This is a genomic window from Oceanisphaera litoralis (assembly GCF_016907015.1).
Lineage (GTDB): Bacteria > Pseudomonadota > Gammaproteobacteria > Enterobacterales > Aeromonadaceae > Oceanimonas > Oceanimonas litoralis.
Window position 1 is genome coordinate 57,452 of the sequence record NZ_JAFBBE010000013.1, and the last position, 46,822, is coordinate 104,273.

The window sequence follows — 46,822 nt, forward strand, 5'->3', positions numbered from 1 at the left end:
AAGCTGTCAGCTGTCAGTAACCCGAGTGGTTTGCAGGATTTATAGGATGCCTGTTGAGTCACATTTGCCGGCAACGCCGACGTTGATCGAAGCAGCAGTGAGGATTGCCGGAACCGACCGTCACATGCCATGGACGGCATGTGCCGAGCGTCCCATGGATGGGCTCGAAGCGTGTCGGCGGAGCGCAACCGCACTGGTGCTTCGGGTGGCAATGTTTGGTGAAAACCACCACTAGGTGGATAATGGACGTCTGGATGTAATGGATAACCCGCCGAGCCGACTATGACCACAACTGCGACCACAACCACGACCACACTGACCATCACCCGCCCCGACGACTGGCACCTGCACCTGCGCGATGGCGAACAACTCAAAGACACGGTTCGCGATGCCAGCCGTTATCTGGGTCGCGCCCTCGTCATGCCCAACCTGCTGCCACCGGCCACCACCACCGAGCTGGCGCTGGCATACCGCGACCGCATTCTGGCGGTACGCCCCCAGGGCAGCCGGTTCGAGCCGCTGATGAGCCTCTACCTGACCGATAACACGGATCCGCAGGAAATCCGCAAGGCCAGAGCCACCGGCAAGATAGTGGCCTGCAAACTGTACCCGGCCGGCGCCACCACCAACTCCGACTCCGGCGTGACCGATGTGAAAAACATCTATCCGGTGCTGGAAGTCATGCAGGAAACCGGCACCCTGCTGCTGGTGCACGGCGAGGTGACCGACTCGCGCATCGACATCTTCGACCGGGAAAAAGTCTTCCTCGAGACAGTGCTGCCGGATGTGGTGCGCGACTTCCCGCAGTTGAAGATAGTGCTGGAGCACATCACCACAGAGCATGCGGTGAACTTCGTGGAGCAGGCCGGCGATAATGTAGCGGCCACCGTGACCGCCCATCACCTGCTGTTCAACCGCAACCACATGCTGGCGGGCGGCATTCGTCCGCACTTCTACTGCCTGCCCATTCTGAAGCGCAACACCCACCAGCAGGCACTGGTGCGGGCCGCCACCAGCGGCAGCAAGAAGTTCTTCATGGGTACCGATTCGGCCCCCCACTTTCAGCATCGCAAGGAAGCCGCCTGCGGCTGTGCCGGTGCCTACACCTCCCACGCGGCCGTGGAGCTGTATGCGGAAGCCTTCGAGGAAGCCGGTGCCCTGGACAAGCTGGAAGCCTTCACCAGCCACCATGGCCCCGACTTCTACGGCCTGCCCCGCAATGAAGACACCATCACCCTGGTGAAGGAAAGCTGGACCGTCGACGCCACCCTGCCGCTGGGCGGCGACCAGCTGGTACCGATCCGCGCCGGTGAGACCATCGACTGGGCGGTTAAATAAGCCTCTCAACCAAAATAAAATGAAGTACAACGCGGCTCCAGGCCGCGTTTTTTATGCCCGAGTGGCAGACGCGTCCTATCAGGGATCCGAGTCACTTCCGTGCGGTTCCATCGATTGACAATGGTGACCATTCTTCTTACTCTCTGGCGCAATTCCTGGGGGAGCCTGGGGGTATCCGCTTAACGCACCATACCCCCGACCCGGCTGAGACTCCGCAGTTGACTGCGGTAACCCTTAGAACCTGATCCGGGTAATGCCGGCGAAGGGAAGGAAATGACGGATCCTTACTCTCCCTCCCGCTCTGCCCGCCGTTGCCCGGCGCCAACTAGCCAATGACTGGCTATCACCGTCATGCTTGCCCGGTACGGGCAAAGGGAGAACATCATGCTGGACACCACCGCCGCGATTCTGTGGCTCTGTTTATTTGCCGCCGTCTTTGCCATTCCCGGCCTGCTCTATGCCCGGCGCCGGCAAGACAAGCTGGAAGACTTCGTCGTTGCCCGCAACAGCCAGAGTGGCAGCGCCACCATGCTGACCCTGCTGGCCACCACCATGGGCACCTGGATCCTGTTTGGCCCGGCCCAGGCCGCCACCTGGGGCGGTATTGGCGCCATTACCGGCTACGCCCTGGGGGTGCTGGTACCAAGGCTTATCATGATCCCGCTCGGCGGCCGCATCCGCGAGCTGATGCCCGAAGGCCACACCCTTACCGAGTTCGTGCTCGGCCGCTATGGCCGCGGCATGTACGGCTTTGTGCTGGTGATCATGATGTTCTACCTGTTTATTTCGCTCACCGCCGGCCTGACCGCCATCGCCCAGATGGTGGCGCTGCTGGCGCCGGTACCGCTGTGGGTGACCGCCGGCATAGTGATGGGCGCCACCCTGCTCTATACCCTGTACGGCGGGCTGCGCGTCACCATCTTCACCGACCGGGTGCAGATGCTGGTGATATTGCCGTTTATGCTGCTGTTGATCCTGTTCGGCTGGCAGGCCACCGGCGGTCTGGCGCCGGTGATCGCCGGGCTACAGGAAAAAGCCCCCCAGCTACTGAATCCGCTGGATACTACCGGGCTCAAGTCCGGCCTGACCTTTTTTATTGCCGTGGTGCTGACCGGCCTCTTCTATCAGGGCACCTGGCAGCGGGTGTTTGCCGCCCGAGACAACAAGGTGATCCGCAACGGCTTTATGCTGAGCGGCCTGATCAGCTTTCCGATCATCTTTATCATGGGCCTGTTCGGGCTGGCGTTCGTGGGCCTGGATCTGCCCGGTGACGGTTCGGTCGCCCTGTTCAGCGTGCTGATGCCGAACATGCCGCTGTGGTTTGCCATCGGCCTGCTGCCCTTTGGGCTGGCGCTGATCATGAGCAGCGCCGACTCCACCATCAGCGGTCTGTCCAGCATGATGGTGGTGGACCTGCGTCGCCTGCTGCCGAACATCCGCGCCCACAAGCTGCTGGGGCTGTCACGCTGGCTGATCGTGCTGCTGTCTATTCCGGTGCTGGTTGTCGCCTCGCAGGGCTTCAGCGTGCTTTATCTGTTTCTGCTGGCCGACCTGCTGTGCTGCGCCGCCGCCTTCCCGGTGTTCTTCGGCTTCTACAGTGCCCGCTACCAAAACTACAACGCCGTACTCGGCACCGCTGCCGGCCTGGTGGCCGGCCTCTGGCTGTTCCCGGCGCCGGGCGAGGCACTCACCTATCTGCTGGAGTCCTTCCTGCTGGCCAGTCTGGTGCCGGTGCTGGTGTCCGGCCTGCTGATGCTGGTGCCGAACCGTCAGCCGTTCGACTTCTCGATACTCAGCCTGCGCATCCGCAGCCTGGAAAGCTGAATCGATAAAAATGGCCGCCCCACCCGGGGCAGCCATCATGCCGCGTTTTTATTCCATAATTAAAGCGCGAAACGGGTCGCCGAGATGCGGGCAGACGCCGGTCGGCCAAGCTGTTACACTCGCGACCCTTTGGCGCTATTGGCGCCAGACTTCTTCTTACCACCGCCTTGTATTGCGCACCGGCGTCACACTGGAGACACCATGAAAATCATGATCCGGGGCCTGTCCCGCCTCACCACAGAAGACAAGATACTGGCCCTGCTGGCACCTTACGGCCTGGTGCATTACTTCCACCTGGTCATGGATCCCAGCACCAACAATTCCAAGGGCTTCGGCTTCGCCTTCATGCCCAACCCGGCTCAGGCCAAGGCGGCCATCAAGAGCCTGAACGGCATGGAAGTGGACGGCCAGAAAATTCGCGTCAAGAAAGCGGAAGTGAAGCCCGGGGAGAAAAACGAAAATGACCAATAACGATATACTGCGTCGCGTCCGTTATGCCCTCGACCTGCCCGATCAACAAGCCATAGCGCTGTTCAGTCTGGGTGATGTGACCATAGACGAAGCACAATTTCTGGCCCTGCTGGCCAAGGAAGAAGATGCCAATTACCACAGTTGCAGCAACGAGCAGATACTGGGCTTTCTGGACGGTCTTATCCTGAAAAATCGCGGCCCGCGCCAAGGCGGCCCGGCACCGCGTGCGGAACAGGCCGAACCCATCAACAACCAGGTGTTCAAAAAGCTGCGGGTGGCACTGGAGCTGAAGGAAGAAGACATTCTCGGCCTGCTGTCCCTGGCCGGTTTTGAAGTGAGAAAGCCCGAACTGACCTCGCTGTTCCGCAAGCCCGGTCACAAGCATTATCAAGCCTGTGGCGATCAGTTCCTGCGCAACTTCCTGCAGGGCCTGGCACTGCAGCGTCGGCACGGCGCCGAATAAGATCCCACTGGTGCTTATTGAAGAACGCTGCCCGGGCAGCGATGATTCGCCAGGTAACTGGCGAATCTGTTGCCGGCACAGCTCGATATCCCCTTGTACCCAGGCCGACAGCGGCACGCCCAGCCAGTTTTCCAGCGAACGAAGATTAACCGGCAAGGACGGCACTCATGGCTGCAGAAACCAACAACCGGGCAATAAGCATGTTGCAACGAATTGAAAATACAAGAAAACGCTACTTTCCCGGCGTCTGTGTAGCGGTCACCATCGGTATCGCCGCCAGCTTCCTGTCGCTGCAATATGGCGCTCCCGCCATGCTGATGGCGCTGCTGCTCGGGCTGGCATTCAACTTTCTGAGTCAGGAGTCCGTCTGCCTGCCGGGGCTGGAGTTTTCCGCCAAGACGGTGCTGCGCATCGGGGTGGCCATGCTGGGGCTGCGCATCAGCTTCAGCGACGTGCTCACCCTGGGCTGGTCGCCGCTGCTGATGGTGTGCTCATCGGTGCTGCTGACCATCGGCTTTGGCGTGATCATGGCGCGGATGCTGGGATTCTCATCCGCTTTCGGCACCCTGACCGGCGGCGCGGTCGCCATTTGCGGTGCCTCGGCGGCCATGGCCATCGGCAGTGTGCTGGATCAAAATGAACAGACCAAGCGTAATACCCTGTTCACCGTGATCAGCGTGACCACCCTCAGTACCCTGGCGATGATCCTGTACCCCATGATCAGCACCAGCCTGGATCTGACCCCACAGGAAGCGGGCCTGTTTATCGGTGCCACCATTCACGACGTGGCCCAGGTCGTCGGTGCCGGTTACAGCATGTCGAATGAAGTGGGCGATCTCGCCACCTTCGTCAAGCTGCTGCGCGTGGCCATGCTGGTGCCCATCGTCATGACCATAGGTATTTTGATCCAGCGTGCGGCCCGCCAACGCGGTGAAAGCGGCGGCGGCGAAGGAGTGGCGATTCCCGGCTTCCTGCTCGGTTTTGTGGCCCTGTTCATTCTCAACAGCCTGGGCTGGATTCCGACCGCCGTCAGCCAGCCGCTGGCCGGCAGCTCCTCCTGGCTGCTGCTGACCGCCATCGCCGCCCTCGGCGTGCGTACCCAGCTCAAGGATATTCTCTCGGTAGGCTGGAAGCCGGTGCTGCTGGTGGTGCTGGAAACCCTGTTTATCGCCGGTCTGATCATCGCTTACATCCTGCTCGGTCAATAAGCCCTTGCCCTGCTGCAAACAAAACGGCGACCCTGAGGTCGCCGTTTTGTTTTATGGGTTATTCCCGTGAAGGGGAAGCTTCTGGTCTATGGCGATAGCTTCCTGCAGGGAGATCCTGACGTTCGTCAGGATGACAGCCTGGGCACATGATGAATCCGGTTGGTATTACACCAACTCGGTCAGCATGTCCTGATGGTACTCCACCAGCGGTTCGGCCTGTTTCACCCGGCTGACATAATCCGGGTTGGCGATAAAGGGCCGGCCGATAGCGGCCAGATCGAAGCGATTCTGCACCAGTCCTTCGGCCGCCGCCGCCGGGGTCAGGCCGCCCACTCCAATCAGGGTGCCCCGGTAGTGGCGGCGCAGATACTCGCTGGCGCGTCCGTCCAGAAAATCGAAGGTCAGGCTGTCGTCAAAAATGCCCAGATGCAGGTAAGCCAGTTCCTTGCGGTTCAACTCTTCCAGCAAATAGTCGAATACCGCCCGATCGCGCGCATCCGCCTGCATATGAGTGTAGGCACCGGGGGTGAGTCGAATGCCGGTTCTGTCGGCACCTACTCGCTCCGCCACCGCATCGATCACCTGCAGGGCAAACCGACTCATGTTTTCCGGAGTCTGGCCGTAGTCGTCGGTTCTGTGGTTGGTGTCATGGTGTAAAAACTGATCGATCAGGTAACCGTTGGCACCGTGGATCTCGACACCGTCGAAACCGGCGGTGATGGCATTTTCCGCCGCCTGGGCATAGTCGGCGACCAATTGCTCAATTTCTGCCGCCGATAGTGCCCTGGGCAATTCATAGGTTAAATCCCGCATTCTCGGCACCGAACCTTCAAACGCCACCGCGCTGGGTGCTACCGGCTGCCGGTCGGAAAAATGCGAATGCGCCAGTCGGCCCACATGCCACAATTGCAGGAAAATCTTGCCGCCCTTTTGGTGTACCTGCTCGGTCACCGTCTTCCAGCCCTCGATTTGCGCCTGACTGTAGATACCGGGAGTATCCGGATAACCCTGACCATCGGCGCGAATAACGGTCGCCTCGCTGATGATCAGCCCCGCCTCGGCACGACGGCCGTAATAGTCGGCCATCTGCCGGGTGGGCACCAGGCCGGGGCCGGCCATGCAGCGTGTTAGCGGCGCCATCACGATGCGATTGCTCAGGGTCAGGGTACTGTTGAGCAAGCAGGGTTCAAACAGAGCGGTATTCGTCGGCATCAAGGCTTCCTTCAATTTTGAATGAACATTCAAGATGAGGCCGCCAAACGCGATTTTCAAGTCTGAACGAAACCAGCATTCAAGATATCTGGTTTAACCACAGGGCTGATAAGGGTAGGATAGCGGCTGTTGATGGGAGACATTATGCGTACCGCCAGTTTTGATCGGGCCCAGGTGTTAAGGGCCGCCATCCAGGCTTTTCGCCACAAGGGCTTTGCCGCCACTACCATGCAGGATCTGGTGACCACCACCGGTCTGCACCCGGGTAGCATCTATGGCGCCTTTGGCAACAAGAAGGGCCTGTTGCTGGCCACGGTCGATCAATATGTGCTCGACCGGCAGGCGGAACTGGAACTGTGTTTTGTCGACCTCACTCCCTTTGCCGGCCTGGGTCGCTACATGGCGCTGGTAGTGGAAGAAATGCAACGCTGCGACTCCATGGCGTGTCTGCTGGTCAAGATGCTGCAGGAAATAGGCGAACAGGATGAAGAGGTGGCTTCCCGGATCAGCACTCTGCTGGTGCAGCATGAGCGCCGCCTGGCCGAGGCCCTGCTCGCCGCCCAGCAAACAGGCGAGGCACGAGGTGATGCCAGCCCGGAACAACTCGCCCGCTGGCTGATGATCGGCATTTACGGTATGCGTACCTATGCCCATGTGCATGCAGACCTTGATGATATGCAGGAGGTGGCCGATCGATTGCTGGTCACGCTGCAGCCTGTGGCCTAAATTGCGATCACACAAAACGGCGACCCTGGGGTCGCCGTTTTGGTTTCTGAAGAATAAGTTGAGCCTACCTGAAACTGGTGGCGGTCAACGGTAGCGTGCGCCCTTCCGTCGAGCTTTTTTCTGCAAGATTGATGATATTGAGCCCATCCAGCGCATCCTGCATGGTTACCGGCAAGGGGCCTTCACCACGGATGGCCTTGGCCGTGGCCTGATAGAAATAGCGATAGCCCCCGATTTCCGACTCGATGACTTCCGGCTCCTCGTCGGAATAAAAGATGCCATAGTCCGCTTCGGCTTCCTTGGCCAGAAAGGGCGAGTCCGGCACTATGCCGTTTTGTAGCCGCTCTTCCTGCGGATCGAAGCCACGCTTGATATAGCAGCCGCGCTCCCCCTGCAGCTTGAAGCGCAGGGTCGGCCCCGGATGATAGGGGCTGGAATGCAGCAGCACTTCCTTGTCACTGTAGTGCAGTTGCACATGGAAGTAGTCGGTCACTTGTGAGCCGGGGCGCATCGACAGGCAACGCGCGGTCACCGACAGCGGCTTACCGAACAGCACCAGCGCCTGATCCACCAGGTGGCCACCCAGATCGAACCAGACACCCGCGCCCTCACCGGGCTTCTCTGCCCGTACTCGCGGCCGGAACCGATCGAAGTGGGACTCGAAACCGTGAATGGGTCCCAGAGTCTCCTCGGCCAGCAGCTTGCGCAGGGTCAGAAAATCGCTATCCCAGCGGCGATTATGAAAGGGGATCAGGCACAGTTTATTGGTGTCGGCCAGCCGCATCAGCTCGGCGCCCTGATGCAGCTGGGTCACGCAGGGGTTTTCCATCACCACATGCAATCCCAGGTTCAGCGCCTTGAGGCCCAGCTCGTAGTGCACCTCGTTGGGCGCCGTGATCACCACCAGCCGGGCACCGGATTCGGCCAGCATCTGATCCACATCGGTATAGACCTTCACCTCGGGCCAGTCTTTCGCCGCCTTTTCCGGCTTGGAGGTACTGATGGCCACCAGCTCGAATTCCGACAGGCTGTCGATAAAAGGCAGATGGAAAATACTGGCGGACTGGCCGTAGCCAATGATGGCGGTTTTAATCATGGTCAACCTCGTTAGCAGTCGGTTCCGAACTCCGGCTCATACATGCGACCGGGTTCGGGCAACGACTTTATTATTTTAGGTGTTGGCAGACATTTGGCCCGCGGCGCTTTCTGGCTACACTCTACCGCAAAGCCATTCCTTCAATAAATAAGGATAAAATGAAGGGAGCCGCCCAAAATACCGAATGATACCCTAACCTCACTGCTGACCATGATGTGAAAGGACGCCTGATGGAACACCGCTACCGCCTGCTGCTTGATGAACTGGGCCGGTTTTTGCCCGCCGAGCGTATCATCACCGACCCCTCTTTGTGCCTGGCCTACGGCACCGATGCCAGTTTTTACCGGCTGTTGCCCAGGGTGGTCTTGCGCCTGGCCAGCACAGGTGAAGTGGTGCGGGTGCTGCGACTCTGCGGCGAGCATGGCATCCATTGCACCTTTCGCGCCGCCGGTACCAGCCTGTCGGGTCAGGCGGTGTCCGATTCGGTGCTGATCACCCTTACCGATCACTGGCGTCAGCATCAAATCCTTGAAGATGGCCACCAGATAGCCTTGCAGCCCGGGGTGATCGGCGCCGATGCCAACAGATATCTGGCCCCCTTCGGCCGCAAGATAGGCCCGGATCCCGCCTCCATCAACAGCTGCAAGATAGGCGGTATCGCCGCCAACAATGCCTCGGGCATGTGCTGCGGCACGGCGCAAAACTCCTACCGCACCCTGGCTGGCATGAGTCTGGTGCTGGCCGACGGCACCACACTCGATACCCGGGATACGCAAAGCCGGGCCCGCTTCGCGGAACAGAAGCCCGAGTTGCTGGCCGGACTGCGACAACTGGCCGAAGAAGTCCGAAATAATCCGGCACTGGCCGAGCGCATTCGGCACAAGTACCGGCTGAAAAACACCACCGGCTACAGCCTCAACGCCCTGATCGACTTCGAGGATCCCTTCGATATTCTGACCCACCTGATGATCGGCTCCGAGGGCACCCTGGGCTTTATCGCCGAAATCACCTACCACACTGTGCCCGACCATGCCTTCAAGGCCTCCTGCCTGCTGGTCTATCCGGATATCGAAACCACCTGTCTGGCGGTGACCGAGCTGGCCGGCACCCAGGTGGCCGCGGTGGAGCTGATGGATGGCCGGGCGCTGCGATCCATCGCCGATAACACGGGTATGCCGGACTTCATCAAGGAGCTGAGTCTGGAAGCCAGCGCCCTGCTGATTGAGGTACACGGCGAAAGCGAGGCGCAGCTACTGGCTCAATGCGAACAGGCGATGGCCGCGATATCGGCCTTCACTCGTCTCAATGAAGTGCCCTTCACCCAGGACAAGGCGGTCTGTACCACCCTGTGGGCCATGCGCAAGGGCATGTTTCCGGCGGTGGGCGCGGTGCGTGAAACCGGCACCAGCGTGATCATAGAAGACGTGGCGTTTCACGTGGAACAACTGGCATCGGCGATACCCAGGCTGACCGAACTGTTCGACCGCTTCGGCTACGATGAAGCCATCATCTTCGGCCATGCCCTGGCCGGCAACCTGCATTTCGTGTTCACCCAGGGCTTCGACTCCCAGGCCGAGCTGGACCGCTACGGTGGCTTCATGGACGCGGTAGCCGAACTGGTGGCGGTGGAATATAAGGGGTCGCTCAAGGCCGAACACGGCACCGGCCGCAACATGGCGCCTTATGTAGAGCTGGAATGGGGCCGGGACGGCTACGCACTGATGCAACGCATCAAGGCGCTGTTCGATCCGAACGGCATACTCAATCCGGGGGTGATCCTCAACGCAGACCCACAGGCTCACCTGAAAAACCTCAAGCCCCTGCCCGCCGCCGACGACATCGTCGACAAGTGTATCGAATGCGGCTTCTGCGAGGCGGTGTGTCCGTCCCGGGATCTGAGCCTGACCCCGCGTCAGCGCATCGTGCTCTATCGTGAGCTGCAACGCCGGGAAGCAAGCGGTGACACCATCGACGACTCGCTGCAGCAGGTGTTTGACTATCAGGGCGTCGACACCTGTGCCGCCACCGGCCTGTGCGAACAGCGCTGCCCTGTGGGCATCAACACCGGCGATTTGGTACGCAAGCTGCGCACCGCCCGTTACCGGAAGTTCGAGCCCATCGCCCGCTGGAGTGCCAATCACTTCGCCGGCATCACCAGGGCGGTCGCCATGGGACTGAATGCGGCCTCGCTGGGCCGCAAGCTGCTGGGTGATAACACCATGACGACCCTGAACCGGGCACTGCGCACAGCAAGCAAAAACAAGGTGCCGCTGTGGCTGCCGGAGACCCCGGCCGCCAACCGGCATCGGCCGCAAAGTACGGAGCAGAACTCGGATCCGGGCTCGGCTCAGCGGTCGGATCAGCGACGCCCCCGGGTCGTGTATTTCCCCTCCTGCGCCAGTCGTACCCTGGGCCAGTCGCCTGCAGCCTCCGACCGCCGTTCGCTGACCGAAGTGACTCAGGCGATACTGGAAAAGGCCGGTTTCGATGTCATATTGCCACGGGAACTGAACCGCCTCTGTTGTGGCATGCCTTATCAAAGCAAGGGCATGGCCGGGCTGGCCGGTGACAAGACTCGCGAGCTGGAAGCGAATTTATGGCAAGCCTCGGAGCAAGGCCGCTGGCCGGTGCTGATGGACACCAGCCCCTGCGCCAGTCGCAGCCAGGAAGGATTTACCCTGCCACTCACCGTTTATGAACCGGTGCAGTTTATCCTGGAGCAGGCTTTGGACCGACTCCATATTACCCCGCTGGACCAAACCATTATGCTGCATATCAGCTGCAGCAGCCGACGCATGGGCCTGGCTGACAAGATGCTGGAGCTGGCCCAACGCTGCGCCAGCAAGGTGGTAGTGCCGGAGCATATAGAGTGCTGCGGCTTTGCCGGCGACAAGGGATTTACTCTGCCCGAACTGAATGCCGCCGCCTTGAAGCCGTTGAAGGCCCAGATACCGGCCGGCTGTACCCGAGGGGTCAGCAACAGCCGCACCTGCGAACTGGGCCTCAGCCACCACGGTGGTATCAACTACGAGTCCATCCTCTACCTGGTGGATGAAGCCGCAAAACAAGCTTCAAGCGGTAAGCCTGTCTTTTAGTCACAAGTTTTTGTTGAACATTAATAATGTCATCAGGCAAAGCGCACTGCTCAGCCGACACGCCGTAAACCCCTCCCTGGGGGCTCAAACCGCGCCATCCGTGGCGCGGATGGTCGGTTGAGCAGACACCCTTTGCCCTCCCGTCGGCAGCAGAGTGGTCTGTCAGTCGTGCTCACCGACGACTCGGCGCCTAAAAAGAGGCGACTGGGATAGCCTCAGCCGACCATCACATGACAGGACGTCATGTGCTGAGCGCCGCAGGGATGCGGCTTAGCGTGTCGGAAGAGGCTACTCAGTTGCCTCTGAGCCTATTTTAGGGGCTGACAGACTTGTAACTAAGAGACAGGCAGTCAGCGGTAAGCAGATCATTTGTTTGATGGGGTTGGTACTAATTTGGTTTTGCCTTCCACGCCTGAGCGCTTCTAAAATGAGCCTCACCTCCTTCATCAAAGACGCCGATATGACCAAGCTCGCCACCACCAAGCAAAAACCGAAGAACACCGCCAAAAACAGCCCCGCCGGCCAGTTTCAGCTGCTCTGGGAGAAGATCGAAAAACAGAAAACCCGCCTGGTGGGCCAGGAGAAGCGAGTCCGCAAGATAGTGGATCGCTTCAATGCCGAGATACTGCCTCTGGAACGGGAACAGGCCAGAACCCAGTATCAGCTGATCGAGCGGCTGCTGACCTTTTTCTCCCGCAAGTCCCTGACCCAGTGGCAAAGGGATGATCTGTTCCACTGGATACAGGATGAGCTGGGCATGCTGTCCACCAACCCCTTTATCGAGGACGGGCTGAATCCGTCCCAATTGCTCATCCGCGCCGAGGAGTTGCTCAAGCAATTCTATCCCCAACCCGAAGCACCGGCGCTATCGCAGTCCGAGCGCGAAACGATAAGGGGTGACCTCTACCGGGAGCTGGGCCTGGAGATAGACGATGAAGAAATCGATCTGTTTATCAACAGTCCGGCCGAGTTCATGCAGCGAATGATGGAGAAGATGCAGGCAAACGACCAGGACTGGCCGGAAGAGGATCATGACCAACGGGATGAATGCTTCGGGGACGAAGAGAAAAGTCCCGTCGATGGCCAGGCTGCGGGCAAGACCCTGTTCCAGCGTCTTTACAAGCAGCTGGCAAAAAAACTGCATCCGGATCTGGAACAGGACGCCACCCTTAAAGCCGTCAGGCATGAACAAATGCAACAACTGCAGGCGGCAAGACAGGACAACGATATTTACACCCTGATCGAACTGCACCGGCAGCACCTCGATACCGATGCGCTGGGCCAGCTGAAACAGCAGGAGCTGGACGACATCAATGCACTGTTGCGCCGGCAGCTGCGCGCTCTGGAGCGGCAATATGACCAAGTGTTCATGAAAGACAGCATGGAGTCGACCATCTGGAACCGCTTCAGGAATGTGGGCAGGATATCCAGCGACCAAAACTTCGCCGAGCACACCCAGGCGCTCAAGGCCGATATCAAGCGCAACAACAAGCTGCTCGAGCAACTGAAAACGCTGAAGGACCTGAAGCAACTGCAGGAAGACAGGATCTACGGATAATTAAACGGCGCTTACCCCAGTTCCACATCCGACAGAGGCACGCAGCAGCAGGCCAGGATCACTCCGGCCTTTCGCTCTGCCGCCGACAAGGCCGGCGCCTCGGGCTGCTCGACCTCGCCGGACTTGAGCCTCTGCTTGCAACTGCCGCAGATGCCGGCCCGACAGGACCAGGGCAGCCCCATGCCCTGGCCTTCCGCCTGGGTCAGCAAATCCTGTTGGTTATTGCCGACGAACTCGCGCTCGCCGATACGAACATGCACATTGTGTGTTTCACGTGAAACAGTCTCGCTTTGCGGTCCGACGAAATACTCCTGCTGCAGCATGCCGACCGGCACGCCCAGCGCCAGCAGCCAGCTGCGGGCCTGCTGCATGAAACCGGCGGGACCACAGAGATAAACCCGGCGTTGCTGCAAGGCGGTGATCGCCGCCAGCCGGGCCAGGGTCAGGCGACCACCCTCGCCTCGCGCCGGCCGGGTCAGCACGAATTCAAGCTGCAGGCCCGGATGCTCGGCCGCCAGCTGTTCCAGCTCGGCGCGGGCCGGAATGTCCGCCTCGGTGCGGCACACATGAATAAACACCAGATCCTGCAGTTGTTGTCTGTCTGCCAGTGCCCGCACCATCGACAGCATGGGGGTGACGCCGGAGCCGGCCGACAACATCAGATAATATTCCGCCGGTTCAAGGATGAAGTCGCCGGCCGGTGCATGCGCCAGCAGCTCGCTGCCCGGCTGCGGTTCCCTAGCCGGCTGCAGCGCCTCTGCCAGCCAGTTCGACACCCGGCCATCGGGCTGACGCTTGACGCTGATGCCGTAACGGCCCGGTCGTGTCGGGCTGGAGCTCAGGGTGTAATAGCGTAAATGACGCTGCCCGTTTATATCCAGCGCCACCGGCAGGTGCTGACCCGGCCGGTAGTCGGCCAGAGGCAGGCCGTCCGCCGCCTCCAGCCAGTAGGTGTCCATATCCCGGGCCAGGGGTTCACGCGCCACACAGCGCAGCAACCGACGTCTGGGCGCCGCGTCCGGGTAAATGGGCGCGCTGGCGTATTCCAGCACCTCTATCTCGTCACCCAGCCGGATTTTACCTTCATTAAGCGCGATCAGGTTTTGTCCGAAATAGACCTCGCCGTCCTCTCCCCTCCGGTAACGCAGCAGCGTCGCCAGCGGCTCCTTCAGACGATTGAAATCTTCCGTACCCGGCTCTATGGTGGTCATGATGCAGCGACTGCAGGGCTTGGCCACCAGAAACTCGACCTCCCCGATGCGAATGCGCCGCCAGCCGTCCTCTTCGAAAGCTCGGGTGCCGGTTACCACCAGGTTGGTACGAAACCGGGACATCTCCATGCGGGCATCGGCGCGCAGGTTGAGATCGGTGAGCGAGGCTTCGGCGATCAGCAGTAAGGGGTAGCCATCGGCAAAGCTGACGGCGGTACCCAGGGTGTCGCGATAGCGCCCGGATTTTTCGCCTGCCCACAGCAGCTGAACCGGTTGCTCCAGGATCCGGCTGAACCAGGCGTCATATTCGGGATTTGTACTCCAGGCGGTAAACTGATCGTCCCATACCGATGTGGTGACCGGTTGCAGCCCAAACCGCCGATGGCGAAGCGCCAGCCGTTCATCCCCGTATTGCAGATCCAGCCCCCCGACCACCGGCTGCACCACTATGGATTGCATTCGCGGCTGGGTACGGGCGGTCACGAAGCTGCCATCGGGTCTTGCCAGCATGTAGCGGCGATCCCCGATGAGCCCCTCGCGGGAAACCCGGGCCTCGCTAAGCGCCAGCCCTGCCGCCGACTTGATCGGATAAAGATTCAGCCCCGTGATCACCGCCATATTATTTCACCTTGCTCGCCAGTATCAGTTTACAACAGCAGCCCAATGGGTAAGGTTTGGTGCATACCGCCACTTTCATCGTATTTACGGAGTAGAAATGACCATAGAACGTCAACAGATTGGCCAGCGCATGAGCCGTATCGTCAAACACAAGGGCACCATCTATTTGTGCGGCCAGGTCTGCAAGGATGCCACCAAGGACATTACCGAGCAAACCGTCACCATGCTGGACAAGGTGGATGAGTTGCTGCTGGAAGCGGGCTCCAGCCGCGAGCATATGCTGTCTGCCACCATCTACCTGAAGACCATGGCCGATTTTGCCGCCATGAATGCGGTCTGGGATGCCTGGGTGCCGGCAGGACACGCCCCGGCCCGGGCCTGCGTGGAAGCCGCCATGGCCCGCCCCGAGCTGCTGGTGGAAATTTCGGTGGTGGCCGTCGAGCGCTGAGCAAGATTTCAGCTCGCCGTAACGTAAAAAGGCCTGCCACCCGGCAGGCCTTCGTATATCACCCCAGATCAGTTGTTGCCGATAAAGCCCGGCAATCCGGACAGCAGGTCGTCGACAAAGGGGGCGGGGTTAATGGGCAGCGCTGTCCCGATCGGCCCGGTGTCATTCCCCTGATGCTTGCGGTGGTGCCGCTGCACCCGCGAGTGCTTAAAGGGGGTTTTCAACCGCGGAAAGACCATGCCGATCCGGCCCACCAGGGGCGTTTCGGCGGAGGATCCGCCCACCAGCACCCGATACAGGCCGTTGGCCTCTCGCCACTCACCGTTGGCCCAGGCGGTCAGATCGTCCGGGTCATCCGGCACAAAGTAGGAGAAGGGGTGGTTGGAAGCGCCACCGTCTATCTGCACTGCGATCCGCCGGCTTTCGCCCGGCTCAAGGAACACCTTGTCAAAGCCCACCAGCCGCTTGGACGGCTGTTCGGCCCGCCTGGGCAGATCCAGATATACCTGGGATGCTTCCGCACCAGCCCGTTCGCCCACATTGGTGACCGTATATTCCACCGTCAACACCGGCACCAGTTCCGCAAGCATCAGCAAGGGTGAATGATGATTGAACTTGCCCTCATTCCACAGGCCATAACCGGGCCAGCCACGGGAATGATATTCGCGCCTGAAGCTCCTGGTCAGGGTCAGGTCGCCATACTCGAAGCTGGTGTAGGACAGCCCGAATCCGAACGGGAACACCGGCGTCACACCGTTGGCCTCGTACCAGCGATAGCCCAGTTCCAGGTTCTCGGTGTAATTGCTGATCAGCTGGGGATCATCCAGATCCTCCCAGTCATCGACGTCGATACCGGGAAAACCGGGGCCGCCGGGCTGGCCTGTCTCTTCCCGCGTACCCGGATATTGCGCCTCGGTGGCAAAGGCCGCTTCCCTATCCGTAACAGGAAAGGTGACCGGCAGCTTGCCCGACGGATTGATTTCACCGAACAGAATATCGGCCAGCACGGCGCCGTCTTCCTGACCCGGGAACCAGGCCGCAATCAGAGCGGAAATATCATCCAGCCAGGGATCCATCAGCACGCCGGCGCCGCTATAGAGCACCACGGCGGTCTTGTCGCCGTGACCGGCATCGACCACGGCCTGGACCAGATCATCCTGGAACACGCAGTTTTCGGACAGTACGGGATCGCCTGCCGGGCAGTACACTTCCTCAGCGTTGGTACAGAACTCCTCGTAGTCGTCTTCATCATCAAACAGACAGACAGCGGGCAGGCGCAACTGCAGCAGATCCCGGGTTTCACGCGGGGTGGTGCCCACCAGCAGCAAGACCACATCGGCCTCTGCCGCCGCCGCCACGGCCGCATCGATATCGGCCCCATCGAGATAGCTCACCACGGCGCCATAGCTCTCCAGGCCTTGCTCGGGAGACACAGTGATCGAGGGCACCACCGCGGTCAGCTCCCGCGGATCGCCGTTACGCGGCGGAATAGACGCCGAGCCGGCAAACCAGGGATGGCCGATAAGGGCGATGGTCGGCGTGTCGGCCGCCGCCAGTGGCAACAGCTTGTCCTCGTTCTTGAGCAGGGTCACGCCGGCTTCGGCCAGGGCGCGTGCCTTGCGGGCATTTTCGGCTCTGTCGATGGTGGGCTCGGTATCGATATTGATGATGGTCTCGAAGAGATCGTCAAACTGGCCGAACTCGTGCATCTTGCTGTAGCGTGGCCTGAGCACGGCATCGATGTCCGCCTCGGTAATTTCACCGTTGGCGAGGGCCTCCGTTATATTGTCTGCGGAATAGAACTTGGGCTGAAAGTCGAGTTCCCAGCCTACGCCCGCCAGTATGGCCTCCGAGGTGGCGTGCATGGCGCGCCTGTCGCTCTCGATCCAGCCATCAAAGCCCCAGCGCTCACGCAGGGTTTTGACCAGCACATCATGGTTGTTACAGATATGGGCGGTGTCGTTCAGGTAGGGAAAGGCGCACATAAGGGTGGCGGCCTTACCGTCCTTGACCGCCATTTCGAAGGGCAGCAGATACAGCTCGTGCATGGCCCGGCTGGGAATGCGCACCCCGGCGGTCCAGCGCTCGCGCTGAAATTCGTGCTCGTTACCCACGAAATGTTTCGGCTGGGCCTGCACCCCCTGGGACTGGATACCCCGGACCTGGGCGGCACCAATCACCCCCGCCAGATAGGGATCCTCCCCCGCATATTCCTGGGCGCGGCCGGCATAGGGCGAACGGATCAGGTTCAGCGCCGGGCCCAGCAGCACCTGGTTGGCAAAGGAAAAGGCCTCTATGCCCACCACCTCGCCCCAGTCTTCGACCAGTTCGGGGTCGAAGCTGGCCACGGCCAGGGTCATGGAGGGGCCGCCGGTCATGACGGGCTCGGCGTTACAGGAGCCGCCACGAATACCGTTACCACCGTTGATTTCACGTATGGTGGGAATACCCAGCTCGAACAGACCGGTAATGCTGCGTCCGACCGCCGAGAATTCGCAGTCCCGTAATCCGCTTGCGGCACGATATTGACCGGTGGGCAGGCTCGACGCTTCGGGCAGGTTACCGATCTGCTGAATTTTCTGCTCGAGCGACATGTTCCCGATCAAGTCATCGGCGAACTGTTCGTGCGGGTTATGAAGCGGATTGGATCCGGCGTCAAATGCCGCCAGGCCAAGGGTCAGGGCCGCGGTCAGTAGAACGGGGGCACCCGTCTTTACACGCCCTGGCAGGGTTGAAGAAATAGTCATCGTTATGTCTCCTGTTTACAACTTGGAGCATATTTGACAATTCCCTGTCTAAATGGGTAAGTGGGTGAGTGCGGCGCATCGCACGGAATAGGAAAGCAATATCACTGTATCGTCACTGTATCGGCGAAGTTCGGGCTTCTCTTGATCTCAAAGCAAGCCAAGCCAGAGTGAATCCCCCCAGCCAACGCAGCAAACTATGTACAAAAAAGCATAGCTGCCGATCGCCACCTTGACCAAAAAACAACCAGAAAATAAAAAACCGCTACTGCAGCGGTAGAAAATGGCCGTCATGGGACCATACAAAAAATAAAAGCCCGGTACGACCGGGCCTTTAGACGTTGATAAAGCGAGTGTCTGCTTACACCACGCCCTGCTCAATCATGGCGTCGGCAACCTTGCGGAAACCGGCGATGTTGGCGCCCAGCACCAGGTTGTGGGGTTCGCCAAATTCGGCCGCCGTTTCGCTGGCGCTAATGAAGATGTTCTTCATGATGACCTTCAGCTTCTCGTCCACTTCCTCGAAGCTCCAGCGCTGCATGCTGGCATTCTGTGCCATTTCCAGCTGACTGGTGGCCACGCCGCCGGCATTGGCAGCCTTGCCCGGGCCATAATGGATTTTGGCATCCAGGAACACTTCTACCGCATCCTGGGTAGAAGGCATGTTGGCCCCTTCCGATACCCCGATACAGCCATTGGCGACCAGGGCCTTGGCATCGGCTTCGCTCAGTTCGTTCTGGGTAGCACAGGGGAACGCCAGCTCGGCAGGCAGACGCCATACCGCATTGCCGTCTGCCGGGTAATCGGCAACCGGAATAAATTTGGCGTCCGGGTGCGCGGTCACGTATTCGTTCAGACGCACCTTGCGTACTTCCTTCAGCTCTTTCAGGGTATCCAGATTCACACCGGCTTCGTGATAGATGGTGCCGCTGGAGTCGGAGCAGCTGACCGGAATCGCGCCCAGCTGATACAGTTTCTCTATGGTATAGATAGCCACGTTGCCGGCACCGGACACCAGGCAGCGTTTGCCGGCCAGGATGTCGCCCTTGGCTTCCAGCATATACTGGGCAAAGTAGACACAGCCGTAACCGGTGGCTTCTTTACGTACCAGAGAGCCGCCCCACAGCAGGCTCTTGCCGGTGAAGACGCCGTCGTAGTTACCGGTCAGACGCTTGTACTGGCCGAACATGTAGCCGATTTCACGAGCGCCCACGCCGATATCACCGGCGGGCACATCGGTAGTCGGACCTATGTGACGGTACAGCTCGTTGATGAAAGACTGGCAGAAGCGCATGATTTCACCGTCTGACTTGCCCTTGGGATCGAAGTTGGCGCCGCCTTTGCCACCACCGATGGGCAGGCCGGTCAGGGCATTCTTGAAGATCTGCTCGAAGCCGAGAAACTTGATGATGCCGGCGTTGACGCTGGGGTGAAAGCGCAAACCGCCCTTGTACGGACCCAGGGCCGAGTTGAACTCGATGCGATAACCCTTGTTGACCTGTACCTTGCCCTGATCATCGACCCAGGGCACCCGGAACATGATCTGCCGCTCGGGCTCAATCATCCGTTCGATAATGGAATGCAACTGGTACTTTTCGCTGGTTTCCAGGATGGGCTGCAGTGAATCCAGCACCTCCTCTACAGCCTGATAGAACTCTGCCTGAGCCGGGCTGGTTTTCTGGAGCTTGGTGATGGTGTCATGAATATACGTCACGATATCTTCCTGTTATATTTTTGTAAAACTTTTATTCGGGATACAGATTAAGACCCGCCGCTATTGGAATATAGATACTGGTAGCCGGTCAATGCCTAAATACCAAATATATATACCTAAAAGCGGAATATTTATTCCATATTGCAGCCAGACACCCCGCCATTCACCCGATCAGCGGTAGCTCAAAGCCGTCTATGCTTGATCCCAGGCACAGGGAGAATCGCGTATGGATCCAGAAGGGGCGCTAGCGGCAGTAGCAGATACACGACTGGGACAAACCCTGATAGAACAGGGGCACATCTCGGATAAAGAGCTTGCCCGGCTGGAACGCATGCGCCAAAGGCAGGCCGATGGCGGCTCCCTGACGGCGTTGCTGCTGAATCTGGGCATGATATCGGAGCGGGACCTGGCAACATGCCTGTCCGACCTGACCCGGCTACCGCTGACCGCCGTAGAGGAATATCCGCTTGCTCCTCCCCTCGAACGTCCCCTGCCCTATCGTTTCCTGAAAGAACATCATCTGGTGCCATTGCGGCAGGACAACGATGAACTGGTGCTGGCGATGGTCGATCCCAGAGACGACTTCTCGGTTCGTGCCATGGCCATGATGTGCCAACAGCCGATACGGTTGCAGGTGGGGGTCAGCTCGGAAATCACCTCCACCATAGAGCGCCTCTATGGTGAAGGCCAGAGCAAGATGGGCGATATCCTCTCTGCGGTGCAGCAGGAGGAGGAAACCGAAGAAAGCATCGCCCAGCTCAAGGATCTGGCCAGCGAAGCCCCCGTTATCCGCCTGGTCAACCTGATCATCCAGAAGGCGGTGGATCTGCGCGCCTCCGACATTCATGTCGAGCCGTTCGAAAACCGGCTCAACATTCGCTACCGCATAGACGGTGTGCTGCAACAAACTGAAGCCCCACCGGTGAACATGACCCCGGCCATTACCTCGCGCATCAAGATCATGGCCCGGCTCAATATCGCCGAACGACGCCTGCCTCAGGATGGCCGCATCGAACTCAAGATTCAGGGCCAGGAGCTCGATGTCCGGGTATCCACAGTGCCTACCATGCACGGAGAAAGCCTGGTCATGCGGCTGCTCAACCGGGAGAGTGTCATTCTCGACTTCGACGCCCTGGGCTTTGCCAAAGCCACCAAACGGCGCTTGCAGCAGGTTCTTAAGATCCCCCACGGCATGGTAATGGTGACCGGGCCGACCGGCAGCGGCAAGACCACCACCCTCTATACCGCGCTTAATCAGCTGAACACCACAGAGCTAAAACTGATCACGGTGGAAGACCCAGTAGAATACCAGCTGGAAGGGGTCAACCAGATCCATGTCAAGCCGGCCATAGGACTGACCTTCGCCAGCGCCCTGCGCTCCATAGTGCGTCAGGATCCCGATGTCATCATGGTGGGGGAAATGCGCGATCTGGAAACCGCCCGTATCTGCGTGCAGTCGGCGCTGACCGGGCACCTGGTGCTGTCGACCCTGCACACCAACGATGCCGCCAGCAGCGTGACCCGACTACTGGAAATGGGGGTGGAAGACTACCTGCTCACCTCCACCCTCAATGGGGTGATAGGGCAACGTCTGGTGCGGGTACTCTGCCCCCACTGCAAGGAAGATCATGAACCATTGCCCGAGCTGGTGCGCGAGCTGAAGCTGTCGCCACTCGAGCCAGGGCAGCCCATCCGGCTGCACAGGCCCGTCGGCTGTGCCCACTGTGCCGGCACCGGCTACCACGGTCGGCTGGCCATTCAGGAACTGCTCACCATGAACGACGACATTCGCAAGCTGGTGCTGAGCCATGCCGACGCCGGCAAGATCCAGCAGGCTGCCATTCGCAATGGCATGATCACCATGTATGGCGACGGCCTGCTCAAGGCGCAACAGGGAATCACCAATGTGGAAGAGGTGATCCGGGTCACCCAGGAGACATAAGGTGGCACTCTATTATTTCAAGGCGGTCAGCCAGAACGGCGAAACCCAGGAAGGCCGGCTGGAAGGACAGAACGAGCGGGCCATAGTGCAGCAGCTGCAACAGCGGGGGCTGATCCCGCTCAGCGTGGAGCAGGATGCCGGCCAGCGCCATTCCCCGGGGGCCGGCTGGCTGCAGCGACGGCGCACCGGCGAGCGTCAGATCCAGGCTCTGACCCAGGATCTGGCCGCCCTGCTGAAGGCGGGTATCCCGCTGGAACGCGCCCTGGGCATCATGATCGAAGTGCACAGCCAGACCGGCGATATCCGCCTGCTCAGCCAGATCCGCGAAGGCATTCAGCGCGGACAGGCGCTGTCGGTGGTGCTGGCCGAACAGGGATCCGGCTTTTCTCCCTTCTATCTGAACATGATCCGGGCGGCCGAAGTCTCGGGCAATCTGGAACTGGGGCTGGCCGATCTGGCGCTCTACCTGGAACGCAGCCGCCAGCTCAGGGAGAAAGCCCTGTCGGCGCTGATTTACCCCATCATACTGGTGCTGGTGTCGGCGGTATCGCTGCTGATCATCCTGACCTACGTGATCCCCCAGTTTCAGCAGCTGTTCGCCGACATGGGCCAGACCATGCCGCTGTCTACCCGCATCGTCATCGGCAGCGCCGAATTTCTGCGCGATATGGGGCCATGGCTGTTATTGGCCCTGTTACTGGCGCTGATCGCCGGCCAACGCCTGCTGGCCCGGCCCGAGTCACGCCTGGCCTGGGACGGCTTCACACTGCGGCTTCCCCTGGCCGGAGCCCTGATCCGCCGGCTGGAGGTCGCCCGTTTCAGCCGTAGTCTGGGCACTCTGATGAAGGGCGGCGTGCCTCTGCTCAATGCGCTCACCATAGCCCGCGATACCGTCAACAACCGCCTGCTGGCACAGACAGTGGGCGAGGCCGCCGACAGCCTGAAAGAAGGCAAGCGGCTGGCCGATCCGCTGCAGGCCTCGGGTCTGTTTCCGCCCCTGGCAATACAGATGATCCGGGTGGGCGAAGAAACCGGTCAACTGGAGACAATGTTGCTGAAAGTGGCCGATCGCTACGACCGGGAAGTGGAAAGTACCATTCAGCGCTTGCTGACCATACTCGAGCCGGTGCTGATTGTCGGCCTTGGTGTCATCATCGCCGGCATTATCATTTCCATTCTGGTGGCCATACTCAGTATCAACGAACTGCCCATATAGGGAGGTAAAAGTGAATTACCAACATAAGGCTTCTCGGCGCGGCTTCACCCTGCTCGAACTGCTGGTGGTACTGGTCATCCTCGGTCTGCTGGCCAGCCTGGTCGGCCCCCAGGTTCTGCGTCAGCTCAGTGGTTCCAAAACCAAGACTGCCGCCCTGCAGATCAAGGAACTCGGTACGGCGCTGGATCTGTATCGGCTGGAAGTGGGCCGTTATCCCACCAGCAGCGAAGGCCTGTCGGCACTCATCAGCGCCCCGGCCAACGCCCGGGGCTGGAACGGCCCCTATCTGACCAAGAAAGCGGTACCCCTGGACCCCTGGGGTAACGACTACCAGTATCGCGCCCCCGGTCAGCAGGGTGAATTCGATTTGTTCAGCCTGGGCGCAGACAACCAGCAAGGGGGAACCGGTGAGGATCAGGACGTGGTCAGCTGGGAGTAATTCGAGCCAGACCGGTTTTACCCTGCTTGAGCTGCTGGTGGTACTGACCCTGGCCGCCTTGCTGCTGGCGGTGGTCACCCCCCGCTTTGCCGCCCTGCTGCCCGGCGCCGAGCTGAAAAGCTACAGCCGGCAAACCGCCGCCCTGCTCAGACTGGCCCGCAGCCAGGCCATCGCCAGCGGAGAGGAGGTAACACTGGAACTCGACTCACAAGCCCGTTACTCCCGGATCTCGGGCCAGAAAACGCCCTCTTCCTGGCCGGAGCAGATAACAGTGTCTTTCGATGATACCGCCCATGCTCGGGGGGCCGAGCTCGTCTTTTTTCCGGATGGCAGCGCCAGCGGCGGCACCCTGCAGATCGCCGGGCGCGAGCGGCGCTACCGGATAGAGGTGCACTGGCTGACCGGCAGGATAAGCCTCCATGACTAGACAACACATGACCAGAAACCAGGGATTTTCACTGCTGGAAGTACTGGTGGCCTTTACCATACTGACCATCACCCTGGGCGTGCTGCTCAATATTTTTTCGCTGGCCATTCGCACCACCCAGTCGGCCCAGCAACAGCAGAAGGCCATGCTGCTGGCGGAGTCGAAGCTGAACGAGCTGTATGCCGGCACCACACTGCAACCGGGGCGCGAGCGAGGCTGGCTCGACGACCGCTACTGGTGGGAAACCCGAGTCGAGGAATTCGATACCCGGGAACTGATGGACAACCAGTCCATGCTGCTTCCCTATCGACTGTCGGTGGTGGTGGGCTGGGGTCACCATGACCGGCAATATCGACTGGCCACACTGCGGCTGGTCAGGCGGGAGGCCAGATGAAACGACAACCAGGCTTTACCCTGCTGGAACTGGTGGTATCCCTGACCCTGCTGACCCTGCTATCCGGATTGATGTTCGGCGGCTTTCGCCTCGCCGGCAAGGCCTGGGAAACGGTAGGCGAACGCAATGCCGACAACAGTGAGCAGATACAGCTGCAACGGTTTTTGCGCAACCTGCTGGAGCAGGCAGAGCCACTACATGTGCAAACTGCTCGGCAAATCCCGCTGCTGTCCTTCCAGGGAACCGAGCATTCCCTGATATTTCTGGCCCCGCAGCCCCGGGGACTCGGCAACTCCGCCGAGCCGGTCTGGTTTTATCTGGCGCTGGACAACGCCGATCCCGAGCACCCTGTGCTGTCACTCAAATCACAGCCTCTGGTTGTTGAAACGGAGCCGCAGGAGCAGGCTCCGCCTGTCGACTGGTACCAGCTGCTGGACGACTTTCGCCAGCCGGATCTGATCCCCCCTCTGCTGGAGCTGGAGATAGCCTCGTTCAGCCTGCATTACCTGTCGGCAGATGAGCAGAATATGTCTGCCTGGCAGCCCGAGTGGCTGGATCAGGATCAACTGCCGGCCCTGATCCGCCTGCAGCTGGACCCGGACTCGCCCCCCCTGGTGGTCGCCTCCCGCCAGTATCGTTACGAGATAAAGGATGAATATTGAACACAACCGGGGCATCGCCCTGATCAGCGTGCTGTGGGTACTGACCCTGCTGACCCTGCTGGCCACCGGCCTGTCTTTGAACAGCCGCAGCCAGGCCCGGCAGAGCGGTAACATCACCCAGGCGACCCAGGTTCGCCATGCCGCCGATGCCGGCGTACAACTGGCCCTGCTGATGCTGGCGCAACCGAAAGAGCAGCAAACCTGGCTGGCCGATGGCAGCCCTTATCTGGTCCGGCTGGACGATATCGAAATCCGGGTCGCCCTGTTCAACGAAAACGGCCGTATCGATCTCAATGCCGCCGGCCCCGAACTGCTCGACGGCCTGCTGGCCACCGCCGGCACAGACGACGAGCTGCGTGCCCGGCTGGTGGATGCCATCATGGACTGGCGCGATGGCGATGATCTGCGCCGGCTCAACGGCGCCGAAGCCGACGACTATCTGGCCGCCGGACGGGATTACGGCCCGAGCAACGCTCCCTTCCGGTCGGTGGACGAAGTGCTGCGGGTGCTGGACATGACCCCCGACATTTACCGGAAGATCAGGCACAGCCTGACCCTGCGCAATCCACGCAACAGCATCAACCCGCTTTATGCCCCGCGCCAGGTATTGCTGGCACTGCCGGGCACCGACGAGCTCACCGTCGATCGGTTTATCGCCGACCGACGCCGGAACCATGAAGCCGGCCAGCCTTTGCCTGCCACGGATATGTTCCCCCGCGCCTTCCTCTCTGACGGCTCATCGGGGGTCAACTACACTGTTCATACGGAAGCTCGAATGAACACCATTTACCGTTACCGGCTCACCGCCAGCCTGCTTGACCGTCTCGGTACACCCATTCTGGAACAGATAACACAGGAATTCATCCCGCTGTTCACCGAGCCAGACGCTTAACGGAGAGCCCTATGGATGGGGAAAAGTTTACCCAGCAGTTGCACCATTACGGCCGATTACTGTGGCACCCTCTGGTAACCTTCTGGCACTGGTGGAGCCGACAGCTGTTCAGCCTCTTGCCCGCATCCATCAGCCACCGTCTGCTCAGCCAGAAACAACGGCTCCTTATTTATATCGAGCAGGAGCATTACCGGCTGGAGCTGTCCCCTCACGGCAAACAGCTGCTGCTGGACGAACCTGCCGAGCAAAGCGGCCTGCTGGCCGACATGCTGCGTCAGGCAGACAGCATCCGGCTGTGCCTGAACAGCCAGGACGTGCTCTATACCCATATCACCCTGCCCGCAGCCACCGCCGACAACCTGGCCGATGTGCTGCGCTTCGAGATGGACCGGCATACCCCATTCAGTGCCGAGCAGGTCTATTTCGGCTATCGCGTTGCCGAGCGGAATAAACAGCAATCCCTGATCCGGGTTGAACTGCTGCTGGCACCGCGAGCACAGGTGGACTCGCAACTGGCCGAGCTGAACCTGCTCGGTCTGGTGCCCACGGCCCTGGCCGATGCCGAGCATCCACAAGCGCCGGTCATTCCGCTACAGGCGCCCACCAGCATCGCCATCAGCAAGGCTCTGCGGTTGAAAACCCTGCAGGGTGCCCTGGTGCTTTTCATGCTGTTTCTGCTGATCGCCGTGCCGCTTTACCAGCGACAGAACCGTATCGAGGCCTTGAGTGCCCAACTGGACATACCCCGGCAACGGGCCGAGCAGACCGCCGAACTAAAACGACAACTGGAAGCATTGCAGCAAAGCCGGCAGTTTCTGGCTCGGAAAAGAGCCAGGCACACTTCGGCCCTGTCACTGCTGGATGACCTGACCCGTCAATTACCCGACCATACCTGGCTCAGCCGCTTCGAACTGCGCGACGGCACGGTACAACTGCGCGGCGAATCGGCCAATGCCTCCGAGCTTATCGGCATTCTGGAAGCCTCTCCGTTGTTCTTCGATGTGCGCTTCAGCTCACCGGTGACCAATAATCCGGTCACCCGCAAGGATCGTTTCATGATCGATGCCCGTTTCGGCGAGGAGCAGTCATGATCAACCTCAGCCAGGGCCAGCAACAGGCGGCGGCCCTGGGCCTGCTGATCGCGGCTCTGCTGCTGATATTCAGCCTGCTTGTCCAGCCCCTGCTCGCCCTGTTTCTGCAACAGGGGGCTGCCATCCACCAGCTTGAAGACCAGCTCCATCGCTATCAACGGCTGTCGGCCGAACTGGAACAGACCGAACAGTCATTACGGCAGCTGCGCGATGCGACGCCCGATTCCGGCCTTTATCTGCCGGAGCGTCGCCCCTCCCTGGCCTCGGCCTGGCTGCAGCAACACCTGAACCGGCTGGTCAGCCGCAGTGGCGGCCAGCTGGTCAGTATTCAGAATGCCCAGCCCGACACCGAGAGTCCGCTGCAAGGCGTCATGTTGCGGGTGCATCTGCGCAGCGAAATCAATCAACTGGTTCCCCTGTTCCATGCGCTCGAGTCGGGACAGCCGGCTCTGTTCATGCAAGATCTGGTGATCACCGCCAATACGCGCCGGGCGAGAACCCGCAGCAACCGGGTGATCCGTCGCCAAAGGGCGAACCCACGGCTGCCCCCCTCGCTCGACGTACGCTTCGATCTGGTCGGTTATACCCAGAGGGAGGCGCCATGAAGCCCTGCTTGTTGTTGATGATGAAACGCTCGTTGTTTATGAAATGCTTGTTGTTGATGAAACGCTCGTTGTTGATGAAACCCTGGGTGTTATTGCTGGCCATGCCGGTACTGTGGCTGTTACCCGCCCGGGCGCAGGACGACGGCACCCCCACTCCGGGCTACCCCCCTCTCGAACAATTCGAGGAAATCATGGCCCGGCCCCTGTTTGACGACAATCGCCGGCCACAGGAAGACGAAGAAGAGGAAACCGTCAGCGAGAGCGCCGCCGCCATAAGGGAAAAATGGCGCCTGACGGGCGTGGTATGGGAAAACGACCAGCAACTGGCCCTGTTCAATGAACGGCAGGGAGCGGACCGCGCACGCCTCAAGACCGGCATGTACCTGGACGGCAACTGGCAGTTGGAAGACATAGGCCTGGATGCCGTGACCCTGAGTGACGGCAGCCAGACGCTGCGACTGGAACTGTGGGAACCCCGGCAGCCCTCGACCCGGCCTGCCACCGACACCGCAGCGTCTCCCGCCGACCATAGCGGCGCCCGGAACAAAAATCCGAACGAAGCAGACACCGAACCGGACACCGACGCTGCAGAAGCGACCAGGGCAGATGACAACAACAAACAGGGAAGTAACGGGGAGTCACAATGACCAACAAACACCAGACAACATGGCTGCTTATCGGTGTCTCCTGCCTGCTGCTGATCGCCTGCACCAACCCGACCGGAGACAGGGCCGCCCTGGACAAACCCTGGGGCCAGGCCGACGTCACCAGCCATTACGATCCGGTCCGGCTGCCCTCTCGTCACGACGACAATCTATCCCACGCCGCCGTCACCGCCGCCGATCCGAGCGCTCACCCGGCCACCCGTGCCGAGATTTACCGCGGAACAGGCAATTTCGTCAAGCTCGGTCAGGCCGGCAAGACGCCGCTGAACACCGCCGCCCCCGGCGACATCACCCTCAACTTTCAGGGTTCCGACATCGCCGAGGTGGTAAAAACCATACTGGGCGACATACTGCAGCTGAACTACTCTCTCGACGAACGGGTGCGAGGCCAGGTGTACCTGCAAACCAACCAGCCCATCAGCCAGGATGATCTGCTGCCCACCCTCGAAAGCCTGCTGCAAACCCACGGGGCCGCCCTGGTGCACAGCAAGGGCCTCTTTACCGTGGTACCCGCCAGCGAGGTTCCCCCCTCGGCCCTCAATCCGCGGCTGACCCCCACCGCCGAACGCGGCTACCAGATGCTGATTTTACCCCTGCGCTACATCGGCGCCCGGGAAATGGAAAAAATCCTCGAGCCGGTCAAGCCCCGCCAGGGCGCCATGATGGTGGACGACAGACGCAACCTGCTCACTCTGGTCGGCAGCCGCGACGAACTGGTCAACATTCGCGACACCGTCAATCTGTTTGATGTGGATCAGCTGCGCGGTATGTCGGTGGGGCTGTTCCGGCTGCAGGCCAGCAGCGCCGATGTGATCGCCAGCGAGCTGAAGGCGATTTTCGGCGACGAGGCCGAGGGCCCATTGGCCGGCATGGTGCGCTACCTGCCGATAGAGCGACTCAATGCCCTGCTGGTGATCACCCCGCAAGAGCGTTACCTGACCGATGCCCGGGTGTGGATACAGCGCCTCGACCGGGCCGAGAACCCGCGCGGCCTCAATATGTATGTATACCACGTGCAGAACGGCAAGGCCGACCACCTGGCCGAGCTGCTCAACCAGCTGTTCGACAGCCAGCGCCGCAACAGCGCAGGCTCGCCACTGCCGGCGGCGGCAACCAATACCGAAGAAGGCAGCCCGGTGCAGATAGCCACCGGCATCAATGCCGCCAGCCTGGACGTGGGCGAAGTGAGCGTGATTGCCGATACCGAACGCAACGCCCTGGTGGTGATGGCCGCCAGCGCCGATTACCAGAAGGTGGAGCAGGCCATCAAGCGGCTGGATCAGCTGCCGCTACAGGTACTGGTGGAAGCCACCATAGTGGAAGTGAGCCTGGATGACGAGCTGCGCTACGGCCTGCAATGGTACTTCAAGAACCGACTGGGCGGCGGGCGCAGCGGCGTGGGCGCCATCGGCGCACTGCCCATCCCTTCTCCCTTCGACGGCGGTCTTGCCGCCAGCGCCAGCTACGAGGTGTTCAACGCCAGCGGCACTCGAGCCCTGCTCACGGCCCTGGCCAGCGATTCCAAGGTCAACGTGATCTCCTCGCCTACGCTGATGGTGCTGGACAACCAGAAGGCGCTGATCCGGGTGGGCGATCAGGTGCCCATTCGTACCTCGGAAACCACCAATCTGAACAGCGACGTGGGCAATGTCACCAGCACCATACAGTACCGGGACACCGGCGTACTGCTGGAGGTGACCCCGCGGGTCAATGCCGGAGGCATGGTGATACTGGAGCTGGTTCAGGAGGTAAACGACGTGGCCACCACGACGAGCTCCAATATTCAGTCACCCACCATCACCCAGCGCAAAATCGACACTCGGGTGGCGGTGCAGAGCGGCGAAACCCTGGTACTGGGCGGCCTTATCCGCGAGAACAAGTCCCAGGACAGCCAGGGCCTGCCCGGCCTGCGCCACGTACCTGTGCTGGGCTGGCTGTTCGGCAGCAGCGGCACCAACGTAAGGCGCACCGAACTGGTGGTGCTGATCACCCCCACCGCCGTGGCCAATGCCATCGACGCCCGCGCCGTGACCCGGGAATATCGCAGCAAGCTGCAACAGGTGGCGATGTAGCGCCTGCGTCGAAGAGCCACCCGCAGGAGAAAATACATAGCCCAGGGTAGTTCATTATCCTCGGCTGGCCGAAGGCGAATAAGGGCTTCTATATTTATATCCATGTTTTATACCTATGTTTTATACCAATGTTTATACCCATGTGCACCCAGGGACGGCCATCATGTACGGCACCTATTTCGGCCTCAGCGATCTGCCTTTTTCCATTGCGCCCGATCCGCGTTATCTCTACCTTAGCCAGCAACACAGAGAGGCGCTGGCCCACTTGCAGTACGGACTCGTCTGTCACGGCGGCTTCGTGCTGCTGACCGGAGAGGTGGGCACCGGCAAAACCACAGTGTGTCGCTGTCTGCTGGAACAAATACCGGAGCAGACCGATCTGGCCTTTATTATCAATCCCGGTCGCTCGGTCAGGGAACTGCTGGCCGCCATCGCGCAGGAGCTGAAAATCAAGGTGGCGGCATCAGCCAATGCCAGTCAGCTGACCGATGCCATTCATCATCATCTGCTTGATGTCCATGCCTATGGTCGTCAGACGGTGTTGATCATCGACGAGGCCCAGAGCCTCTCCATTGATCTGCTGGAGCAGATCCGGCTGCTGACCAACCTGGAAACCGACACCCACAAGTTGTTGCAGATTATTCTGCTGGGGCAGCCGGAACTGGCGGACAAGCTAAAACAACCCGAACTGCGCCAACTGTCGCAACGGATCACCGCACGCTACCATCTGGTTCCCCTGTCCTTCGCGGAAATGAAGGCCTATATTGCCCACCGGCTGTCGGTGGCGGGGATAGAAGCGGCGCTATTCCGGGCCAACAGCCTGCGCCGGCTGTATCGCCTGACCGGCGGCGTGCCCCGGCTTATCAACGTGATCTGCGACCGGGCCTTGCTGGGGGCCTATGTACAACGGCTGCCCCAGGTCGATCTGGCCACCCTGAACCGCGCCGCCGTTGAAGTACTCGGAACGACACCTAACCGCCGAGGCAGCTGGCTCGCCACGGCCATCGGCCTGCTCGCCCTGGCGGTTATCGGTGGCTGGCTGGAGCAAGGCATCACCGGCATCCAGACTCCGGAGCTGGCTCCGGCGAATAAAAGGGCATCGGCACCGACACCAAATGATGTCGTTACCCGGCTTGATCTCTGGCAATGGCCCGCCGCCCTGACCACAGATCTGAGTCAGGTCATGGCTTATCAACACCTTTTCTCGCTGTGGGGGCTCGATTACGACCCAAGGGAAAATCCCGTGGTCTGCCCCTTTGCCCGCCGGCACCGACTGGAATGCGCCTTTCAGGATGGCGATTTCGCCACCGTTCAACGGCAGAATCATCCGGTTATCTTCCGGCTGGATCATCCCGACAAGGGGGCCGTTTATGCCACCCTGACGCGTATCGACGGCGAGCGAACAGAGCTGCTGGTGGGCGGCCAGCTCAGGCAGATTCCCCTGACGGAGCTGGCCGCCAACTGGCCCGGCCGCTACGTACTGCTGTGGCAGCTACCGCCGCATTATCGCGCGCCACTTAGTCCCGGTAGCAGAGGAGAGACCGTCGCCTGGCTGGAGCAGCAGATGGCGCACTGGCAAGGTCGTGCCCCGCGCCGACAGAACCGGCATTTCGACGAAATACTCGTCGATGATGTCAGGGCATTTCAACGCAGCAGGGGGCTGACCGCCGATGGCATTTTCGGGCCACAGACCAGCATTTATCTCAGTGCCATTCAGCTGAACAGCCTGCCCAGGCTCACCGGTCAACAGGAGATAACCAGTGTCATACATCCTTGATGCGCTCAAACAGTCGGAACGCCAGCGAGGTCGGCAGACTCCGGCGGCGGAAAGAGGCATACCGGCCAGCACCGCAGCGCTACCGCCGGCTCCCCGCGATAGACGTCGATTATGGTGGCTGCTGGCCACAGTACTGCTGGCGCTGATGCTGGGATATGGCCTGGGTAAAATCGGCTCGGCATGGCTGCAATCGCCGTCGCAGGTCATCACCTTACCGAAGCCCTATCCCGGCTCGGCGTTTACCGAGGATGAGGAGGATGGGACAGCAGCGGAGCCTGCCCCCACCACGACCAGAACGCCGATTGTGACTGGCTCCGCACCGGTACGCATCCTGCTTGACGAGCCGCCCGCCCTGACCATGAATCCTTCTCCGCCGTCCAGCGAAACAGCGCCAGCCGGCACGACTGCGGCGCCCACCATCGTCATTACCGGGCCCGATCCGGTCGCGGATCTCGACCCTGTGTCCGTTCCCGAACCGGCGTTCGATCCCGGCGTGCCGGATCTGCGCGAGCTGCCGGCCAGCATTCGGGCGAAGCTGCCGGCGCTGACGCTATCGGTGCACATCTACTCGAAAACCGCCGGCAGTCGGATGGCCAGCATCAACGGCCAGATGCTGCGCGAAGGCCAGCAGCTCGGGGCCTTGCGGCTGCAAAGCATCACGCCCAGGGGAGTCATTCTGAGCTTTGACGGACAGGAATTTCATTTGAGATCCATAGGGGGATAGACAATAAATGCTAAAATCGACGCCATTGTCTTTATCAAGGAACTGTATGAGTCACTTCACCCTGCTGGTGGGCTCCACCCTCGGCAATGCGGAGGATCTGGCCGATGAACTGGCCGGGATCCTGCAAAACCACGGTCATCAAACGGTTATTCACACTTCTCCCCAGCTTGATCACATCTTGATCAGGCCCGATCATTATCTGCTGCTGGTCTGCTCTACCCATGGCGCCGGTGACCTGCCCGACAATATTCAGCCCTTCTTTCTGCAATTGAACGAGCAAGGGCCGGATTTAACCGGACTGCCGTACCTGGCCGTCGGCCTGGGTGATTCGGCTTACGATACCTTCTGCCATGCCGTACAAATACTGGATCGACAGCTTGCAGATCGAGGCGCACAGCGGATCGGGGATCGACTGGAGATAGATGTCAGCCTGCCGGATCCGCCGGAGGCGATCGCCAAAAAGTGGCTGGATCACTGGTTATCGCACCACTAGATCCTCATTTTGACCCGGGTGTTGCGGATCGAGTCACCACAGGATCCGCAACCCGATAAAATTCTTTCCACCAAGTTATCAACAGATACCGCCGTGAGATCCTCCTCTCTCCAGGCACTCAAAAATATCATCATTGTGCATAACCATGGTTGAATCCGGTGTTAAACCTATAGTTATCCTCTTAATTAAATAAAAACAAACCAGCACCTGTTGATAACTAGGCGAGTTACCCACGGGTCCAGGGAGGGCTCCCGCTGGGTTGTACACATCAATCGATCGTTACTAACCGCATGATCTTAAAGATCAAAAAACGGTTATTCACAGATCCGGCCGGCCCTAATAATAGATCTAACAGAAGATCTCTCTAGAGATCTAAGATCTATTAACGATCGCGAGATCCTCTTGATCCGGTTTCCATCCACTCGCTAAAACAGCTAAAATGCCCGGCCTTCGGGATCCTTACACCTGCCTGTCTCAAGAGTATTTGTTATGCAATATGAAGAATCGTTTGACGTCATTGTTGTGGGTGGCGGTCATGCCGGCACAGAAGCCGCTGCGGCCGCCGCTCGTATGGGGGCAAACACCCTGTTATTGACCCATAACGTGGATACTCTGGGACAAATGTCGTGCAATCCGGCGATCGGTGGCATCGGCAAGGGCCACCTGGTCAAGGAGATCGATGCCCTCGGCGGTATCATGGGCATTGCAGCCGATCACGCCGGGATCCAGTTTCGAACCCTCAACGCCTCCAAGGGCCCCGCCGTTAGAGCGACCCGGGCTCAGGCGGATCGTCAGCTGTATCGACAAGCCGTCAGAACCCGACTGGAAAACCAGCCGAACCTGAGGATCTTTCAGCAGGCCTGTGATGATCTGCTGCTGGAAGGCGATACCGTCGTCGGTGTCATCACTCAAACCGGTCTTAAATTCCGCGCCAAAACCGTGGTGCTGACGGTCGGCACCTTCCTTAACGGCCTGATCCATATCGGCATGGATAGCTACAAGGGCGGACGCGCCGGTGATCCACCTTCCATCGCCCTGGCAAGCCGTCTGCGTGAACTGCCGCTGCGCATCGATCGACTGAAAACCGGTACGCCCCCCAGAATCGATGCCAATAGCGTGGATTTTTCGGTCATGCAGGTTCAGCCAGGTGATAATCCGACCCCGGTTTTTTCGTTTATCGGCAGCCGTCAGGATCACCCGCGGCAAATCCCCTGTTACATCACTCATACCAACGAAAAAACCCATGAGGTGATCCGCAAAAATCTGGATCGCAGCCCCATGTACGCCGGCGTGATCGAAGGGATCGGCCCACGCTACTGCCCTTCGATCGAAGACAAGATCACCCGCTTTGCCGACAAGGAGTCCCATCAGATCTTCGTCGAGCCGGAAGGTCTGACCAGCACGGAGCTGTATCCCAACGGGATATCCACCAGTCTGCCTTTCGACGTGCAGCTGGCGATCGTTCGTTCGATCAAGGGTTTCGAGCAGGCGCACATCATGCGACCCGGCTATGCGATCGAGTACGATTATTTCGATCCTCGCGATCTGAAGATCAACATGGAAAACAAGTGTCTGCACAATCTGTTCTTCGCCGGCCAGATCAACGGCACCACCGGTTACGAAGAAGCCGGTGCCCAGGGGTTGCTGGCCGGTCTGAATGCCGCCCTGCGTGCCTTCGGCAAGGAAGCCTGGTCACCGCGCCGGGATCAGGCCTACCTGGGCGTCATGATGGACGACTTGTCCACCCTGGGTACCCAGGAGCCCTATCGCATGTTTACCAGCCGGGCCGAATATCGCCTGCTGCTGCGGGAAGACAACGCGGATCTGCGCCTGACCGAAGAAGGCCGCAACCTGGGTCTGGTGGACGATCATCGCTGGGCCATGTTCTGTGACAAGATGGAACGCATCAGTCAGGAAGGTCAGCGTCTGCGGACAAACTGGATCAGCCCCGCTCATGCCGCCGCACCGGCGCTGAATGAATTGCTGAAAACGCCGCTCAGCCGTGAACACAACCTGGAAGAACTGCTGCGTCGACCCGAGCTGAATTACACCAGCCTGATGGCGGTGGACGGCATAGGTCCCGGTATCGATCACGAACAGGCTGCAGAGCAGGTGGAGATCCAGATCAAGTACGCCGGTTACATCGAGCGGCAGAAAGAGGAAATCCAGAAACATCTGCGCAACGAGCACACCCTTCTGCCGCTGGATCTGGATTATGGCGAGGTACCGGGCCTGTCTCATGAGGTCATTGCCAAGCTTAACCAGGCCAGACCCGAAACCCTGGGGATGGCATCACGCATTTCCGGTGTGACGCCGGCGGCGATCTCGATATTACTGGTTCATCTCAAGAAGCGCGGCCTGCTGCGCAAGTCGGCGTAAGGACCATGATGAGCAACAACAAGATGCACAATCAATTACACGGCCAATTACACAGCCAATTGCAGGAAACACTGGCGCGCTTGCTGGGCCAGACCGAACTGTCGGTGACCCCGGAGCAGGCCGACAAGCTGGTAACACTGGTCACCTTGCTCGACAAGTGGAACAAGGCCTTCAACCTGACCTCTGTGCGGGACCCTGTCACCATGATGGGCCGCCATATCGTGGACAGCCTGGTAGTGAGCCCTCACCTTGAAGGCCGGCGTTTTATCGATGTGGGCACGGGTCCCGGCCTGCCGGGGCTGCCGCTGGCCATCATCAATCCCGACAAGCAGTTCGTGCTACTCGACAGCCTGGGCAAGCGCATCCGTTTTATTCGCATGGTGGTCCATCAACTGGGGCTGACCAATGTCGAGGCGGTGCAGAGCCGGGTGGAAGATTTCAACCCGGAGCAAAAGTTTGATGGCGTGCTGAGTCGGGCCTTTGCTTCACTGGATGACATGGTAAGCTGGTGCCTTCACCTGCCGACCCTCGAAGGCCGTTTTCTGGCGCTAAAGGGGCAATATCCTGAGCAGGAGTTACAATCATTGCCTGCTCACCTCGCACTGGACCGGGTTTATCCGTTAACCGTGCCCGAGCAGGAAGGAGACCGCCACCTGGTGGTCATCAAATTAGCCAGCTAGCCAGTCAGTAGAGGTATTCGGTGGGAAAAGTCATCGCCATTGCCAACCAGAAAGGGGGCGTGGGCAAAACCACAACCTGTGTCAATTTGGCGGCGTCCATGGCCGCGACCAAACGCAAGGTGCTGGTGATAGACCTGGATCCCCAGGGCAATGCCACCATGGCCAGCGGCATCGATAAATATCAGGTTGCCAACACCGCCTACGACTTGCTGGTGGACGAGGTGCCGGTCGAGCAGGTCGTCGAGCGTGAAACCAGTGGTGGCTATGAACTTATCGCCGGTAACGGCGATGTCACCGCCGCCGAAATCCGGCTGATGGAGGTGTTTGCCCGCGAGGTGCGACTGCGCAATGCCCTGGCACCGGTACGCGATCATTACGATTATATTTTTATCGACTGTCCCCCTTCCCTCAACCTGCTGACGGTAAACGCCATGTCGGCGGCGGACTCGGTACTGGTGCCGATGCAGTGCGAATATTTCGCGCTGGAAGGATTGACGGCGCTGGTGGATACCATCAGCAAGCTGGCGTCGGTGGTGAATCCGGCACTCAGGATCGAAGGCATATTGCGCACCATGTTCGACCATCGTAACCGGCTGTCCAATGAGGTGTCCGATCAGCTTAAAAGCCATTTCGGCGATAAGGTTTATCGTACCGTCATTCCCCGTAATGTCCGTCTGGCCGAGGCGCCCAGCTTCGGTACCCCGGCCATGTATTACGACAAATCCTCATTGGGTGCCAAGGCCTATCTGGCCCTGGCCGGTGAAATTCTGCGCCGGGAAGAACTGGCAATGGATTCTAATGAACCTTCGGAACAAACAGCATGACCATCAAACGACGTGGCCTGGGCAAGGGCCTGGATGCCCTGCTCAGCACCAGTTCGGCCGCCAACCTGCGTCAGCATCAGGCCGATACCCATTCTCAGCCTGGAGTCAATGGTGAGCTGCAAACCCTGTCGCTGAACGATCTGCAGCCGGGAAAATACCAGCCGCGCCGGGACATGTCCCAGGTAGCGCTGGAAGAGCTGGCCACTTCCATTCGCCAACAAGGCATCATTCAGCCGATAGTGGTGCGGCCACTTGAGTCCGGTGGTTACGAGATCCTGGCCGGCGAACGACGTTGGCGGGCGGCCCGGCTGGCGGGCCTGAGCCAGATCCCCTGCCTGATCAAGGAGGTGGCCGATCAAGAAGCCATGGTCATCGGTCTTATCGAGAATATTCAGCGCGAAGATCTGAACGTGATTGAAGAGTCTCGAGCCCTGTCCCGCTTGATCGACGAATTCGGTTTTACCCATCTGTCGGTGGCCGAGGCGGTGGGCAAGAGTCGCAGTACCGTCTCCAACCTGCTGCGTCTTGCTCAGCTCAACGACGAAGTGAAACAGCTGGTGGAACATGGCTCGCTGGAGATGGGGCATGCCCGGGCACTGCTGGCGATCACCGGTGAACAACAGACGGAACTGGCCCGACTGGTGGCTCAAAAAGCACTGACGGTGCGCGAAACCGAAAAACTGGTCAAGCAGGGCCTGACACCGAAAAAAGAGAAAATCGCACAGCCCGGATCCTTGCTGATGAACCGGCTTGAACAGGCAATCGGTGAAAAACTGGGATCAAAAGTAGAAATCAGGTCTACCCACAAGGAAAAAGGGAAACTGGTAATCTCTTATAACTCTTTGAATGAACTGGATAAAATAAGTCATTTTTTCGGAATTAACGACAACCCCGAAATCTGAGGCGTGGTAAACGTTCGATCAATTTAACTCGTTGTAAATGGTCGGAAAAACCGAAGTAAGCCGTTAAAAATAAGGTTTTACCGCAATTGCATTTACGCCGGGCACGGGTATAATTTGACCTGCTTTTTTGGGGCTTATCTGACAACACATCTGTGCGGCCAGCAAGCCCCTAACTGTATCAGGAGTGGTTGTGAAGCAAATGAAGCGGCATCTGAGCGACAAGCAAATGGCGCTGGTGATTTTGTCTGGCCAATTGCTCCTGGTGGTGGCTGTCGCCACCCTGTTTTTTCATCTGCAGGGAGAGGCAGCCGCACGTTCCGCCCTCATAGGGGGCGGAATCTACTGGGTTCCCCAATGTCTGTTCAGTGTTCGGGTTCTGGCGTTCAGCGCCGGGAACCACACGCCGCGCAGTGTTGTGGCGGACTTTTACAGCGGGGCGGGGATTAAGTTTGGCAGTACTATCCTGTTGTTCGTGATAGTACTCAAGTACATGGAGGTGCTTCATGCCCCTCTTTATACGGCTTACGCCCTTGCATTGCTGATGCAGTGGATTCTTTCGTTCACTCTCAACAACCGTTACTAGGAAAACACATGGCTGCAACAGGAGATGTCTTAACTTCCCAGGGTTATATTTCTCACCATCTGACTCATTTACAGATTGGTTCGGGATTTTGGGCGTTAAATATCGATTCTTTGCTTGTTTCCGTTGTCCTGGGAATGCTGTTCTTGTGGCTGTTCCACAAGGTTGCCACTCGTGCAACCAGTGGTGTGCCAGGCAAGTTGCAATGTGCAGTTGAGCTGTTAGTAGGCTTTGTAGATACCGCCGTTAAAGACGTCTTCCATGGTAAAAGTCGGTTAATTGCGCCTCTGGCGCTGACCATTTTTGTCTGGGTCTTCCTGATGAACTTGATGGACCTTATCCCGGTCGACTACCTGCCTTATGGCGCACAATTGCTCGGTGTTCCTTACCTGAGGGTTGTTCCTTCCGCCGATGTTAACATCACCATGTCCATGGCGTTCTCCGTGTTTATCTTGATTATTGTTTACAGCATCAAGATGAAAGGCGTGTCCGGCTTCGTTAAAGAGCTGAGCATGCAACCGTTGAACCATTGGTCCATGATCCCTGTTAACTTGGTGCTTGAGACCGTATCACTGGTCGCGAAGCCTATCTCTCTGGGTTTGCGACTGTTCGGTAACATGTATGCCGGTGAGATGATTTTCATCTTGATTGCCGGTCTGCTGCCGTGGTGGTCTCAATGGGCCCTTAATGTGCCTTGGGCGATTTTCCATATCCTGATTATCACCCTGCAGGCTTTCATCTTCATGATTTTGTCCGTCGTTTACTTGTCGATGGCATCTGAAGAGCATTAATAAAAAAAAGATAACAATATTTTAACAAGCAGTCGTTCTAACCGCTAACAATTGGAGAATAAAAATGGAAATGATCTACATCGCTGCCGCCGTCATGCTGGGCTTTGCTGCTATCGCTGCCTCTATCGGTATTTCTATGCTGGGTGGCAAGTTCATGGAAAGTGCGGCTCGCCAGCCTGACATGCTGCCAGCTTTGCGTACTAACTTCTTTATCGTGGTTGGTCTGGTTGACGCCATCCCCATGATCACCGTTGGTATGGCTCTGTATCTGATTTTCGCCGTTGCTGCTTAATGCCACGGTTTATCAATCAGTCTGCTAACCATTTTAAAGGAGAGTTGCGATGAACATGAACGCAACAATCCTCGGTCAAACGATCGCGTTTATCCTGTTTGTTTGGTTTTGTATGAAGTTTGTATGGCCGCCGCTGATGGCAGCCATTGAAAATCGCCAGAAAGAAATCGCCGAAGGCCTGTCCTCGGCGGAACGGGCCAAGAAAGACCTGGCTCTGGCGCAAAACAATGCAACCGAACAGTTGAAAGAAGCCAAGCTGCAGTCTGCTCAAATTGTTGAGCTGGCTAACAAGCGCAAGGCCCAGATCGTCGAGGATGCTACACGTGAAGCTCAGGCCGAACGTGAGAAAATTTTGGCACAGGCCCAGGCGGAAGTTGAAGCCGAACGCAATCGTGTCAAAGAGGAACTGCGTAAGCAGGTTGCTGCTCTTGCCCTGGTGGGTGCAGAGAAGATCCTCGAGCGTCAGATTGATGCCGCTGCCAACAGCGACATTGTTGAGAAAGTAGTAGCTGAACTGTAAGGGACATAGAGCTATGGAAATGAAAACCATTGCTCGCCCCTATGCCAAAGCAGCTTTCGATTTTGCCGTTGAGAAAAAAGCGGTTGATAACTGGTTAACCATGCTGAGTTTTGCCGCCGAAGTGGTGCAAAACAAACAGATGGACGCGGTTATCAACGGCAATCTGAACGCGGAAAAGATGGCCGGGGTGTTTTTGGCTGTCTGTGGCGAACAGCTCGATGAGCAAGGCCAGAACCTGATAAAGGCGATGGCCGCAAACGGACGCTTGAGTGTGTTGCCGGCAGTGGTACGGGAATTCGCCGCGATGAAGGCGGAGCTGGACCGGGAAGTGGAAGCCGATGTGGTTTCTGCTACCAAACTGACCAAGCAACAAATGGCCAAGATTCAGGCTTCACTGGAAAAGCGCCTCGAGCGCAAAGTGAAGCTGAATTGCAGTGTCGACAAGAGCCTGATGGCCGGCATCATCATCAAAGCCGGTGACCTGGTAATCGACGGAAGTGTTCGGGGCAGGCTGTCCCGCTTGGCTGAAACGCTGCAATCTTGATTGGGGAATAGAGCATGCAACTGAATTCAACTGAAATTGCCGAGCTGATAAAACAGCGTATCGAGCAATTCAACGTTGTCAGTGAAGCACGAAACGAAGGTACCATCGTCTCTGTAAGCGATGGCATCATTCGTGTTCACGGCCTTGCTGATATCATGCAAGGTGAAATGATTGAACTGCCGGGCGGTCGTTACGCTCTGGCATTGAACCTGGAGCGCGACTCCGTAGGTGCCGTGGTTATGGGTCCCTATGCGGATCTGGCCGAAGGCATGAAGGTTCAGTCCACCGGCCGTATTCTGGAAGTACCGGTAGGTCGCAACCTGCTGGGTCGTGTGGTTAACACCCTGGGTGAGCCCATTGACGGTAAAGGCGCCATTGAAGCCGATACCTTCTCTCCGGTAGAAGTGATTGCACCGGGCGTTATCGATCGTCAATCGGTCGATCAGCCGCTGCAAACCGGTTATAAAGCCGTTGATGCCATGATCCCCGTGGGTCGTGGTCAGCGTGAGCTGATCATCGGTGACCGTCAGGTAGGTAAAACTGCCCTGGCCGTCGATGCCATCATCAACCAGAAAGACTCCGGCGTTAAGTGTGTGTACGTGGCCATCGGCCAGAAAGCGTCCACCATCTCTAACGTGGTACGCAAGCTGGAAGAGCACGGCGCCCTGGCCAACACCATTGTGGTGGTGGCTTCCGCTTCCGAGTCTGCTGCCCTGCAGTACCTGGCACCCTACTCCGGTTGTGCCATGGGTGAATTCTTCCGCGACCGCGGTGAAGATGCCCTGATCGTATACGATGACCTGTCCAAGCAGGCCGTTGCCTACCGTCAGATCTCCCTGCTGCTGCGTCGTCCGCCGGGTCGTGAAGCCTACCCCGGTGACGTTTTCTACCTGCACTCCCGTCTGCTGGAACGCGCTTCTCGCGTGTCCGTCGACTACGTAGAGAAGTTCACCAAGGGTGAAGTGAAAGGCAAGACCGGTTCCTTGACCGCCCTGCCGATCATCGAAACCCAGGCGGGTGACGTGTCCGCCTTTGTACCGACCAACGTGATCTCCATCACCGATGGTCAGATCTTCCTGACCACAGAGCTGTTCAACTCCGGTATTCGTCCGGCGGTTGATCCGGGTATCTCCGTATCCCGGGTGGGTGGTGCTGCGCAGACCAAGATCATCAAGAAACTGTCCGGTGGTATTCGTACTGCCCTGGCTCAGTATCGCGAACTGGCGGCCTTTGCTCAGTTCTCTTCCGATCTGGATGAGGCGACTCGCAAGCAGCTGAGTCACGGTCAGAAAGTGACCGAGCTGATGAAGCAGAAGCAATACCGTCCCATGTCCGTCGCCGAACAGGGTCTGGTACTGTTCGCCGCCGAAAATGGCTACCTGGACGATGTTGAGCTGAAGCTCATCACTACGTTCGAAGCCGCCCTGCTCGCTTATGCCGATTCAGAACATGCCGCCCTGATGGCGGAGATCAACGAGAAAGCTGACTTCAACAAAGACGTTGTTGCCAAGCTGACTGCGTTGCTGGATAGCTTCAAGGCTACCCAGTCCTGGTAACCATGTGGCAGCGTATGCTGCCACCTGAATTGGAGAAGCGACATGGCCGGCGCAAAAGAAATACGTAGCAAGATCGGGAGTGTCAAAAACACTCAGAAGATCACCAGCGCTATGGAGATGGTGGCCGCCTCGAAAATGCGCAGAGCGCAGGATCGCATGGACCACAGCCGCCCATACGCTGAAACCATACGCAAGGTGATCGGCCACATCGCGCAGGGGAACTTGGAATACAAGCACCCCTATCTGGCAGACCGCGAGGTTAAGCGCGTTGGGTTTATTATCATCTCGACCGATCGTGGCCTCTGTGGCGGTTTGAACATCAACCTGTTCAAGCAAGCCATAAATGAAATGAAAGCATGGTCCGACAAAGGCGTGGGCATTGACCTGGGTCTTATCGGCAGCAAGGCGGTAAGCTTTTTCAACCGCCATGGCGGCAAGGTCGTCGCACAGAACAGCGGGCTGGGTGACAACCCGTCGCTGTCTGAGCTGATTGGCTCCGTCAATGTCATGCTGGAGGCATACAACAAGGGTGAGATAGACAAGCTGTATCTGGTGTACAACAAGTTTGAAAACACCATGGTGCAGAAACCCACGGTCGATCAACTGTTGCCCTTACCTGCATCGGAAGAAAACGTGGCCAGCCACAGCTGGGATTATATCTACGAGCCTGATCCAAAATCGTTGTTGGACACGCTGATGGTACGCTTTGTGGAAGCACAGGTGTATCAGGGTGTAGTAGAAAACCTGGCCAGTGAGCAGGCTGCACGTATGGTGGCGATGAAAGCCGCTACCGATAACGCCGGCGATCTCATCGAAGATCTGCAATTGGTGTATAACAAAGCCCGTCAGGCTGCGATTACCCAAGAGCTGAGTGAGATTGTTGCCGGTGCCGGTGCCGTATAAGGCAAGGGTATTCAAAGGTTTAGAGGATTTGACATGAGTAAGGGTATCATAGTCCAAATCATCGGCGCCGTAGTAGACGTGGAATTTCCGCAAGATGCGGTTCCTCACGTATATGAAGCGCTGAAGATCACGACTGAAGGTCAGAGCCAGGGCCTGGTTCTGGAAGTTCAGCAGCAAATCGGCGGCGGCGTTGTGCGCTGTATCGTCATGGGTTCCTCCGACGGTCTGCGCCGCGGTCTGGAAATTGAACGTACCAACAACCCGATCAAGGTGCCGGTAGGCACTCAGACTCTGGGTCGTATCATGGACGTACTGGGCAACCCTATCGACGAGAAGGGTCCTATCGGTGAAGAAGACCGCTGGTCTATCCACCGCGAAGCGCCCAGCTACGAAGAACAGTCCAACAGCTCCGAGCTGCTGGAAACCGGTATCAAGGTTATCGATCTGGTTTGTCCGTTCGCCAAGGGTGGTAAGGTTGGTCTGTTCGGTGGTGCCGGTGTGGGTAAAACCGTCAACATGATGGAACTGATCCGTAACATCGCCATCGAGCACAGCGGTTATTCCGTATTTGCCGGTGTGGGTGAGCGGACCCGTGAAGGTAACGACTTCTACCACGAAATGACCGACTCCAACGTTATCGACAAGGTATCGCTGGTCTACGGTCAGATGAACGAGCCGCCAGGTAACCGTCTGCGCGTGGCACTGACCGGTCTGACCATGGCCGAGAAGTTCCGTGACGAAGGTCGTGACGTACTGTTCTTCGTGGATAACATCTATCGTTACACTCTGGCCGGTACCGAAGTATCCGCACTGCTGGGCCGTATGCCTTCAGCGGTAGGTTACCAGCCGACGCTGGCCGAAGAGATGGGTGTTCTGCAGGAGCGTATCACCTCCACCAAGACCGGTTCCATCACCTCCGTACAGGCCGTTTACGTGCCCGCGGATGACTTGACCGATCCGTCTCCGGCGACCACCTTCGCCCACCTGGACGCGACCGTGGTACTGAGCCGTCAGATCGCCGCCCTGGGTATCTACCCGGCCGTTGATCCGCTGGACTCCACCAGTCGTCAGCTGGATCCGCAGGTGGTTGGTGAAGAGCACTATACTGTTGCCCGTGGCGTACAGACAGTGCTGCAGCGCTATAAAGAGCTGAAAGACATCATCGCCATCCTGGGTATGGACGAACTGTCTGAAGACGACAAGCTGACTGTATCCCGTGCCCGTAAAATCGAGCGTTTCCTGTCTCAGCCTTTCTTCGTGGCCGAAGTATTCACCGGTTCTCCCGGTAAGTATGTGTCCCTGAAAGATACCATCATTGGTTTCAAAGGCATTCTGGACGGTGATTACGATTCGCTGCCCGAGCAGGCGTTCTACATGGTTGGCTCTATCGACGAAGCCGTCGAGAAAGCCAAGAAACTGTAAGCCTCGAAGGAGTACCTGATGGCCGATTTTAGCTTTCATCTCGACATCGTCAGTGCCGAAGAACGTTTGTACTCCGGCTCTGTCAGTGCGGTGACGGTTTCCGGCTCTGAGGGTGAATTGGGGATCCGTTACGGACATGCCCCCTTGCTGACGTCTATCCGTCCCGGCCTGGTGCAATATGTCACCAAAGCCGGCCAGCAAGAAGTTCTGTATGTTTCCGGCGGTATGCTGGAAGTGCAGGGCAGCAGTGTCATGGTTTTGGCCGACACTGCGATTCGCGCCGAAGATCTGGATAAAGCCAAGGCCGAAGAAGCCAAACGAGCGGCGGAAGCCAAACTGCAGAACTCCTCACACGATGTGGATTATGCAGAAGCGTCCGCCGATCTGGCCCGGGCCATGGCGAAACTGCGTGTGCTGCAGCTACTGAAGCAGAACGTGCGGTAACAGTTATATGGTGTAAAAAGCGACCTCAGGGTCGCTTTTTTTTTGCGAAAAAATCACAATGGATGCATATAGCGCCGAGCACCAGTCTTAAAGACCGCGCCGTATTTTGTTGAGCTTGGTACTCGGCGCTTAAGGCTTACTTTTCATCAACGGGATATTAACTCTAATGGCAACTCAGGCAGTGATTCTGGCGGCGGGCAAGGGTACCCGCATGCGTTCTTCCTTACCCAAGGTATTGCACCCGGTGGCGGGCCGTCCCATGGTCAGTCATGTGATAGCGGCGGCCCGGGCCAGCGAAGTGGACGGTATTCATCTGGTCTATGGCCATGGCGCCGACCAGCTCAAGGCGCGCATCGATGAGCCGGGCATCGGCTGGGTGCATCAGGCCGAACAGCTGGGTACCGGTCATGCGGTAGCGGTGGCGCTGCCGGAAATAGCCGATACCGATAGGGTGCTGGTGCTGTATGGCGATACCCCGCTGCTGCAGCCGCAGACCCTGCAGGCGCTGCTGGCGGCACAACCGGCCGGCGGCGTGGGTTTGCTGACGGTCAAACTCGACAACCCTACCGGCTATGGCCGTATCGTACGGGAAAACGGTAAGGTGGTCGGCATCGTCGAGCAGAAAGACGCCAATGCCGAGCAACTGGCCATCAACGAGGTCAATACCGGTGTGCTGGTGGCCGAAGCCGGCCTGCTCAAGCGCTGGCTGGGCGCGTTGAACAACAACAACGCTCAGGGTGAATACTACCTGACCGACATCTTCGCCATGGCCCATGCGGACGGTTGCGAGATTGCCACCGTGCATCCGGCCAGCACCGCCGAAGTGGAAGGCGCCAACGACCGGGTACAGCTGGCCGGACTGGAGCGAGCCTACCAGAAGATGCAGGCCGAGCGGCTGATGCGCGAGGGCGTGACCCTGCTGGATCCGGCCCGTTTCGATTTGCGCGGAACCCTTACCGTAGGCGAAGAGGTCACCATAGACGTCAACGTCATCATCGAGGGCAAGGTCACCTTGGGTAACAGAGTGACCATAGGTGCCGGCGCCATCCTCAAGGACTGTGTGATCGGCGACGACGCCGTGGTGAAGCCTTATTCCATCATCGAGCAGGCCGAGCTGGGTAGCGCCAGCAGCGCCGGTCCCTTCGCCCGCCTGCGCCCCGGCGCCGTGTTGGCCGAGGAGGCCCATGTGGGCAATTTTGTGGAGATGAAAAAGGCCCGGCTGGGCAAGGGCTCCAAGGCCGGTCACCTCAGCTATCTGGGCGATGCTGATATCGGTGCGGGAGTGAACATCGGCGCCGGCACCATCACCTGCAACTACGACGGGGTGAACAAGTTCCGGACGGTGATCGAAGACGGCGTCTTCGTCGGCTCCGATACCCAGCTGGTGGCGCCGGTGCGCATCGGCAAGAACGCCACCCTGGGGGCCGGCAGCACCGTCACCAAGGATGTGGCCGCAGACGAACTGGTGATAACGAGGGTGCGCCAGCGTCATATTTCCAATTGGCCCCGGCCAGTGAAGAAGTAACAAGCGGAGAGTCGCTCGGTCGAACAAAGGGCCAGCTCCGCCGACTCGCCGTGAATCCATCCATGGAGGCTCAGCCGCGCCATCCCTGGCGCAGATGGTCGGCTGAGCAGATCCCTTTGTCCTCCTTGAAGTTTCGGTATCGCCTGTTGGTGATGCCAACAGCTAACTCGGGCGTCAAGAAGAGGCTGCAGAGATTGCCTCAGCTGACCGTCACATGACAGGGATGTCATGTGCTGAGCGTTACAGGGATGATGAGATGGACACCTCTTGTGTCACCGGCGTCGCGATGCGCCATATTTGGGTTACCCACTCAAATATCATCACAAAAGGTGTCC

At 58.9% G+C, this 46,822-nt stretch carries 42 protein-coding genes and 1 riboswitch; of the genes, 37 read left to right on the top strand and 5 right to left on the bottom strand.

The window, feature by feature from the left end:
* Window positions 1-282 precede the first annotated feature (282 nt).
* The 5 genes from pyrC (at window position 283) to HNR62_RS09480 (ending at window position 5,304) form a co-directional block, all read left to right on the top strand.
* Window positions 283-1,338 (top strand): dihydroorotase, encoded by a 1,056-nt coding sequence (gene pyrC, locus HNR62_RS09460; RefSeq protein ID WP_204795837.1) that lies wholly within the window; start codon window positions 283-285, stop codon window positions 1,336-1,338.
* Between the two features lie 147 nt (window positions 1,339-1,485).
* Window positions 1,486-1,623: riboswitch (TPP riboswitch) on the top strand.
* Between the two features lie 99 nt (window positions 1,624-1,722).
* Window positions 1,723-3,162 (top strand): sodium:solute symporter family protein, encoded by a 1,440-nt coding sequence (locus tag HNR62_RS09465; RefSeq protein WP_204795838.1) that lies wholly within the window; start codon window positions 1,723-1,725, stop codon window positions 3,160-3,162.
* 201 nt (window positions 3,163-3,363) lie between these two features.
* On the top strand, window positions 3,364-3,633 hold the full coding sequence (locus tag HNR62_RS09470; protein ID WP_204795839.1) for an RNA recognition motif domain-containing protein: 270 nt from the start codon (window positions 3,364-3,366) through the stop codon (window positions 3,631-3,633).
* Window positions 3,623-4,096: a YehS family protein gene (locus HNR62_RS09475; RefSeq protein ID WP_204795840.1), complete on the top strand. Its 474-nt coding sequence runs from the start codon at window positions 3,623-3,625 to the stop codon at window positions 4,094-4,096. The genes HNR62_RS09470 and HNR62_RS09475 overlap by 11 nt, the downstream gene beginning before the upstream one ends.
* A gap of 167 nt (window positions 4,097-4,263) precedes the next feature.
* Entirely contained in the window at window positions 4,264-5,304 is a 1,041-nt protein-coding gene (locus HNR62_RS09480) for a YeiH family protein (RefSeq protein WP_204795841.1), read from the top strand.
* 165 nt (window positions 5,305-5,469) lie between these two features.
* Here HNR62_RS09480 and HNR62_RS09485 read toward each other — a convergent pair whose 3' ends face one another.
* Complete coding sequence (locus tag HNR62_RS09485) at window positions 5,470-6,516, bottom strand: alkene reductase (protein WP_204795842.1); 1,047 nt, start codon at window positions 6,514-6,516, stop codon at window positions 5,470-5,472.
* A gap of 132 nt (window positions 6,517-6,648) precedes the next feature.
* On the opposite strand from HNR62_RS09485, the gene HNR62_RS09490 reads away from it, so the two are divergent.
* Window positions 6,649-7,242 (top strand): TetR/AcrR family transcriptional regulator, encoded by a 594-nt coding sequence (locus HNR62_RS09490; protein WP_204795843.1) that lies wholly within the window; start codon window positions 6,649-6,651, stop codon window positions 7,240-7,242.
* 64 nt (window positions 7,243-7,306) lie between these two features.
* Here HNR62_RS09490 and HNR62_RS09495 read toward each other — a convergent pair whose 3' ends face one another.
* The gene (locus tag HNR62_RS09495) at window positions 7,307-8,338 is read right to left on the bottom strand and encodes a Gfo/Idh/MocA family oxidoreductase (RefSeq protein WP_204795844.1); all 1,032 of its coding nucleotides are present in this window, start codon (window positions 8,336-8,338) and stop codon (window positions 7,307-7,309) included.
* A gap of 230 nt (window positions 8,339-8,568) precedes the next feature.
* Between HNR62_RS09495 and HNR62_RS09500 the strand changes: the two genes are divergently transcribed.
* Window positions 8,569-11,433, top strand: coding sequence for an FAD-binding and (Fe-S)-binding domain-containing protein (locus HNR62_RS09500; protein ID WP_204795845.1), 2,865 nt, complete (start codon window positions 8,569-8,571; stop codon window positions 11,431-11,433).
* Window positions 11,434-11,860: 427 nt separating this feature from the next.
* Window positions 11,861-12,991 (top strand): hypothetical protein, encoded by a 1,131-nt coding sequence (locus HNR62_RS09505; RefSeq protein ID WP_204795846.1) that lies wholly within the window; start codon window positions 11,861-11,863, stop codon window positions 12,989-12,991.
* Between the two features lie 11 nt (window positions 12,992-13,002).
* Here the strand turns inward: HNR62_RS09505 and HNR62_RS09510 are convergent, their stop codons facing one another.
* Window positions 13,003-14,820, bottom strand: a complete 1,818-nt coding sequence (locus HNR62_RS09510; RefSeq protein WP_204795847.1) for a hybrid-cluster NAD(P)-dependent oxidoreductase — start codon at window positions 14,818-14,820, stop codon at window positions 13,003-13,005.
* A gap of 97 nt (window positions 14,821-14,917) precedes the next feature.
* Here HNR62_RS09510 and HNR62_RS09515 point away from each other — a divergent pair, with 97 nt between their 5' ends.
* The gene (locus HNR62_RS09515) at window positions 14,918-15,268 is read left to right on the top strand and encodes a RidA family protein (RefSeq protein WP_204795848.1); all 351 of its coding nucleotides are present in this window, start codon (window positions 14,918-14,920) and stop codon (window positions 15,266-15,268) included.
* A 68-nt stretch (window positions 15,269-15,336) separates the two neighbouring features.
* On the opposite strand, the gene HNR62_RS09520 is transcribed toward HNR62_RS09515, so the two are convergent.
* Both HNR62_RS09520 and gdhA read right to left on the bottom strand, forming a co-directional pair.
* Complete coding sequence (locus tag HNR62_RS09520; RefSeq protein WP_204795849.1) at window positions 15,337-18,015, bottom strand: beta-glucosidase family protein; 2,679 nt, start codon at window positions 18,013-18,015, stop codon at window positions 15,337-15,339.
* A 358-nt stretch (window positions 18,016-18,373) separates the two neighbouring features.
* Window positions 18,374-19,726 (bottom strand): NADP-specific glutamate dehydrogenase, encoded by a 1,353-nt coding sequence (gene gdhA / locus HNR62_RS09525; protein WP_204795850.1) that lies wholly within the window; start codon window positions 19,724-19,726, stop codon window positions 18,374-18,376.
* 226 nt (window positions 19,727-19,952) lie between these two features.
* On the opposite strand from gdhA, the gene gspE reads away from it, so the two are divergent.
* From gspE to glmU, 28 genes are all read left to right on the top strand, one after another.
* Complete coding sequence (gene gspE, locus HNR62_RS09530) at window positions 19,953-21,668, top strand: type II secretion system ATPase GspE (RefSeq protein ID WP_204795851.1); 1,716 nt, start codon at window positions 19,953-19,955, stop codon at window positions 21,666-21,668.
* 1 nt (window position 21,669) lies between these two features.
* Window positions 21,670-22,884, top strand: a complete 1,215-nt coding sequence (locus HNR62_RS09535; RefSeq protein ID WP_204795852.1) for a type II secretion system F family protein — start codon at window positions 21,670-21,672, stop codon at window positions 22,882-22,884.
* Between the two features lie 10 nt (window positions 22,885-22,894).
* Window positions 22,895-23,323 (top strand): type II secretion system major pseudopilin GspG, encoded by a 429-nt coding sequence (gene gspG / locus HNR62_RS09540; protein WP_204795853.1) that lies wholly within the window; start codon window positions 22,895-22,897, stop codon window positions 23,321-23,323.
* The gene (locus tag HNR62_RS09545; RefSeq protein WP_204795854.1) at window positions 23,292-23,750 is read left to right on the top strand and encodes a GspH/FimT family pseudopilin; all 459 of its coding nucleotides are present in this window, start codon (window positions 23,292-23,294) and stop codon (window positions 23,748-23,750) included. Before gspG ends, HNR62_RS09545 begins: the two co-directional genes overlap by 32 nt.
* Window positions 23,743-24,144 carry a type IV pilus modification PilV family protein gene (locus HNR62_RS09550; RefSeq protein WP_204795855.1) on the top strand — a complete coding sequence of 134 codons (402 nt, stop codon included), beginning with the start codon at window positions 23,743-23,745 and terminating at the stop codon, window positions 24,142-24,144. Before HNR62_RS09545 ends, HNR62_RS09550 begins: the two co-directional genes overlap by 8 nt.
* Complete coding sequence (locus HNR62_RS09555; RefSeq protein WP_204795856.1) at window positions 24,141-24,806, top strand: prepilin-type N-terminal cleavage/methylation domain-containing protein; 666 nt, start codon at window positions 24,141-24,143, stop codon at window positions 24,804-24,806. Before HNR62_RS09550 ends, HNR62_RS09555 begins: the two co-directional genes overlap by 4 nt.
* Complete coding sequence (locus HNR62_RS09560) at window positions 24,796-25,698, top strand: type II secretion system minor pseudopilin (RefSeq protein ID WP_204795857.1); 903 nt, start codon at window positions 24,796-24,798, stop codon at window positions 25,696-25,698. Before HNR62_RS09555 ends, HNR62_RS09560 begins: the two co-directional genes overlap by 11 nt.
* 11 nt (window positions 25,699-25,709) lie before the next feature.
* Window positions 25,710-26,789, top strand: a complete 1,080-nt coding sequence (locus tag HNR62_RS09565; RefSeq protein WP_204795858.1) for a PilN domain-containing protein — start codon at window positions 25,710-25,712, stop codon at window positions 26,787-26,789.
* Window positions 26,786-27,394, top strand: a complete 609-nt coding sequence (gene gspM / locus HNR62_RS09570; protein ID WP_239552712.1) for a type II secretion system protein GspM — start codon at window positions 26,786-26,788, stop codon at window positions 27,392-27,394. The genes HNR62_RS09565 and gspM overlap by 4 nt, the downstream gene beginning before the upstream one ends.
* Window positions 27,391-28,041 carry a hypothetical protein gene (locus tag HNR62_RS09575; RefSeq protein ID WP_204795859.1) on the top strand — a complete coding sequence of 217 codons (651 nt, stop codon included), beginning with the start codon at window positions 27,391-27,393 and terminating at the stop codon, window positions 28,039-28,041. The genes gspM and HNR62_RS09575 overlap by 4 nt, the downstream gene beginning before the upstream one ends.
* Window positions 28,038-30,131 carry a type II secretion system secretin GspD gene (gene gspD, locus HNR62_RS09580; protein ID WP_204795860.1) on the top strand — a complete coding sequence of 698 codons (2,094 nt, stop codon included), beginning with the start codon at window positions 28,038-28,040 and terminating at the stop codon, window positions 30,129-30,131. The genes HNR62_RS09575 and gspD overlap by 4 nt, the downstream gene beginning before the upstream one ends.
* Before the next feature lie 163 nt (window positions 30,132-30,294).
* A complete protein-coding gene (locus HNR62_RS09585; protein WP_204795861.1) occupies window positions 30,295-31,908 on the top strand; it encodes an ExeA family protein in 1,614 nt (537 codons plus the stop codon).
* The gene (locus HNR62_RS16395) at window positions 31,892-32,632 is read left to right on the top strand and encodes a general secretion pathway protein GspB (protein ID WP_204795862.1); all 741 of its coding nucleotides are present in this window, start codon (window positions 31,892-31,894) and stop codon (window positions 32,630-32,632) included. Before HNR62_RS09585 ends, HNR62_RS16395 begins: the two co-directional genes overlap by 17 nt.
* Before the next feature lie 46 nt (window positions 32,633-32,678).
* Window positions 32,679-33,125 (top strand): FMN-binding protein MioC, encoded by a 447-nt coding sequence (gene mioC / locus HNR62_RS09595; protein ID WP_204795863.1) that lies wholly within the window; start codon window positions 32,679-32,681, stop codon window positions 33,123-33,125.
* 489 nt (window positions 33,126-33,614) lie between these two features.
* Complete coding sequence (gene mnmG / locus HNR62_RS09600; RefSeq protein WP_204795864.1) at window positions 33,615-35,504, top strand: tRNA uridine-5-carboxymethylaminomethyl(34) synthesis enzyme MnmG; 1,890 nt, start codon at window positions 33,615-33,617, stop codon at window positions 35,502-35,504.
* A 59-nt stretch (window positions 35,505-35,563) separates the two neighbouring features.
* Window positions 35,564-36,184, top strand: coding sequence for a 16S rRNA (guanine(527)-N(7))-methyltransferase RsmG (gene rsmG, locus HNR62_RS09605; protein ID WP_420827153.1), 621 nt, complete (start codon window positions 35,564-35,566; stop codon window positions 36,182-36,184).
* A gap of 20 nt (window positions 36,185-36,204) precedes the next feature.
* Window positions 36,205-37,008 carry an AAA family ATPase gene (locus HNR62_RS09610; protein WP_204795866.1) on the top strand — a complete coding sequence of 268 codons (804 nt, stop codon included), beginning with the start codon at window positions 36,205-36,207 and terminating at the stop codon, window positions 37,006-37,008.
* Window positions 37,005-37,910: a ParB/RepB/Spo0J family partition protein gene (locus tag HNR62_RS09615; RefSeq protein ID WP_204795867.1), complete on the top strand. Its 906-nt coding sequence runs from the start codon at window positions 37,005-37,007 to the stop codon at window positions 37,908-37,910. The genes HNR62_RS09610 and HNR62_RS09615 overlap by 4 nt, the downstream gene beginning before the upstream one ends.
* A gap of 199 nt (window positions 37,911-38,109) precedes the next feature.
* Complete coding sequence (locus HNR62_RS09620) at window positions 38,110-38,493, top strand: ATP synthase subunit I (protein WP_239552718.1); 384 nt, start codon at window positions 38,110-38,112, stop codon at window positions 38,491-38,493.
* Between the two features lie 8 nt (window positions 38,494-38,501).
* A complete protein-coding gene (gene atpB / locus HNR62_RS09625) occupies window positions 38,502-39,281 on the top strand; it encodes a F0F1 ATP synthase subunit A (RefSeq protein WP_204795869.1) in 780 nt (259 codons plus the stop codon).
* 64 nt (window positions 39,282-39,345) lie between these two features.
* Window positions 39,346-39,573, top strand: coding sequence for a F0F1 ATP synthase subunit C (gene atpE, locus HNR62_RS09630; protein ID WP_087035980.1), 228 nt, complete (start codon window positions 39,346-39,348; stop codon window positions 39,571-39,573).
* Between the two features lie 49 nt (window positions 39,574-39,622).
* Window positions 39,623-40,093 (top strand): F0F1 ATP synthase subunit B, encoded by a 471-nt coding sequence (gene atpF / locus HNR62_RS09635; protein WP_104485549.1) that lies wholly within the window; start codon window positions 39,623-39,625, stop codon window positions 40,091-40,093.
* A gap of 13 nt (window positions 40,094-40,106) precedes the next feature.
* Entirely contained in the window at window positions 40,107-40,637 is a 531-nt protein-coding gene (gene atpH, locus HNR62_RS09640) for a F0F1 ATP synthase subunit delta (RefSeq protein WP_204795870.1), read from the top strand.
* A gap of 14 nt (window positions 40,638-40,651) precedes the next feature.
* Entirely contained in the window at window positions 40,652-42,193 is a 1,542-nt protein-coding gene (atpA, locus tag HNR62_RS09645) for a F0F1 ATP synthase subunit alpha (protein WP_204795871.1), read from the top strand.
* A 42-nt stretch (window positions 42,194-42,235) separates the two neighbouring features.
* The gene (gene atpG / locus HNR62_RS09650; protein WP_204795872.1) at window positions 42,236-43,096 is read left to right on the top strand and encodes a F0F1 ATP synthase subunit gamma; all 861 of its coding nucleotides are present in this window, start codon (window positions 42,236-42,238) and stop codon (window positions 43,094-43,096) included.
* 33 nt (window positions 43,097-43,129) lie between these two features.
* The gene (gene atpD, locus HNR62_RS09655; protein WP_204795873.1) at window positions 43,130-44,518 is read left to right on the top strand and encodes a F0F1 ATP synthase subunit beta; all 1,389 of its coding nucleotides are present in this window, start codon (window positions 43,130-43,132) and stop codon (window positions 44,516-44,518) included.
* A gap of 18 nt (window positions 44,519-44,536) precedes the next feature.
* Window positions 44,537-44,962, top strand: a complete 426-nt coding sequence (locus HNR62_RS09660; RefSeq protein ID WP_204795874.1) for a F0F1 ATP synthase subunit epsilon — start codon at window positions 44,537-44,539, stop codon at window positions 44,960-44,962.
* Between the two features lie 166 nt (window positions 44,963-45,128).
* A complete protein-coding gene (glmU, locus tag HNR62_RS09665; protein ID WP_204795875.1) occupies window positions 45,129-46,487 on the top strand; it encodes a bifunctional UDP-N-acetylglucosamine diphosphorylase/glucosamine-1-phosphate N-acetyltransferase GlmU in 1,359 nt (452 codons plus the stop codon).
* Window positions 46,488-46,822 lie beyond the last annotated feature (335 nt).

What these genes read in the sequence shown, in the direction of transcription:
- HNR62_RS09485 (WP_204795842.1), bottom strand. Translation starts at nt 6,516, where the DNA reads ATGCCGACGAATACCGCTCTGTTTGAACCCTGCTTGCTCAACAGTACC.
- HNR62_RS09585 (WP_204795861.1), top strand. Translation starts at nt 30,295, where the DNA reads ATGTACGGCACCTATTTCGGCCTCAGCGATCTGCCTTTTTCCATTGCG.
- pyrC (WP_204795837.1), top strand. Translation starts at nt 283, where the DNA reads ATGACCACAACTGCGACCACAACCACGACCACACTGACCATCACCCGC.
- HNR62_RS09615 (WP_204795867.1), top strand. Translation starts at nt 37,005, where the DNA reads ATGACCATCAAACGACGTGGCCTGGGCAAGGGCCTGGATGCCCTGCTC.
- HNR62_RS09515 (WP_204795848.1), top strand. Translation starts at nt 14,918, where the DNA reads ATGACCATAGAACGTCAACAGATTGGCCAGCGCATGAGCCGTATCGTC.
- HNR62_RS09465 (WP_204795838.1), top strand. Translation starts at nt 1,723, where the DNA reads ATGCTGGACACCACCGCCGCGATTCTGTGGCTCTGTTTATTTGCCGCC.
- atpH (WP_204795870.1), top strand. Translation starts at nt 40,107, where the DNA reads ATGGAAATGAAAACCATTGCTCGCCCCTATGCCAAAGCAGCTTTCGAT.
- HNR62_RS09495 (WP_204795844.1), bottom strand. Translation starts at nt 8,338, where the DNA reads ATGATTAAAACCGCCATCATTGGCTACGGCCAGTCCGCCAGTATTTTC.
- atpA (WP_204795871.1), top strand. Translation starts at nt 40,652, where the DNA reads ATGCAACTGAATTCAACTGAAATTGCCGAGCTGATAAAACAGCGTATC.
- atpG (WP_204795872.1), top strand. Translation starts at nt 42,236, where the DNA reads ATGGCCGGCGCAAAAGAAATACGTAGCAAGATCGGGAGTGTCAAAAAC.
- HNR62_RS09575 (WP_204795859.1), top strand. Translation starts at nt 27,391, where the DNA reads ATGAAGCCCTGCTTGTTGTTGATGATGAAACGCTCGTTGTTTATGAAA.
- HNR62_RS09660 (WP_204795874.1), top strand. Translation starts at nt 44,537, where the DNA reads ATGGCCGATTTTAGCTTTCATCTCGACATCGTCAGTGCCGAAGAACGT.
- atpD (WP_204795873.1), top strand. Translation starts at nt 43,130, where the DNA reads ATGAGTAAGGGTATCATAGTCCAAATCATCGGCGCCGTAGTAGACGTG.
- mnmG (WP_204795864.1), top strand. Translation starts at nt 33,615, where the DNA reads ATGCAATATGAAGAATCGTTTGACGTCATTGTTGTGGGTGGCGGTCAT.
- HNR62_RS09520 (WP_204795849.1), bottom strand. Translation starts at nt 18,015, where the DNA reads ATGACTATTTCTTCAACCCTGCCAGGGCGTGTAAAGACGGGTGCCCCC.
- HNR62_RS09565 (WP_204795858.1), top strand. Translation starts at nt 25,710, where the DNA reads ATGGATGGGGAAAAGTTTACCCAGCAGTTGCACCATTACGGCCGATTA.
- atpE (WP_087035980.1), top strand. Translation starts at nt 39,346, where the DNA reads ATGGAAATGATCTACATCGCTGCCGCCGTCATGCTGGGCTTTGCTGCT.
- HNR62_RS09505 (WP_204795846.1), top strand. Translation starts at nt 11,861, where the DNA reads ATGAGCCTCACCTCCTTCATCAAAGACGCCGATATGACCAAGCTCGCC.
- HNR62_RS09480 (WP_204795841.1), top strand. Translation starts at nt 4,264, where the DNA reads ATGGCTGCAGAAACCAACAACCGGGCAATAAGCATGTTGCAACGAATT.
- atpF (WP_104485549.1), top strand. Translation starts at nt 39,623, where the DNA reads ATGAACATGAACGCAACAATCCTCGGTCAAACGATCGCGTTTATCCTG.
- HNR62_RS09510 (WP_204795847.1), bottom strand. Translation starts at nt 14,820, where the DNA reads ATGGCGGTGATCACGGGGCTGAATCTTTATCCGATCAAGTCGGCGGCA.
- atpB (WP_204795869.1), top strand. Translation starts at nt 38,502, where the DNA reads ATGGCTGCAACAGGAGATGTCTTAACTTCCCAGGGTTATATTTCTCAC.
- HNR62_RS09560 (WP_204795857.1), top strand. Translation starts at nt 24,796, where the DNA reads ATGAATATTGAACACAACCGGGGCATCGCCCTGATCAGCGTGCTGTGG.
- glmU (WP_204795875.1), top strand. Translation starts at nt 45,129, where the DNA reads ATGGCAACTCAGGCAGTGATTCTGGCGGCGGGCAAGGGTACCCGCATG.
- HNR62_RS09500 (WP_204795845.1), top strand. Translation starts at nt 8,569, where the DNA reads ATGGAACACCGCTACCGCCTGCTGCTTGATGAACTGGGCCGGTTTTTG.
- HNR62_RS09470 (WP_204795839.1), top strand. Translation starts at nt 3,364, where the DNA reads ATGAAAATCATGATCCGGGGCCTGTCCCGCCTCACCACAGAAGACAAG.
- HNR62_RS09550 (WP_204795855.1), top strand. Translation starts at nt 23,743, where the DNA reads ATGACTAGACAACACATGACCAGAAACCAGGGATTTTCACTGCTGGAA.
- HNR62_RS09475 (WP_204795840.1), top strand. Translation starts at nt 3,623, where the DNA reads ATGACCAATAACGATATACTGCGTCGCGTCCGTTATGCCCTCGACCTG.
- HNR62_RS09620 (WP_239552718.1), top strand. Translation starts at nt 38,110, where the DNA reads ATGAAGCGGCATCTGAGCGACAAGCAAATGGCGCTGGTGATTTTGTCT.
- mioC (WP_204795863.1), top strand. Translation starts at nt 32,679, where the DNA reads ATGAGTCACTTCACCCTGCTGGTGGGCTCCACCCTCGGCAATGCGGAG.
- gspE (WP_204795851.1), top strand. Translation starts at nt 19,953, where the DNA reads ATGGATCCAGAAGGGGCGCTAGCGGCAGTAGCAGATACACGACTGGGA.
- HNR62_RS09490 (WP_204795843.1), top strand. Translation starts at nt 6,649, where the DNA reads ATGGGAGACATTATGCGTACCGCCAGTTTTGATCGGGCCCAGGTGTTA.
- gspM (WP_239552712.1), top strand. Translation starts at nt 26,786, where the DNA reads ATGATCAACCTCAGCCAGGGCCAGCAACAGGCGGCGGCCCTGGGCCTG.
- gspD (WP_204795860.1), top strand. Translation starts at nt 28,038, where the DNA reads ATGACCAACAAACACCAGACAACATGGCTGCTTATCGGTGTCTCCTGC.
- HNR62_RS09555 (WP_204795856.1), top strand. Translation starts at nt 24,141, where the DNA reads ATGAAACGACAACCAGGCTTTACCCTGCTGGAACTGGTGGTATCCCTG.